General features: G+C 55.9%; 47 protein-coding genes (1 of these 47 running past the window's edge). 28 read left to right on the top strand and 19 right to left on the bottom strand.

From position 1 onward, the window contains the following. The 4 genes from dgt to ACFL9S_RS12020 form a co-directional block, all read right to left on the bottom strand. Positions 1-724 carry the 5' end (the start) of a dGTP triphosphohydrolase gene (dgt, locus tag ACFL9S_RS12035; protein WP_405262144.1) on the bottom strand. It extends 836 nt beyond the left edge of the window, so 724 of the gene's 1,560 nt are visible here — the first part of the coding sequence; its start codon is at positions 722-724; its stop codon lies beyond the left edge, outside the window. 519 nt (positions 725-1,243) lie between these two features. Beyond that, positions 1,244-2,269 (bottom strand): sensor domain-containing diguanylate cyclase, encoded by a 1,026-nt coding sequence (locus tag ACFL9S_RS12030; RefSeq protein ID WP_405262143.1) that lies wholly within the window; start codon positions 2,267-2,269, stop codon positions 1,244-1,246. Positions 2,270-2,517: 248 nt separating this feature from the next. Beyond that, the gene (locus ACFL9S_RS12025) at positions 2,518-4,137 is read right to left on the bottom strand and encodes a methyl-accepting chemotaxis protein (protein ID WP_405262142.1); all 1,620 of its coding nucleotides are present in this window, start codon (positions 4,135-4,137) and stop codon (positions 2,518-2,520) included. Positions 4,138-4,254: 117 nt separating this feature from the next. After that, the gene (locus tag ACFL9S_RS12020; RefSeq protein ID WP_405262141.1) at positions 4,255-5,328 is read right to left on the bottom strand and encodes an alpha/beta fold hydrolase; all 1,074 of its coding nucleotides are present in this window, start codon (positions 5,326-5,328) and stop codon (positions 4,255-4,257) included. A gap of 332 nt (positions 5,329-5,660) precedes the next feature. On the opposite strand from ACFL9S_RS12020, the gene ACFL9S_RS12015 reads away from it, so the two are divergent. Further along, positions 5,661-5,966, top strand: coding sequence for a cupin domain-containing protein (locus ACFL9S_RS12015; protein WP_405262140.1), 306 nt, complete (start codon positions 5,661-5,663; stop codon positions 5,964-5,966). 3 nt (positions 5,967-5,969) lie between these two features. Here ACFL9S_RS12015 and ACFL9S_RS12010 read toward each other — a convergent pair whose 3' ends face one another. The 10 genes from ACFL9S_RS12010 to ACFL9S_RS11965 form a co-directional block, all read right to left on the bottom strand. Next, a complete protein-coding gene (locus tag ACFL9S_RS12010) occupies positions 5,970-6,644 on the bottom strand; it encodes an SDR family oxidoreductase (RefSeq protein ID WP_405262168.1) in 675 nt (224 codons plus the stop codon). A gap of 105 nt (positions 6,645-6,749) precedes the next feature. After that, positions 6,750-7,475, bottom strand: coding sequence for a hypothetical protein (locus ACFL9S_RS12005; protein ID WP_405262139.1), 726 nt, complete (start codon positions 7,473-7,475; stop codon positions 6,750-6,752). Then, positions 7,472-10,219 (bottom strand): glycosyltransferase, encoded by a 2,748-nt coding sequence (locus ACFL9S_RS12000; RefSeq protein ID WP_405262138.1) that lies wholly within the window; start codon positions 10,217-10,219, stop codon positions 7,472-7,474. Before ACFL9S_RS12000 ends, ACFL9S_RS12005 begins: the two co-directional genes overlap by 4 nt. Before the next feature lie 12 nt (positions 10,220-10,231). Further along, positions 10,232-17,251, bottom strand: a complete 7,020-nt coding sequence (locus ACFL9S_RS11995; protein ID WP_405262137.1) for a hypothetical protein — start codon at positions 17,249-17,251, stop codon at positions 10,232-10,234. 68 nt (positions 17,252-17,319) lie between these two features. Further along, positions 17,320-17,814: a hypothetical protein gene (locus ACFL9S_RS11990; RefSeq protein ID WP_405262136.1), complete on the bottom strand. Its 495-nt coding sequence runs from the start codon at positions 17,812-17,814 to the stop codon at positions 17,320-17,322. Next, a complete protein-coding gene (locus ACFL9S_RS11985) occupies positions 17,811-18,101 on the bottom strand; it encodes a hypothetical protein (protein WP_405262135.1) in 291 nt (96 codons plus the stop codon). Before ACFL9S_RS11985 ends, ACFL9S_RS11990 begins: the two co-directional genes overlap by 4 nt. Beyond that, complete coding sequence (locus ACFL9S_RS11980; RefSeq protein WP_405262134.1) at positions 18,101-21,784, bottom strand: hypothetical protein; 3,684 nt, start codon at positions 21,782-21,784, stop codon at positions 18,101-18,103. Before ACFL9S_RS11980 ends, ACFL9S_RS11985 begins: the two co-directional genes overlap by 1 nt. A 41-nt stretch (positions 21,785-21,825) precedes the next feature. Next, complete coding sequence (locus tag ACFL9S_RS11975; RefSeq protein WP_405262133.1) at positions 21,826-22,191, bottom strand: hypothetical protein; 366 nt, start codon at positions 22,189-22,191, stop codon at positions 21,826-21,828. Positions 22,192-22,374: 183 nt separating this feature from the next. Then, positions 22,375-22,740, bottom strand: a complete 366-nt coding sequence (locus ACFL9S_RS11970; protein ID WP_405262132.1) for a hypothetical protein — start codon at positions 22,738-22,740, stop codon at positions 22,375-22,377. Positions 22,741-22,925: 185 nt separating this feature from the next. Continuing rightward, the gene (locus ACFL9S_RS11965) at positions 22,926-23,390 is read right to left on the bottom strand and encodes a hypothetical protein (protein WP_405262131.1); all 465 of its coding nucleotides are present in this window, start codon (positions 23,388-23,390) and stop codon (positions 22,926-22,928) included. Positions 23,391-23,841: 451 nt separating this feature from the next. On the opposite strand from ACFL9S_RS11965, the gene ACFL9S_RS11960 reads away from it, so the two are divergent. Then, positions 23,842-24,489 (top strand): SMI1/KNR4 family protein, encoded by a 648-nt coding sequence (locus ACFL9S_RS11960; RefSeq protein ID WP_405262130.1) that lies wholly within the window; start codon positions 23,842-23,844, stop codon positions 24,487-24,489. Positions 24,490-24,491: 2 nt separating this feature from the next. Here ACFL9S_RS11960 and ACFL9S_RS11955 read toward each other — a convergent pair whose 3' ends face one another. Beyond that, positions 24,492-24,590 (bottom strand): YoaK family small membrane protein, encoded by a 99-nt coding sequence (locus ACFL9S_RS11955; protein ID WP_231617105.1) that lies wholly within the window; start codon positions 24,588-24,590, stop codon positions 24,492-24,494. A 166-nt stretch (positions 24,591-24,756) separates the two neighbouring features. Between ACFL9S_RS11955 and ACFL9S_RS11950 the strand changes: the two genes are divergently transcribed. The 15 genes from ACFL9S_RS11950 (at position 24,757) to ACFL9S_RS11880 (ending at position 40,297) form a co-directional block, all read left to right on the top strand. Then, positions 24,757-25,782 carry a LacI family DNA-binding transcriptional regulator gene (locus ACFL9S_RS11950; RefSeq protein WP_405262129.1) on the top strand — a complete coding sequence of 342 codons (1,026 nt, stop codon included), beginning with the start codon at positions 24,757-24,759 and terminating at the stop codon, positions 25,780-25,782. 351 nt (positions 25,783-26,133) lie between these two features. Beyond that, positions 26,134-26,859: a gluconate 2-dehydrogenase subunit 3 family protein gene (locus tag ACFL9S_RS11945; RefSeq protein WP_405262128.1), complete on the top strand. Its 726-nt coding sequence runs from the start codon at positions 26,134-26,136 to the stop codon at positions 26,857-26,859. A gap of 113 nt (positions 26,860-26,972) precedes the next feature. Beyond that, a complete protein-coding gene (locus ACFL9S_RS11940; RefSeq protein WP_405262127.1) occupies positions 26,973-28,742 on the top strand; it encodes a GMC family oxidoreductase in 1,770 nt (589 codons plus the stop codon). A 4-nt stretch (positions 28,743-28,746) separates the two neighbouring features. Next, positions 28,747-30,006 carry a c-type cytochrome gene (locus tag ACFL9S_RS11935; RefSeq protein WP_405262126.1) on the top strand — a complete coding sequence of 420 codons (1,260 nt, stop codon included), beginning with the start codon at positions 28,747-28,749 and terminating at the stop codon, positions 30,004-30,006. Positions 30,007-30,133: 127 nt separating this feature from the next. Further along, positions 30,134-30,565 carry an OsmC family protein gene (locus ACFL9S_RS11930; protein ID WP_159337466.1) on the top strand — a complete coding sequence of 144 codons (432 nt, stop codon included), beginning with the start codon at positions 30,134-30,136 and terminating at the stop codon, positions 30,563-30,565. A gap of 168 nt (positions 30,566-30,733) precedes the next feature. Then, positions 30,734-31,183 (top strand): RcnB family protein, encoded by a 450-nt coding sequence (locus tag ACFL9S_RS11925; RefSeq protein WP_405262125.1) that lies wholly within the window; start codon positions 30,734-30,736, stop codon positions 31,181-31,183. A 246-nt stretch (positions 31,184-31,429) separates the two neighbouring features. Then, on the top strand, positions 31,430-31,678 hold the full coding sequence (locus ACFL9S_RS11920; protein WP_405262124.1) for a hypothetical protein: 249 nt from the start codon (positions 31,430-31,432) through the stop codon (positions 31,676-31,678). After that, positions 31,663-31,998 (top strand): hypothetical protein, encoded by a 336-nt coding sequence (locus tag ACFL9S_RS11915; RefSeq protein ID WP_405262123.1) that lies wholly within the window; start codon positions 31,663-31,665, stop codon positions 31,996-31,998. The genes ACFL9S_RS11920 and ACFL9S_RS11915 overlap by 16 nt, the downstream gene beginning before the upstream one ends. A gap of 26 nt (positions 31,999-32,024) precedes the next feature. Further along, positions 32,025-32,372, top strand: a complete 348-nt coding sequence (locus ACFL9S_RS11910; RefSeq protein WP_405262122.1) for a hypothetical protein — start codon at positions 32,025-32,027, stop codon at positions 32,370-32,372. Positions 32,373-32,499: 127 nt separating this feature from the next. Then, complete coding sequence (locus ACFL9S_RS11905) at positions 32,500-33,402, top strand: homocysteine S-methyltransferase family protein (protein WP_405262121.1); 903 nt, start codon at positions 32,500-32,502, stop codon at positions 33,400-33,402. A 52-nt stretch (positions 33,403-33,454) separates the two neighbouring features. Then, positions 33,455-34,999, top strand: coding sequence for an ABC transporter substrate-binding protein (locus ACFL9S_RS11900; protein ID WP_405262120.1), 1,545 nt, complete (start codon positions 33,455-33,457; stop codon positions 34,997-34,999). 6 nt (positions 35,000-35,005) lie between these two features. After that, positions 35,006-35,995 carry an ABC transporter permease gene (locus ACFL9S_RS11895; protein ID WP_405262119.1) on the top strand — a complete coding sequence of 330 codons (990 nt, stop codon included), beginning with the start codon at positions 35,006-35,008 and terminating at the stop codon, positions 35,993-35,995. A gap of 70 nt (positions 35,996-36,065) precedes the next feature. Further along, entirely contained in the window at positions 36,066-36,875 is an 810-nt protein-coding gene (locus ACFL9S_RS11890; protein ID WP_405262118.1) for an ABC transporter permease, read from the top strand. A gap of 3 nt (positions 36,876-36,878) precedes the next feature. Continuing rightward, positions 36,879-38,477 carry an ABC transporter ATP-binding protein gene (locus ACFL9S_RS11885; RefSeq protein ID WP_405262117.1) on the top strand — a complete coding sequence of 533 codons (1,599 nt, stop codon included), beginning with the start codon at positions 36,879-36,881 and terminating at the stop codon, positions 38,475-38,477. 164 nt (positions 38,478-38,641) lie between these two features. Beyond that, positions 38,642-40,297: a methyl-accepting chemotaxis protein gene (locus tag ACFL9S_RS11880; RefSeq protein ID WP_405262116.1), complete on the top strand. Its 1,656-nt coding sequence runs from the start codon at positions 38,642-38,644 to the stop codon at positions 40,295-40,297. Between the two features lie 155 nt (positions 40,298-40,452). Here the strand turns inward: ACFL9S_RS11880 and ACFL9S_RS11875 are convergent, their stop codons facing one another. From ACFL9S_RS11875 to ACFL9S_RS11865, 3 genes are all read right to left on the bottom strand, one after another. Next, a complete protein-coding gene (locus tag ACFL9S_RS11875; protein WP_405262115.1) occupies positions 40,453-40,869 on the bottom strand; it encodes an RcnB family protein in 417 nt (138 codons plus the stop codon). A 164-nt stretch (positions 40,870-41,033) separates the two neighbouring features. Next, the gene (locus tag ACFL9S_RS11870) at positions 41,034-42,176 is read right to left on the bottom strand and encodes an iron-containing alcohol dehydrogenase (protein WP_405262114.1); all 1,143 of its coding nucleotides are present in this window, start codon (positions 42,174-42,176) and stop codon (positions 41,034-41,036) included. A 19-nt stretch (positions 42,177-42,195) separates the two neighbouring features. Next, positions 42,196-42,576, bottom strand: coding sequence for a hypothetical protein (locus ACFL9S_RS11865; protein WP_405262113.1), 381 nt, complete (start codon positions 42,574-42,576; stop codon positions 42,196-42,198). A 518-nt stretch (positions 42,577-43,094) separates the two neighbouring features. Here ACFL9S_RS11865 and pqqU point away from each other — a divergent pair. Further along, a complete protein-coding gene (pqqU, locus tag ACFL9S_RS11860; RefSeq protein WP_405262167.1) occupies positions 43,095-45,203 on the top strand; it encodes a TonB-dependent receptor PqqU in 2,109 nt (702 codons plus the stop codon). Positions 45,204-45,359: 156 nt separating this feature from the next. Beyond that, entirely contained in the window at positions 45,360-47,741 is a 2,382-nt protein-coding gene (locus ACFL9S_RS11855; protein ID WP_405262112.1) for a glucose/quinate/shikimate family membrane-bound PQQ-dependent dehydrogenase, read from the top strand. Between the two features lie 126 nt (positions 47,742-47,867). Here ACFL9S_RS11855 and ACFL9S_RS11850 read toward each other — a convergent pair whose 3' ends face one another. After that, positions 47,868-48,332: a pyridoxamine 5-phosphate oxidase gene (locus ACFL9S_RS11850; RefSeq protein WP_405262111.1), complete on the bottom strand. Its 465-nt coding sequence runs from the start codon at positions 48,330-48,332 to the stop codon at positions 47,868-47,870. Between the two features lie 476 nt (positions 48,333-48,808). Between ACFL9S_RS11850 and arnB the strand changes: the two genes are divergently transcribed. From arnB to fetB, 9 genes are read left to right on the top strand one after another with little or no spacing between them, the layout of a single operon-like run. Further along, positions 48,809-49,948, top strand: coding sequence for a UDP-4-amino-4-deoxy-L-arabinose aminotransferase (gene arnB, locus ACFL9S_RS11845; RefSeq protein WP_405262110.1), 1,140 nt, complete (start codon positions 48,809-48,811; stop codon positions 49,946-49,948). Between the two features lie 3 nt (positions 49,949-49,951). After that, a complete protein-coding gene (gene arnC, locus ACFL9S_RS11840) occupies positions 49,952-50,929 on the top strand; it encodes an undecaprenyl-phosphate 4-deoxy-4-formamido-L-arabinose transferase (RefSeq protein WP_405262109.1) in 978 nt (325 codons plus the stop codon). Beyond that, positions 50,926-52,908, top strand: a complete 1,983-nt coding sequence (gene arnA, locus ACFL9S_RS11835) for a bifunctional UDP-4-amino-4-deoxy-L-arabinose formyltransferase/UDP-glucuronic acid oxidase ArnA (protein ID WP_405262108.1) — start codon at positions 50,926-50,928, stop codon at positions 52,906-52,908. Before arnC ends, arnA begins: the two co-directional genes overlap by 4 nt. Next, a complete protein-coding gene (gene arnD / locus ACFL9S_RS11830) occupies positions 52,905-53,798 on the top strand; it encodes a 4-deoxy-4-formamido-L-arabinose-phosphoundecaprenol deformylase (protein ID WP_405262107.1) in 894 nt (297 codons plus the stop codon). Before arnA ends, arnD begins: the two co-directional genes overlap by 4 nt. A gap of 6 nt (positions 53,799-53,804) precedes the next feature. Next, entirely contained in the window at positions 53,805-55,469 is a 1,665-nt protein-coding gene (arnT, locus tag ACFL9S_RS11825) for a lipid IV(A) 4-amino-4-deoxy-L-arabinosyltransferase (RefSeq protein WP_405262106.1), read from the top strand. Then, positions 55,466-55,789: a 4-amino-4-deoxy-L-arabinose-phosphoundecaprenol flippase subunit ArnE gene (gene arnE, locus ACFL9S_RS11820; RefSeq protein WP_405262105.1), complete on the top strand. Its 324-nt coding sequence runs from the start codon at positions 55,466-55,468 to the stop codon at positions 55,787-55,789. Before arnT ends, arnE begins: the two co-directional genes overlap by 4 nt. Next, positions 55,789-56,175 carry a 4-amino-4-deoxy-L-arabinose-phosphoundecaprenol flippase subunit ArnF gene (gene arnF / locus ACFL9S_RS11815; protein WP_405262104.1) on the top strand — a complete coding sequence of 129 codons (387 nt, stop codon included), beginning with the start codon at positions 55,789-55,791 and terminating at the stop codon, positions 56,173-56,175. Before arnE ends, arnF begins: the two co-directional genes overlap by 1 nt. Before the next feature lie 42 nt (positions 56,176-56,217). Beyond that, a complete protein-coding gene (gene fetA, locus ACFL9S_RS11810; protein ID WP_405262103.1) occupies positions 56,218-56,883 on the top strand; it encodes an iron efflux ABC transporter ATP-binding subunit FetA in 666 nt (221 codons plus the stop codon). Then, positions 56,870-57,628, top strand: coding sequence for an iron efflux ABC transporter permease subunit FetB (gene fetB / locus ACFL9S_RS11805; RefSeq protein ID WP_405262102.1), 759 nt, complete (start codon positions 56,870-56,872; stop codon positions 57,626-57,628). Before fetA ends, fetB begins: the two co-directional genes overlap by 14 nt. Positions 57,629-57,671: the final 43 nt, after the last annotated feature.

The following is a 57,671-nucleotide window of genomic DNA, read 5'->3' as shown; positions in this document are numbered from 1 at the left end:
CCTCGCGGACAACTTCATATTCTGAATGGAAGAAACCCTGTTTTTTCCACAGTGTTTTATTTTTTGTGTAAGATGGTTGTGGGTATTTAATTAAGGCCGCCAGGGTTGCATAGGTCAGATTAAGGCCGTACTGGTCATTGAGTATCTGTAATTTGGTGACCAACCGAAAAGTTTGCGAGTTACCATCGAACTTGAAAAAATCATTATAGATTTGTTTATTTTCCTCATCATCAACCAGCGGTTCCAGATGGCGTATAAACCAGGAACGCATTGCTGCTTCACCCTGATGGCCATACGGGGGATTACCTAAATCATGAGCCAGCCCAATGGCTGCAAGGAGTGCCGGGACATCGCGTTCAACAGAGATGCCCTCCAGGTGGCCAAAAATCTCTTGTTTCAGGTCAAACGCCAGCCTCATACCAATCCCACGCGCAAAGTTAGCAACTTCATGCGAATGAGTTAAACGGGTACGGACACTGTCATTACGGTCCAGAGGAAACACTTGTGTTTTGTCCGCCAGACGACGGGTGGGAGCAGAGAAAAGAAGTCGGTCGTAATCACGCTCTATTTCCTGACGCCCTTTGCTTAACGATAAGGTGTCAGCTTGAGTATGCGGTGGATTGTTTTTTTCTTTATCTTTACGGCGTGCACTACAAAGAAGATTTTGCCATTCCATCATCATTTCCTTGATATTTACATGGAAGTTAAAAATATCAAATAACATGAAAGTGGTCTATTTGTTTGGCGAGTTAGAGTGGTAAATGTAATGATGCGCACACTTATTTGTAACGATGTTGTGTTATCTCACTATGTTGGCAGTGTGAGTGGTTTTTTTATAACGAATAGAATGTCATAAACAATAAAAACAAAAAAGCCGACTCATCTGTCGGCTAAGTTCTGCAGATACTCAACTATTATGCCATCAGGTTTACCTGGCGCCATCGTCGACATTTCTGCCTTCCCGACACCCCCCCGACATGACAACCATCGACAGGGCGGTAAAATTCTTTAGGAAAAACATCAGTATTGCAGTTCATACCTCATCCCTTGAGAGCTAGAACCATACATAGGTTGCCAGACAGTATGCCAGTGTCAGTGACAGCAGAATCAGCTCTGCAGGTTTAATCAGGTACATGAAAGGTCCGTACAGTTCAGGATGAGTGCTACTTACATCGGTCTGTTTCACTGAAACTTTAGGGATCCCTGCCTGGAAACATGTCAGTTCAGGTCATGTATCTGGTGGTTAAAGCGCCTGGCTACAGGCCTGATGCTGTTTGCGACGCCCTTTATCTTCGTACATGGCGGCATCCGCATCGTGTAAGGCGCTGTCCGGGGTGCTGACGGACGGATCGACGTGAATAATACCGATGCTGGCACCCGCATAATCTATCTTCGTGCCCGACAGATAATAGCTGCCGATCAACCGTGCCGAAAGACGATTTTTGAATGCCGTTACGGATGCGGTCTGAGCGTCTGAGACATCAAGGGTGGCAATAATAAATTCGTCACCGCCCAGGCGTCCCAGCACATCATCCTCGTGCGCCAGCTCTTTCAGACGCTCGCCAATGGCCTGCAAAAACTCATCCCCTGTTTTATGCCCGTAACGATCGTTAATCTGCTTGAATCCGTCGAGATCGATAAAGGCCATCAGCAGAGGATGTGTTGTGTTGCGTGCATGGGCGAACAGTTTCGGCAGGTGCGCGAACACGGCCCGGCGATTGGGCAGGCCGGTCAGTTCATCCGTAAAGCTGACAGCGGTCAGCATGGCGTTGGCTTCCTGCAGTTCTTCTAACAGCTGCTCTTTACGGATGTACTGGGAAATCAGTTCGGCAAACAGGTTAAGCATCTGCTCGGCACGTTCGGACAGTTGCTGCGCCTGAGAACTGGCTGCGCAGAGCGTACCGTATAATGCGCCGTCGCCCAGCATCACCGGAGTACTGACATACGTGGTGATCCCCAGCGCTTTTGCCGCTTCAGAATCGCCCCAAATCGCAGGAACATCACAGGTGAAACGCCGCCCTTCGTCCAGGGCACGTTTACACAATGTGTCTTCCCAGGGGACAGAAAGGCCTTCCGGGATCTGCATTGTTTTGCTGTTACGCGCGTACACAACGTGCTGCCTGATGCCGTCCGCGTCGATATGGGTCAGATAGGTGGACTCCATTTCGGTGACCAGCTCCAGCATCTCTAACAGCTGGCGCACGAACCCTTCGAGCGTTTTTTCCGATCCAAGCGCGGTGGAAATGCGCTCAATCAAATTTTCCTTCATAGGCCAGATTTCCCGGGTAGTGGTGTGGAGATAAAATAACGCAAGGCATGCTGTGTGAATAAAGGGTAACGCTTTATATTTATTGGTTTTTATCGACGTTTATTCAGGTGTCATAATATCGGCCTGAAGCCGCGAGTTTAAGTCTATCATCGGATTGTGGAGGAAAACATTGAGAGGAACAGGAAAAAGGTGGGGCTTTAGGAATAAACTGATTAAAGCAGGGCCGGATAGCACCGGCCCTGCTGAGTTTATCGCAGGTTCGCTAACGTCATATTCTGTGGCCCGTTAAACAGGTCGTTTTCCAGCGTGGTTTTCTCATTCTCTACCTGGAAGCGGGTGACCGACTGCTGCAAATTCGCTACCTGCTGTTGCAGGGAACTGGCCGCCGTTGCCACCTCAGAGACCAGTGAGGCGTTCTGTTGTGTCACGCCGTCCATCTGATGAATGGCAATATTAATCTGCGAGATGCCGCGCGTCTGCTCCCCGGAAGCCAGCATCACTTCATCCATGATTTCGACCACTTCTTTCACGTCGACCATCACTTCATTCATGGTGTTGCCCGCCGTTTTCACCAGCCCGACGCCCTGTTCAATGCGGCGAAGAGAGTTATCGATCATTGAGCCGATCTCTTTCGCGGCCGTTGCGCTACGCTGAGCCAGCACCCGCACTTCAGAGGCCACCACCGCAAAGCCACGACCGGCTTCGCCTGCGCGCGCCGCTTCCACTGCCGCGTTCAGCGCCAGCAGGTTGGTCTGGAAGGCAATGCCATCAATCACGCCAACAATATCACCGATTTTAGCCGAACTCTGTTCGATGGCGCTCATGGTCGACACCACATCAGACACCACATTGGCGCCGCGTGAAGCCGATGCCGAGGCTTTCTGCGCCAGTTCGTTGGCTTTGCGCGTGTTGTCCTCGTTGTTTTTGACCGTCGCCATAATCTGTTCCATGCTCGACGCGGTTTCATCCAGCGAGGCCGCCTGCTGCTCGGTACGGCTGGAGAGGTCGATATTGCCGGAAGCGATCTCCTCAACGCCTGCACCAATTGCGTCAGTACCACTACGCACGACCAGCACCATATTTTCCAGCCCGTCACGCATACGCTGTACGGCGGCAAACAGGTGAGCGATCTCATTTTTGCCGCTGGCATCAATACGCGCACGTAAATCGCCTTCAGCGATGCGGTCAAAAACCGTAATGGCATTGTTCAACGGTTTGACCACCAGGTTGGTCATCACTGACCAGGCCAGCCCGGCCACCAGCAGGGCGCAGGCGATAGCGCAGTAGAGGATGAACTGCATATTGCTCACCCGATCGTTGGAGTCTTCATAGGCGATATCAATGCTCTTCAGCTTAAAGGCGACCAGGGATTTTGAGGCTTTATCAAAGGCGGCATAGAGTGCGGTCGACTTCCCGGCACGCTGGCGATAGTCGTCCAGATTACCCGCTTCCAGCGCGGCAAACGCCGGGTCAATAAAGGTTTTCATCAGGGTGTCGCGTGCGGTGGCCATTTCTGTGGCAATCACCTGTTCTTCTTCTGACTGCGGGTATTTCAGATAGTCCTGCCATTTCACCCCGGCACTCTCTACTTTGCCTCTGGCGCGTTCTAAGGCGATTTTGGCTTTCTCCGTGTCGCCATTGACCATCAGTGATTCATACAGACGTAAATCTAATCGGCCGCGCAGGAGCAGCTCGGAGCTTTCATTCAGTGCGACCAGCCCTGGCAGTACTTCGGTATCCACGCGGGCAAACGATTTATTGCCCGACTGGACTGCGACCAGCCCCAGCACACCAACAAAAAGTAATAATGCGGCTAATGAAAAAATCATTGCGCTGAGCGCGGTGCGGATCTTTATTTTACGAAACATAGCGGATTCCCTGTTGCCGTCTTGATAATGAGGAAAAAGAGTGGTGTCGGAAATAAAGGCATAATAAAAAATAAAAGACCGGACGCGATACGTGTCGCTTCCGGTCAGGTACGGCTGTTAATGATTCGGGTGTTCCCGGGTGCTGGCTAAAAATGACTTCAGTTTCTCGTTATAAAACTTTGCTGACATCATGGTGCCATGTCCGCTGGTCTCTGCACTGGCCGGAATAAGCCATAGCTCGGCCTTTTTTATCTTGTTTAATTCGCGGTTCAGCGTGCCGGTTTCTACCGGGTTGCGTTCATCATCAGCTGAGTTAATGATCAGCATCGGTGCGGTGATACGGTTTAATGCAGGTTGCGCATTATAATTCGCTGACGATCCCCAGATATAAATAAAGTCGTTGGCGTCTGAAGTCAACGGGGCGGCCAGGCGTTCGTCAACCAGCTTATCGGCCAGCGCACGCGTTGGCGCTTTATGCTGATACGCCAGCGTGCCGCCGGTGGTGGCAATACTGAACATAATGCTGGCCGTTTTCAGCGCGGGTGGCTGCTGACGGTAATTGCCTTCAGCCCAGGCCGGATCGCCCTTGATCGATTCAATCAGCATGCGGCGCATCATCCAGTTCCGGCCGGATAACTCAGCAGGCTGCGATGCCATTGGCACCAGGGCATCCATCATGCCCGGGTATTGTTCACCCCATAGCCAGGTTTGCATTCCCCCCATCGAATAGCCCATTACCAGGCGTAGATGGGAAATGCCAAGCCCTTCTTTAACTAAGCGATATTGCGCGGTGACCATATCGTTATAATCGTAGTGCGGAAACGCCATGCGCAAACCGTCGGATGGTTTGGATGATTTTCCTGACCCAATACTTTCCGGCATGATGATAAAATATTTGCTGATATCCAGCGCCTGGCCGGGGCCAAATAATTCGCCGCCAAATCCCTGGGCTAATAGTGCTTTTATTGGCTGGTTAGTTCCGTGAAGTAATAATACAGCAGGTTTACTACTGTCACCCAGCGTGTAGTAATGAATGCGCAGGTCTTTCAGTTTTTCACCGCTGTTAAAGGTGAATTCCGGTGCAACCCAGTCGGCTTCTTTCGGTGATAACACCGTGCTGACTGCCTGTGTTAAAGGTGACAGGCTTAACAGAATGAGGCCTGTTAACCCTGATACGATACGGTTAGCCATAAAAACAACTCATCGGTAAGGAAGGCGTATTAGATGGCCGATGTTAATGTCAATTGAGATAAATCCCAATAAACATAAACATCTTCAATGATAAAAACAGATTATGTTCTGATTGTTGCTGTTTACGCGAGATGTTTTCCAGCGAATTTTTATTACGCTAACACATCCGATATTCCACTTTCGTCTTCCCTGAATATTTCTTTAGTCACGTTTTCATCTTAATGTCATTTCCCTGTCACTTACCTCCCTACTGGAAAAGCTTAGTTCAATATCTTTGTTCGTTCTGAACGGAATGTCGGGTATCTCTGTCTGTCACCTGACAGGAGGATGGTATGTTTCAGGCAGCATCATTATTAACCGGGGCCGCAGCGCTGCCGGAGGTGTGGCGATCTGCCATTATCAGCAAGATTGGCCAGGCCAATGTGAAACTGATCCGCATGGGCGGAGACGGGATACCGGATGAAGTGCATGAGCATTTTGCCGAGCTGCTGGTGGTGATTGACGGGCAGATGGATCTGGAGGTTGACGGGCAGGTGGTGATGCTGAAAAGCGGTGACTATTTTGTGATACCACCGGGCAGCCCTCATCGGGTATTGCCCGGCAGCAGCGGCACATTACTGCTGGTGGATGCTGATTAGGCATTACCAGGCGAGTAATTTTCCGCTGTAATCAATGTAGTGGTGCCCGCCTTTGCTACGCCAGGCGACCAGCTGATCGGCAATGCCACCCGCGCTCTGGGCCACCGTCAGCGGGGCATTTTTTCCGCCCATATCGGTTTGCACCCAGCCCGGATGCACGCAGAGCAGCGTCTGGCCCTGGGCGTCGGTTTTTGCTGACAACCCACGCGCCAGCATATTCAGCGCCCCTTTGCTGGCCGCATACAGCGGATACGTTGCATCAGGGTTTTCATTCAGACTGGCGAGCTGCGAGGTCATCAGTGCCAGAATGCCGCTGCGCGCTTTAACCTGAGGCAGCAGCGCTTCAGCACAACGCAGCGGCGAGAAGGTGTTGGTCATAAATAGCGCCATTAACTCTTCATCGCTGGTGCGTGACAGCGTTTGATGCTCCGGGCCATAGACGCCTGCATTAATAAAAACCACATCAAACGACTGACCAGCCAGCCCACTCACTAATGCGTCACGCTCATCGGGCAGATTAATATCCAGCGTCAGCCAGCGGATGGCCGCCGCACTGTCCGGCGTGTCCTTGCGCGTGGTGGCGGTGACCTGCCAGCCGCGTTCGGCCAGGGTGTTTGCCAGGCCTAAGCCGATACCGCGCGAGGCGCCAATGATTAATGCCTGTGGAGTTGTCATTATCGGGTCTGCCTTATGGTGAGAGGGAAAATCTGACGGGTATTCTGTTATGTCCTGCCAGGCACAGTAACAAAAACCCGTCAGTTCAGGCAAACGTCACGGACGCGGTTACTTCAGCAAGTCGACCAGCTTAGTGATGCCGTCGTATGCCTGCTGCCAGGTCGGCATATCATCCCAGCATGCGGGGCGCGAAGACTGGTTGAGCTGCAGGTCTGGCACATCATTAATCAGGAAACCGCCCCCACGCAGATAGAACCCCTGCAAGTCACAAACCCGGCTGAACTTAGTGGAGGAGGGCGTCATAAAATCAGCAATCTTTTTCAGATCGCTGCGCGTTTTCGCCAGGGCGGAGGGCGATGTGCTGAAGCTGCGAATATCATTAGCCAGCTCCACCACTTTGTCATCGTGGATAGCATCATCAATATTGATAAATGCGCCGTTGCTGACCCAGCTCACCAGGTAACCTGCGCAGGTTTTCGCTTTGTCCTCCGCGCATTTTAGCGGTTCCAGGATGCCAGGGCGAAAATCAACGGTGGCCAGTCCGGCCTTTTTGACATCCGACAGGTTTTTAATTTCTTCCTGAATCAACGTATGGCAGCTTTTATCTTCACTGTAGGCTGCCTGTTTGCACACCAGCAGCCCGATGGTCGGAATACTCTTAATCTGGCAGGCCATCTTATCTTCACCAGAAGGCGTGCTGGCGCAGAAAGAAGGGTAGCTGATATCAGGTTTGATACTGTTAATCTTGTTTTCTGCCTGCGAAAAATCATCGGCATAACTGCTGGCTGATGTGATGGACAACAGAACAAACAGGCTGAGGATAGAACTTTTCATCGTGTAGCTCCTGCAATCAGTAGGGGGAGGGGCATTGGGGAAACGCAATAGCTGCGAACCGTGCAGATATGCCGGATCACGGCCAGTACGGTCTGGTTTAACTGCTCTGCCAGTGGGCTGAACAGGCTGAGGTCAATCGCTTGCTCGTCGGGCTGTGGCGACACGCGCAGTGCATCGCCATAGAACTCTTGCAGTCGCTGCGCCAGCGCGGCATGTGATGGCGGAAAGACGATCGTCTGCTGGCCGTCCCAGGGGGCGGAATGCCGTTCTGGAGCCGGGTAACGTTGGCTAAAGGTGGCAGGATGGCGCACCGAGCGCATCTGTTGCAGCAGCTGAAAATTGTCGCGGTAGTGCGGATTGGCAGCGATATGCTCCCCCTGGCGGCAGTAGCCGGAGGATTGCGGATGATACAGATGGAAAATCGTTCGCTGTCTGTCGGCGGTGTAGTCTATTTTTCCCAGAACGCCGACCTTATGGAACCATGCGTTATCTTCGCCGCCCCAGCCCTGAAACGGCTCCGGCATCCCGCCGTGATGCAGGATAAAATCGGTACGCACCAACACTGCACCACCCTGTGCGCCCTTGCGGCTGTAAAACTGATGTACCGGCTGACAGTCGGCGGGCTGAAGGTTGCCCAGTTGGATCTGTTCGCTCTCTTCCGCGCTGAGGTAATCGACCCTGTCCCAGGGGATCAGGCAGTCCAGTCTGCGGCTTTCGCACTCTTTGCGCGCCTGTTGGACAAAATTTTCCGGCAGCAGCAGGTCGCTATCCAGCCACAGCAGGTGCCCGGTGCTGACAAAAGGCAGTGCAATATTCATCGCGCGTGATTTACTGAAAGGCCGATCGGTGCAGGCAAACAGATAGTCGTCGGCCAGCTCGCTGGCGATGTCGCGGGCATGTGGCTGGCGATCCAGCTCGACCACAATCACTCGCTGCACATCAGCCTGACTTTTCAGCGCCTGTAGTACGCTACGCAACGGTTGCAGGCGCCCTTTTCCGGCAAAAGGAATAATCACGCTGACCCCGGCGATGAGCGTGTGCTGTGTCGGCAGACACGGCGGGGCGACGGGCACGGGGTGCGGCTGCCGCTGTGGTTCTGGGAAGGCGGTGGCAGGCATCATTTTTTGGCGTGCCTGCTCCAGTGCTGGCAACCAGAACTGCCGCCACTGCGCTGTGAAGTCCCAGTGTTGCAGGAGCCACTGGCGGTTACGGGCGCCGAGTTCACTCAGGCGCTGCGGGCCGAGCGCGATCAGCTCGGTCAGTACCGCTTCCAGCGTGTCGAGGCTGGCACAGACAAACGGCGATGGGCTGTTGTCGGTACACTGCGTAAACACCTCGCGGATAGCGCTTTCCAGCCCCAGGCCGTTAATCACCACCGCACCCGCTGCCAGCCCCTCAAGGCTGTTGCGGTGATAGCTGCCGGTCACACACTCATCAATCACAATATGCGCACGACGCTTAAGATCCATCGACTGCCGGAAGCTGACCTGGCCTGAACCGGTGGTCAGTAGCTGTAGCGGGTAGCGCTGTGCCAGCCGTTGTAGTATGGCCAGGGTCGTGGCGTAACCTTTTGAATGCCAGTAGAGGCGGTGCCCGGTAGGGTATTTCTCATGTTTTCCGCTGGGGGTATAGGCAATGGTGATACGCGCCTCTTTTTCCCCTGCGTTAAACAGCGGGTTCCACAGCGGCACCGGATTGGGCACGGCACACCACTGCGAAAATTCGGGGAGCGACGCCTGATACTGAGCCACCACCATGCCCGGCAAGCCCCGTTTTACAAACTGCTGATCGACATTCCACATATAGTTGTGCGCCAGGGTGATCACCGGCTTATGACGCAAAATTTCATTATGCTGTGCGGCGGTGTGCCCGTTATGGACCACCACCACATCGGCTGCTTCCAGCAGTGAGCGGGCGACATCGGGCTGCTGCTGCCACTCGACATCGCGCTCAAACTCCACGCCGTTACCATACTGATGCGTTGCCCATACCGTCCGGCAGCGGTGCGGCGTACAGCGTTCGATGCACTCACTTAATAGTTTGGGTACCCCGGCGACCGGGGTGGTGGCATAGGAGACAATATTCAGCGATTTGGCCGTTTTCGCCTGGGCGGCGAAGGCGGCCAGCGGCTGCCGGGGCAGGGTGTCCACGGCGCTGGTTTCACTGAGGTTGACCAGCTCCACGCCCTGGCGTGCGCAGGCGTCTGCCAGGCGGGCGTACTCCTGGCGGATACGGGCGATCTCGCCGGTTAACGCGTGTCGTCCGGTGTGGGCAAAAAAATGATGGTCGGTGAAGTCAACGCCGATCAACCCGATGCGCTTCGCCCCCATAAACAGCGCCAGGCAGGCCGCGACATAGGTTGAATTGCGCGTGTACGGCAACGAATCCGTAGCGCTGACGTCAACGCCCCCGCGCTGACCCAGCAGAAAACGCACCACATTTGGATGGTCAATTCCCAGCTGCAAATGGGTAAAAACCGCCTGCGCCCGCGAACCGGCAATCGGGGCAAACCGTTCGGCGGTAAACTGCTGACGGCCATTCAGTACCACCAGGTAATCGGGGTGAAATTTGCGCCCGATATCATTCACCCCGATGGTGATGTAGTGCTCTGCCTCATGAAGCTGGTTCAGAGAGCTGCCGCAGCCGCAAACCAGGATGCTTTCACCGGCATGGCGCTGCTGAAAATCGGCTAAGCGGGTAGGAACAGGCTGAATACTGAACCCGGTCGGGCGCATTGTGACCATAACACTCCCCCTCTAAAGGTGGTTAAACAGCACAGGAATACAATTAATCTGCACCAGCGGCAGTTGCTGGCCATTAACGGAGCCGAACAGCGTGAAGGCGATCTGGACTTGTGCCTGCAACTCCGGTAAATGGCTAGCCTGATACCACTGCCAGACCTCTTCTGCCACCTGGTCTGCCAGGGTATCCGGCGAGGCGCTATCCAGTTGCAGGGCGTTGATCAGCTGTACGGGTGACTCCATCAGCAGAGCGGCACCGGGAACCAGCGCACAGGCATAGTTTATTTGCAGATTAATCATCGGGTTAACGCCCAGATCGCTGACGGCTGTCAGTGGCGTCATTATCTGCTGGATGATCTGTTGCAGTACCGCCAGGCTGATCGCCGCAACATGAACCTCCGGCAGGCTGTCGCGTTCAATCAGAGGGACCAGCGGGGCCGGGAAATGAATGCTGTCGGTCTGATAGACAAACAGAGGATTGGTGGTCTGCCCCGGCACCAGGTCGGCATTGCGGACGGTCCAGGCGGTAAACTGCGCACTCTGATAATCGAGGATCGCCAGCGGTTCCCATGCCAGCGTGGTGCGGGTAAAGACGGGCGGTTGTTTCAGCGTGAAAGAGAGGCTCCACCAGCCGTCCTGTTGCTGTCTGGCCTGGCTCCGATCGGGCTGCCATACGGTGTTCCCGCCCAGTTGAACCGATGGCCAGATGGCCGGATTGTTACCGCCCTGCTCGGTACGTGCCAGCAGCATAAGGGTGCTGCCACGGTAGCTGAGGCAGAAATGGTCGATCTCATTAAGCTGAGCGGCCAGCATCCGGGGCAGGTCCCAGTGGGTCGGCCAACTGTCAGCAACCTCCTCGACCCGTGCCAGGAAGCGTTCTACCACGGTGGAGGCGCTGCCGGTCAGGTTGCCGTAGGCCTGCTGCTGAATGCTGTCCAGTTCGGACGACAGCTCCGGCCAGTCGCGTGTAAAGCGTGCCAGTGCGGCGAACAGGTTATCAAGCAGCTGCGCATTTTGTTGCTTGTGGCTGAGCAGCATCGGCTGATTGGGCAGCAGATTGCGGGTAAAGTCGAAATAGAACTGATCCTGATCCTGTAGATCCAGTGACACCTGAACCTGATAACGCCATTGCAGTGCCTGGGCAATTTCATCGGCTAACGAACCGGGGCTGGACGACGGTGACGCGATGGTCACGCCGTTACCCTGTTGCGAAACCAGCATCGGCATGGGCGGCTCAAACGGCAGTGGGATCGGGATGATCGCCTGATCCTGCGGTGAGCCGATGGATGTAATCGGCATCTTCAGCAGCGGGCAGTCCGGCAGAATAAACTTCAGCCAGCTGCTGGGGACGTAGCCGTCCTGGGCGTGATCCGGGGCGAAATCATGCTGCAGATAGCTGGCCTGATAGGCTAACGGCAGCGAAATAGAGGATTGATCGCCCGGTTTTGCCACCGTCAGCAGGCTGGTGGCCCACTGGGAGCCGGTTGCCAGATCCAGAGTGACCGGCGTGAACTGATACAGCTTGCTGTTCTCTGATTCGGGTGAAACGGAGGCAGGCTGTTGCAGGCTGCCATAGAGCTGCGGTGCCTGCTGAGGGCTGACATCGTCAGCAATACCCTGCACGGTAACGCTGACCGGGGTCTGCACAATGGTCGAAACGGTGTAGGCACTGGAGAGGTTTTCCAGCAACGCCTGCTGTAACCGCAGCTGCGCGCTGTGCAGATCTCCGGTCCCCGTCTCTTTTTCCAGCACCGGCACCAGCCCGGAAGGGATCGCCTTTGCCAGCTGCTGTTTTTGCTGCATCAGCCGATCGTAATAATCGGTCTGATTCTGCGCATCGAGCAGCGCCACGGCAACGCCCATTGTAGGTGACAGGAAGGCATCAAAGGCGCTAAAGAAACGGCTGGCCCAGGCATCCATATCGACATCGTTATACTGCATATTGTCGACCATACCGCTGCGCGGAATGGTATTCAGCGGGCGCAGCGCGAAGTAGAGAGGGTCGCTGGCAAAGGTAATATTAAATCCCTGGCTCTCACTGAAACGGACTGACCAGAGATCCTGCGGCTGCGTGCTGTCGCTGCTTATCTGCTCCCCGGCACGCTGGGCGAGTTTCAGACAGCCCTGCTTGCCATCGAACCCGGCAAAAGCCTGCTCAAAATTCAGGGCAAATGTATTCAGGCTCAGGTCATCGCTGTCCGGGCTGGCAGTGGCAGACACGGACCCGGCAGGAGGAGCCATCGTCAGCCGTGCCAGCAGCGGATAGCTGACCTGACAGACCTGCGGCAGTTTTTCCACCACGTCGCTGTCCACCCGATCGCTATCGCGCCACGCGCCGATACTGACCCCAATATCGACGATATCGTGTGCCTGTTGCATCAGCAGGGCAAACGGCAGGCAGAAGGAGAACGTCTGGGTCAGAGGAGGTGCGTCCGGCGAGGTGACGGCCGCTGACGGGCTGCCGTGAATATGGCGGTTAATCTCCCCGAGGATCAGATCGGAGAACGTCAGCAGCATCGGGGTCGGGTCATCGGGCAGCGCGCCATTCAGCAGGCTACAGGTCAGGGTGAAATGGGTCTGCGGGTCGTTGAGCTGGTCAACAATGCGCAGGAATTTATCGCGCATGGTGCACCATTGTGACAGAGGGCTGTCACCGGGCGAGGCCTGCGTATCAACAATCCCGGGGCTGAACTCCAGTTCAATCCGCAGCCAGGCACTGTCCGCTGTGTTGTGGCGAAAAGCGTAGCTGCTTTTTAATCCCGGCCACTCGCCCAGTGCGATCAGCGGGTCGCTGTACAGCGGGGTAAAACTGTCGCTATGCGGCGCGGTCAGCGGGTTGCCGTACATATCGCACAGGCGGAATGACAGGTTGGCTGTCTGGCCGATAATCGCATACGGGTTGCTGCTGGTGGTGCAGAACGGCACCAGTGGCACCAGCTGTTGCAGCTGCCATTGTGCCCCTGGAGAGGTGGACGTCGCGTTATCCGTTGGGCCGACGGGCAGGCTCCACACGGAGTCACGGTAGGTTGTGCCATCACCATCAATGCGGTACTGCATCAGGTGATACAGATGGCTGACCGGAATGGACGGGGCCGGGGAGGGGGCGACGGCGGGCGTCCAGTTGGCGGCAAAGCCGATATTGCCCGGTGCCAGCGCCGACTGCCAGGCGTACAGCGGTTCTCCGCCAGCATCGTATAGCTGGCACACCAGCGCGGCGATCTGGCTGTTGGCGTCGATGCGCAGGCCGTTGTGCCAGGGGGCGAGCGACAGTCTGCTGGTCGCCGGGGGGGGGAATTCGACCACGATCATCAGGTCAGCCGTGCCGGCCTGACTGCCGTCCACGACTTTCTGTGCGGGATCATCCGGTGAACGGGTAGAGGCAGCCGTATCGGCAAACAGCGTATCCGGCAGCCCCTGCCCGCTCAGGGTACGGTAGTGCAGATAATACCCTGGCGCCCGCACCACGCTCAGTTCCCAGACCAGCCGCAGGAAACGCTGCGCATCACTGACCAGCGCCGCATCATTATCCACGGGCAGCGTCGCCAGCATCATACTGTGCATCCGGCTGACCTGCTCAACCTGGTTCAGCGTTGACAGGTTGAGTTTGGCCAGCAGAGCCAGCGGGTCAAGCGCGTCCGACACCCACTCCGTGCTGCCCTGCGGCAGGTACAGCAGCCGCAGGGTGGCCCCGGAAAGATCGCTTTGCAGCGCCTGATAGATCAGCTCGCGGGTGGCTTCGTCAGTGCCGTTCAGCTGGTAGATATTGGGCTGCACTTTAGGCTGTGGTGAGGCCGGGGATGCACCGCTGTAGCCGCTCGTGCTGACCTGGGTCAGCGACAAACGAATTTGCAGTGTGGCAACGCCGTTGATGCTGGCGTTAGCCACATCCTCATCCTTGTCGCTGCCTTCCAGGCTGAGCTGTAAGCGGGCCTGATCGGGCGGCAGGCTGAGCAGTGCCTTCAGGCGATTGAGCAGCGGCTGCGGGAAGGGGAATAGCGTGCGGGCATTATGCTCATCCTGCCAGGCCAGGCTATTTTTCAGCTGGTAACCCAGAGGGGCGGAGAGTACCGCAGGCAGCGGTTTCACCAGCAGGGTATCTGCCGTGATCGGGTCGGGCGACGCCGGGGTATGGTGGAATACCCACTGTGGGTCAGGGTTGTCCGGCAGTGACGTCGGAAGATCAAACTGTGCGCTGGCACTGGCGGGGCTGGCATCAGCAAACTGTACCCAGTCAACTTCCAGACCTGGCGTGAAACGCAGCGTGGCTGAGGTCTCCAGCGGGCTGCTACTGACCGCATACTGTTGGCCGGAAAGCAGATACAGCGCAGAGGTGGGGATGCCAGCAATATTGAGCGGCGTCACTTCCGGTGGCATCTGTGCCGGATCGGGCAGTTGCAGGCCCGACATCAGATAGCGTGAACCAAAACCGGCAATGCTCCAGTAGGCCAGATTATCCAGCAGTTCATTCAGTTCCTGCGTCGGGTTGCCGGTAAGGAGTTCCGGGTCGAGGGAGGCGAAAAATGAGAGCGGATTATCCACCTCACTCTCCCCTGCGCGGGTCTTTTTCGCCCACTGCCGGAGCCGGGTTTCCTGCTGTTTCTCATACTGGTCTGCATCCTGGATCAGCGTGTCCAGCGTGTAGCGGGCAATCATCAGGAAGTAGTCGCCAAACAGATAGCTGGCCATGGCTGGCCCTTCCTGCGGTGAGGCCTGCGCACGCAGAAGAGCGTCCGGCGTGCTGACCGTACGCTCGCTGGCGACCAGCCCCACGTTGTCAAAATAGAGGTTCAGTGCTTCGGTGTAATTATCCGGCGTCGGGTTAAAGCGGCTGAAGTCGACGCTGCTGCCCCCGGTATCCAGGCGTAAAATATCGAACATCGGCAGTACGGCTGCGGTATCAAACGGCGTCTCACCCGCACTGACGCCGCGCAGCTGGAAACGGATCGTACTGGCGAAAAAGGCCTCCAGCAGGGTGCGGAAGCCGTTTTTGCCACCAAATACCGGAGAGGGATCGGCGCTGCCGCTGCCCAGCAGGACGGATAGCTGCCGTAAGGTGGCAGACAGCGGCTGGTCGGCGGCCGGTTCCGGCACAAAGGTCAGTAACCATTTCACCAGTTTAATGATCAGCACTTCATAGCCGGTGGCGGCCCCTGGCGATGCCAGCGGCGGCGTGTTGGGGGCGGGGCACGCCATGACCAGCGAGGCAATCAGGTTGACGGCAGCCTGCTGCTGGTCATCCCAGACCACGGTGGGTTGCAGCACAAACACCACATCCAGTGGGGTGGTCACCGTTCCGCGCACTTGCGCGCCGGGCATGGCGCAGAAACGCAGCGGCTCATGCACATCATGCAGCGGGCGCAGGGCACCCGCCAGCTGCATGCGTTGCCGCGTGGCATATTCCCGGGCGTGAGTGACCATTTTCTGCCAGTGCTGCGGTGCGGATGACATCACATTCAGCCCGGGAGCGAGCGGTCCATTCAGCGAGGCCCGGGGGCCTTGACCAATATAGAAGGTATGATTAACCGTGGTGTGGAAAGAGAGGTGGATAGTAAAGAAAATCACTTTGAGCGAGACGCTGACGCTGACCGAAGCCGAAATCGGGATCACCGTCTGATAACCGGTTTCAAACGCGACCCCGGCGCTGACGCTAAAGCTGACCATCACCGAGGCCTTAATAATCGCCAAATCGACACTGCCCTGAAGCAGCACAGAAATTGAGGCGCTACCGGCAAACCAGTAGTGATCGGGTGTGTTACCTATTGAACGGCCATTTTCCCATGCCAGTAACCCCTGGAAGCTGGCTGACAGATTGACGGCCAGGCTGGCGCTGAGCGGACCTGCGCTGATACTGATACCCGCAGTGACCGCCACACCAATACCGAATTCCAGAATTGGATTGTAATTGACGCTGGGCAGCGCACCCGGATTGTCACCGCTGCGCAATTTAGCAAAGTAGAACCCGGCCCAGCCGGTCAGAATATCGAAAGAGATGCCGATGGCATTGTCAGGGGTGACCGGCCAGCCAACGTTGATGCGAAAATCCCCGTTGGTGTAAATCCATGCGGAGAACCCGGGCAGAATCAGAATAAACCCTTCCAGCGGGATACGGCGCATGCCGTAGGGCAGCGTCAGCGCGCCATAATAAACCCCGAGGTTTGGCCCCAGTTTCTGATAGAGAATTTCAAACAGCAGCCCGCTAAAGAATGAGGGTGGGCTGGTCATCGGAATACTGACCTCAAGGCCATACATCGCCGGGTCGTTAAACAGTAAACGCAGGCGCAGTTCACGGATCTCAACGTCTGCGGCAATAAACCAGTCACGATCCGGATGGTAAAAATCGCGTGCCAGCTGGGTGATAATGGTTTCCGGGTCGCTGCCAATCAGCTGAGTTTCCAGCTCCTTAAAGATGATATCCATCGGGTTACCGCTGGCGGGCACCTGAGTGCGGGGGCCAACGCGCTGGCCGATGCCAAGATAATTCAGTTTGAACGCCGAGACGGAGTTTTGCGCAGGCAACGGGAACGGAAAGTTCACCAGCTGCTCTTTGCTTTTGGGCGCGGGGGTGCTCTGGCTGTTGCTGTTGTTGTTGTTGCTGACTGGCGTTTTAATCCGGGCCTTGACCGTCAGGCCATCACCGGCGCCGTCATAACCGATCACCAGCCCGGTAACGGTGATGTCCGGTTCGATGCTGATATCGAAACCGTGCCCCTGATAATGCACCCCCAACGACAGCTCTTCTTCCAGCGTCAGCAGCAGAAATGCACTGGTGTTGCCGGTACTGCCATCAGGGGTGATCCAAAGAGAGGGAAAAATCTTCCTGTCCATAACCTGCTGCCAGGGGCCGGGTGGAATGGTGGGCAATGCCACGCCGGTCACAGATTCAAGCTGACTGCTAAACACATCCCAGATATCGTTGATAGAAATGGGCTGTTCCGTTTTCAGTGAAAATGAGAAGGGGCCACCGGCCACCTGCAAATCCACATTCATCGGTACACCAAACGCGCTACCTGCAATTTTCAGAATGATATCAGTCATAGTCAGCCAGTCGGTTAGAGGAAGTGAGGATTTCGCCGCAAGACTTCAGCTCAGGGTACGCTGCGCAATCAGCCAGCTGGGCTGCCCGCAGGGGTTTCTGCTGAACCGATCTCCACGCCGATGGTTTCCAGGCTCAGGACATTCAGAATGTTGATCGGTTCCAGCGGCGTCATGGTCACCCCGAAACGGTACTCGCCGGTCGCCGTGTTAACGGAGAGTACCGTGATGGTGATCACCGCCGATAAGATCCCTTTCAGCGCATCTTTGATGTTTTTTACCACCAACGGTGCATCAGGCAGTTTGTCGATCATATCGCCCAGCTCTTTTGCCGTTAACGGTACGCCAAAGGTTTCATTCAGCCAGTCGAGAAAATCATTGATACTGCCCAGCGCCACGGGCTGCGCCAGCTGGAAGTTAATGCCTTTCTTAATGTTGTCGATATCCTGACTGCTGATAGCCACAGACTGACCGTTGATCAGAAATGAGCTGCTGATCGCTACCGTGATCGGGTTTGCGGTGGGTGAACCTGCGGGAGAACCTGTTGCCGCCAATTTAGTCATCATGCCTTCCTCTTGTGGACTAACGGTTTACTGCCGGTTTTATCGGAATCACGAATGTCGATCCGAATATGGGTGAGGGTAAAACGGCTTCCTGCTAGCGGTTGCCAGTCACCTTCAATCTCAATGCTTTGCGGCAACGGACCTGACTCCGGCACGCCGCTGACGATTTTTTGCCATAGCGTGACGACGGTTTTTGCCCACGCGGTTAAGGGCAGCACCGGAAGTGACAGCCCCCAGTTCTGGTTGAGCCACAGCATTACGTCGTTAACCGTCTTGTCCGTTGCTTTCATTAGGCCCCCTGGGGACTGGCATTTTGCGGTTGGGCGGAAAGGAACCACGCGAGGTTATTGGCGTTGGTCGCTTCTTTTTTTCCGGGGGTTGTGGCCCCGGCAAACACCATGAAATCAATCAGCATCCCAGGCGGGAAGCGGTAGCCAAAGACGCTGAGCTGAATGTTATTGAACAAAAAGGCATAGACTGTCTGCTGCCCACCGTCGAGATCCACCTTCAGCAGATTGGCGTCGCCGAAGGTGGTTTTCAGAATGCCCTCCAGTTCAAAGCCCCCGGCACCGGCCGACAGCTGCGGCAGCTGGACAAACAGCGCGGCGGCATCATTGTCCGGCACGGTGGCCGACGGTCCCCAGGCGAGGATCACTTTGGCATTGAGCCTGGCGTTGGCACCGAGCGCACCGAGCGACCCCAGCAGCATGTCGTACTCCAGCGCATAGCGCGCTGAACTGGTGGCGTAGGACACCGGGATCGCCGGGGTGACCTTGGGTGAAACCGGGGCATCCGGTGAGGCAGGTTGCCCGGCGGAAGTGAGCAGCGCCGGTGAGGTGAGGGGGATCGCAGGGGCATGCCCTTCCAGCTGCAAAATATTGACGCTGGTGGCACTGAGTTTTGCCGCATTCAGCGGTGCGCCCTCCTCGGCACTGATAAAACCAGAGAACTTAAGGGGGATGCTGTACATCAGACTGTCGGGGCGGATGGCGTCATTTTTAGGCTGTGCGCTGAGTTTGCTGATATCCAGCATCACCGTTTTACTGCCCGGTTCGGTGGCCCCTTCCGCATCCAGGATAAAGCGAATATTGACGGCCAGCCCGGTCAGCGGCAGCCCCTCACTGCCATTGCCATAGGAGAACAGATCCAGCTTGTCACTGTTGGGGAACGGGTCAGGGTTAAACCACAGCTGGCCGGAGAGAATAAACTGTGCCACCACGAGGCTGCTGCTATCGCCGCTACCCGCTGTGCTGCTGATCGGAACCAGAGAGGCTCTGTCGAGCCTGATGTGGTCAATCACATGGGTGGCGCTTTCGCTGGCAGGCTGCACGCGGTAAATAAAGCCTTTATCACTGTTGAAGATCACATGGCCAACGCCATCGCTGTTGGCCTGATATTTGCCCTGAATGCTCAGTGTGTTCGGGTTGATAGACGGGCTGGCGGCACCGTCATTCTGTTGAAGTACGCGGCGACCAAAGAGTTGATTCAGCGTCAGGCCCACCGTGGTATTGAACTGGGCGATGGCGGAGTTGCTAAAGACCACGATCAGTTTTTCTACCTCATAATCGACCGGCTGATCCTGTACGGCCGGGCTGGCAGGGTGGCTGGAACCCTCGTAAAAAATCACGCCAAACAGCGAGGATTTTTTAATGTTGAGTTTCGCCGGTGAGGAACCGTGATCGAAGAGATTGCCCTGGATGCCGATATGGTGCGCACGCAGCCCGCCATTGACTCCGCCCAGCAGCATTTGCAGGTCGGCAGGCATGCCGTTGCCGTTGATTCTGGCATTGAAAAACAGCACCCCCGTCCAGGCTTTATCGTTAACGATGCGGTTGAAATTCTCGAAGGGATCGTTCGGTGCCAGCGACTCTGCCTGCGCAAACGCAATCGCCTTCTGTAATACAGCAGAGACGCTGGCGGGATCATGGTTGTAGCTTTTGGCTGCCGTCCATAATCCGTGCTGCTGGCTCAGTTCATTCAGCGTGGCGGTGGTGTTGAATTTAAACACCATGATCGTCTGCTCATCTGCGGGTGTGTCGGGACTGTTTTTGTCCAGCGCCATATCGAACTTAAAGCCACCGACCCAGGTGGTGCTGTTAAAGCTCCAGTCTTCGCCGGGCTGCGTCACCACATAAAACAGCTGGTTCTGCGTCAGTATCAGCGCCAGATCTTTTGGGAAACGTGCGGGAGAACCACTCGACAGGAACTGTAAGAAACTTTGCGGTTCCGGCGGGCTGGCATCAGTGTGTGCCTCTTCCATCGCCAGCGTCAGGCTGTTCCAACTGCCATCGCGGTTGACATCGATCAGCACCCCCTGCGGGTTGGTGACGCTGATCAGGTCAGGTGACGGGCCGGTGGCATTCTGCGGCATAAACAGCGGGCCGTCAGACATTGCCGTCAGGGCGCTGTGCCTGACGGCACCAATAATGGAGGCTTCAAACCGGGTGAAATCGGCGCTATTCGCCGCCGGGTTCAGCGTGCCGTTACGTGCGCTGCCGCCATAGGGCACCCAGGGAAACAGGGCGCTGGTGGTGAAGGTTTCCAGCAGCACGTCAATGGCCAGCGGGAAAGGCTGTGCAGCAATATCGCCGAAAAAACTGGCGGATGCTGGCTGACCAAAGTAGCCCCCTGGCGCAGTGAGATCCGGCCACTGTGCCCAGGAGGTGGTATAGCCATCAGCGAGGATCTCATCTGCATCTGGTGCCGCATCATCGGGGGACGCGGGCAGGCTAAAGGCCTGCGCCCAGCCGGGCTGATGGTTGATAAACCGTAAGGTGTCACCGCTGCTGACACGGAAATATTCGCGGGTGAACAGCCCCGGCATCACCCGCAGCGGCAGCTGCGTGTCAGGTGAAGGCAGCGCGGTCAGGCGGTAATCACCCACCGGGGTAAGATACAGTTCGCTGCCCGTTGGCGAAGAGGGGGTGGGCCGCAGTGAGAAGGCAAACCCGGCACCGATAGCATCCGCTGCTGGCGAGCCTGCCGCCTGCGGGTCGATCGGCTGTAGCTGAAGCGTGTCGCCGCTGTTGGTAAAAAAGTAATCTGACAGCAGGCCGGTAGCCTGATTTTTCCAGCTGATTTTACCGATGCTGCCCGTGGTATCGAGCTGAAAACGGCTGGAGGCGGCACGCAACGGCAGCAACGGATTCAGCCAGATAGCGAAGGCGCAGTAGCTGCCGGACTGAAAGGGAATATCCGGGTACAAAGGATACTGCATCAGGTTGGCACCGGACCGGGCGGTGGCGTAGCTGAAGTTACAGCCGAAGCTGGCTGACAGTAATTGCAGGTCAAGGCCGACGCTGAAATTCAGGCTTCCCGCCGCAGGCCCGTCAAGGAACAGTGTGATCAGCCAGCCATCACTGCGATAGCCCAGCGTCTGCTGCACGTTGTAGTAGCTGAGGCTAACCAGATCGAGATCGCTATTTTTGGTGCTGAACTGTACCGCCGGGTAGCCGTTAGCCTCCACCAGGTCGGCACGTATTCCGCTTTGTAAACTCAGGGCAAGCCCGTCCCAATTGATGGTCAGCGCCGTTGCGATGGTATTAAAACGACCGACCTGCTGTGTGCTGATGCTGTCAGCGATCGTCGTCTTCGGTGTCAGCGTCTGCGGGTCGGGTAGCCATAAAAGCGTATGTGCCACGCGGGTAGACTGCGGCAATGGCGGAAATGCCTGCCGCGCCGTGGTGACAAAGCGGGAGGCCTGCTTAGGGGCGATCGCGCTGCCGGAAAAAAAGTACCAGCCGGAGAGGTTGCCCCAGCTAGCTGCCAGCGTGACATCTGTGGCTGCTGTGGTGATGGCGTTTACCTGGGTCTCTGCCGTTTTTTTCTTTTTACTTTTGGCTAATGGCTGGCCTGCATCACGAGTCAGAAAATAAACCCATAGCGGGCTGCTATCGGTATCGGGCGATCCCGCAGCAGAAATTAAATAGAGTCCGGGGCAGATCTCTGTTAATGGCGTGGCTGGGCTGGACATTGGAGATGGACTCCTGATGTAGTATGCACGACAGAGTTAATTTAGGGTAATGAGATGGCCTGAATAAACTGTCCGCCATTACATACCACCGCACCAAGGTTTTTTGCATCTTTCCAGATAATATATATTTGCACCGAATTGATGACGGTGTTTTCAGGAATTATCACCGGCAATGTGGCTGACGATAACGGGCCATCACTGAAGGGATACAGCGTGAGCTGGTTGCTGCCCAGGCCCAATGCTCCCTGAGCAGGCTTGGTGCTATTCACAAACGCTGGGTTGATATCAGGAGGCAACGGCACCCAGTCAAAGGTGTCACTGGTGCTGGCTATCGGCGTATAATTCCCGCCGTTAATACTGAACATCAATTTGACGCTGCTGGCATTAAATAAATTAACCGTCGCCATTGACTACCCCTTATGAAAGTACCGCCACCCGCAATGATGAATAGATGATCTTATCTGGTCTGAATAAAATATATTCAGGCCAGATAAAGGGGGGCTGAAAATTAGCGCGCAGCACTGTCGGTTATAATAAAAATATAACGGATAATAGAGTGCGTATTTTATGCGGTAACGGTGCTCTCAGAACTAGGAAGGACTGGACGATACCTGAATAAACTGACCGCCGTTCAGCGCAGCCCAGCCGACGTTTTTAGCGTTGTTCCAAAACAGATACAGCTGAAACGAATTGACGGTGACTTCGGTGGGGATATTCAGGATGAAATTAGTGCTGGAGGCAGGCCCGCTGGTGGAAGGATACAGGCTAATTTGGTTTGGCCCCAGCCCCAGCTGGTTCTTGCCTGGGTTGGTATTGTTAACAAAAGTCGGTGCGTTGGACGGTGCGCTGGGCACCCAACTGGTATTGTCGGCCGGATTGATGGTGAAAAAGTCGCCGTTATTGACACTCACTGAAATAGCTACACCAGATGCGTTGAAAACATATGCGTTTGGCATGATCTTTTCTTCCTGTTATCGCGCTATGGCGCTTAACGACCAGGTCGTTAAACGGATGTATGTTTAAAATCAGTTCGGTAAGACATGACGAACGGGAATTTCATTAGGAATGTTCCGAATTCATTAACCCGCGTGAATGATTATAATGAAAGGTCTCTCGTTGGCAACTAAATCATAAATTATTTTTACATATTGATTTGCACCTGATACGGCTCAGAAACCTGAGCCGTGCTGCGAGGCGCGCCAGGCAAGGTGAACAGGGCACTGCGAGTCATGCTGGCAGTATTGTGCGTGACGATTGATGCCTGGAAGGGCTGGCCTTCCTGCAGTGCGACCAGCGCTACGCTGGTGGCACTTTTCCAGAACAGATAAAGCTGCACTGAATTGATAGCAATATCCTCCGGTATTGTAAGATTGCATATCCCTGAGTCCGCAGGGCCACTGGTGTCAGGGTAAATAACGATAGTATTTCCCCCAAGGTGGAGTTGCCCGATCCCGGCGGTAGTATTATTGATAAAATCGGGCGTCTTCTCTGGCTGGGCCGGTATCCATGATGTCTGGCTGGCGGCCGGGACGCTAAGAAAAGTCCCGCTATTGACGCTGATATAGATAGCCGACTTACTGGCATTGAAAATCACAAACTGGTTCATAGGCTGTTGATTCTCCTGATAGCAGGCAGACAAAAGGTGTTTTTTTGATAAGTAGTGGTAATGTAACTGACTCACTGTGCCCACCTTTTCTCTCTCCGTCAATGCAGGGAGATGGGCGATCGCGAAGATAAAACAGACGCAATGTAAAAACTGTGTTAACGTCTTGGCCGTTGTAATGAAAATTTCTCTTAAAATAAAAATATGTAGGTCTACTATCCAAAATATTAAATATCAGTGTCCGTCTTGTAACGGATGTCAGTACCGCTTTTCGCCTTTCAGTATCACCGCAAAAAATCCCCATGGTGCCAACTGTATCTTCTGTAAATCCCAGATGGTTTGCCTGCCTGCCACTGCGACACAGAACTAAACCCGTCGAGCGTTTTCCCCTGGCCTGTTGTTGATGTTAACCTTAGCGGCTTATCACTGTTAAATGTCGACATCTCAGGGCCGTATGATGACTACCTCAACCGCAAAACTTCTCTCCCTTTGTAGTGACAGCCTGGCTGCCGCCCCGCAGGATATGCACTTCAGCACCACGGTTAACCCCGCGCTGCTTGAAGAACTGCGTCAACTGCTCGCGATTAAAAACGGCTGCTATGGTTTTGTTTCTGCGCTGCATATCTTTCCCTGGCAGGCAACGGAGAGTGAACCCGGCCTGCAACAGTGGAACCAGCCAGATCTGTGGATTTCAGCGTTTCAGGATATGGCGCTTGATGCGCTGTTCTTTGCTGAAGATATCTTTGGCGTGCAGTTTTGTCTGCGGCAGGATGGGGTGTTCAGTTTTGAGCCGGAAACCGGCGAGTTCACCTGGCTGGCGGCAAGCCTGGAGCACTGGAGCGCTCTGATTCTGGAGGAGTACTCTGTGCTGACGGGCTATCCGCTGGCGCTGGACTGGCAGGATCAGCACGGGGCATTGCCTGCGGGTTATCGCCTGGTGCCGAAAACACCGTTTATTGTGGGCGGTGAGTTCGTACCGGATAACCTGCAGGCGGTACGCAGCGAAGATGCGATGCGCAGCCGTGCTCAGTTTGCCGTGCAGATCAGGGATCTTCCTGAAGGCACGCGCATTGCCGTCAGCCCGTCAGATCCTGAAAGCTGATCTCAGCTTCCCGGCATTGCCGCGCCGGAGGCGATAAACCACACCAGAAACGCCATCGCAGCAACAAAAATCAGGGTAGGGGCAATTGCTCTTTTATTCACGGCATAACACCTTTCACAATGGGATCGGGGGAAAGCCGGGAGCCAGGCTTTCGGGCGGCTGAGTGTAACATAGTCAGTCCGCCGCATGGCATGTTGTTAAGCCCTGTTTCACTGTGCGGTTTTATGGGAAAATGATAGCGCAAACATTTTACCTGCGGGATACCTGATGCAAAACCACGATGAGCGCGCCGACGCCAGAAAAGGACACAATCCTACGTTGGAGGATGTGGCCCGCGTGGCAGGACTGTCGCCAATGACCGTCAGCCGCGCCATTAACAAACCGCAGGTGGTGCGGCCCGCCACCGTTGCCAGGGTGATGGAAGCGATTCAGATCACCGGCTATATCCCCAATATGCTGGCGGGCGGGCTGGCGTCCAAACGTAGCCGCCTGATTGCCGTCGTCATACCGCAAATTAACAACAGTATGTTTGTCGACACCGTGCAGGCGATAAGCGATCGCCTTGCCGGGCGTGGTTACCATATGCTGCTGTGCGTCACCGGCTATTCCCTGGACAGTGAAGCCTCTATTGTTGCCACCATCCTGTCGCGCCGCCCTGACGGTATGGTGCTGACCGGCATTCATCACAGTCCTGAACTGCGAAAAACCGTTCTTAATATCGGCCTGCCGGTCGTGGAAATCTGGGATCTCACGCCAACGCCGCTGGATATGCTGGTGGGCTTTTCCCATGAAAAAGTGGGCACTCAGCTGGGTCACTACTGTTTGCAACAGGGTTACCGGAATCTGGGCCTGGTCTGGGCCGGAGATCGGCGCGCGCAACAGCGGCGTAAAGGCTTATCCGATGTGATGCAGGGGCTGCCGGGCAGCCGGATTCGTGGGGTGAATGCCCCGGTGCCGACGTCACTCGATGCCGGGCGGCAGGGGCTGCATCAGCTGCTTGCTCAGGGCGATAAGTTCGATGCGATTATCTGCAGCTCTGACACCCTGGCGCAGGGGGTGATTATGGAGGCTGAAGCGCGTGGGCTGAGCGTACCGGATCAGCTTGCCGTTATTGGCTTTGGCGATCTGGCGTTCGCAGCGGCCAACCGGCCCGCTATGACGACGGTGGCCATCGACAGGGTAAAAATGGGTGAGGATGCCGCAACGATGCTGGCCAATAAAATTGAAGGTGTTATGCCCGCAGAGGCGGTAGTCGATTTAGGATTCACTCTGGTGGTTCGCGACTCCGGTTAATGTCTGCCGGGCTGTGTGATGCCTGAAAAAACAATCATTATATTACCTTGTTTTATCGGGTTATTGTCCCGCTATGCAATTAAATAAGCGCATTTTTACTGCATTTTTTCTTTTTCCGTCCCTGAGTTTCCGCTAAATCCCCGGCTTTAATCCCTTCTCTTCATAATGGCATTGTTATGAAATGTTAGAAGAAGCACACCCTCTTAAGTTTAAACATAATTACTTCAATTGTTACATTTTGACGCCTCTGTATCGCTAACATTGCGGCAATGTAAACAGATAAAAACAGTTCTTTAACCTTAATGACACGTGCTCCATCGGTGTCTTTTTCTGAGTGTGAGAGTCGTCAAAATGCTCCTTCAAAAAGAAACTACCCGCCGTAAATTTTTACTCGGGTCGCTGTTGGCATTGCCGTTGGGTGAGATGGTCTTCAAAGGCCTGACCGCCGCACAGGCCGCTGAGATGGCAGCCCCGGAACTGGCAGATTATCAGCCGATCTTCTTCAGCCAGGATGAGTGGCAGTTTATTCTCGCTGCCTGCGACAGTCTGATCCCCGCCGGAGGCAAAGGCAAAGCGCCGGGGGCGCTGGAGACCAATGTGCCGATCTTTATCGATCAGCAGATGCATGGCGATCTCGGTGATGAGATCTATATGAAAGGGCCGTTTGATACCAAAGCGCCCGCCACAATGGGTTACCAGATCCCGTTCCGCCCGCAGCAGATCTATAAAACCGGCATCAAGCTGGCAACCCAGTGGTGCATACAGACCTGGCAGAAACCGTTCCATCAGCTGTCATCGCAGGATAAAGACAGCGTTCTGACCCAACTGCAAAAAAACGATATTCACTTTGCTGACCTGGGCGAAGCCGACCTGAAAGCCTCTCAGTTCTTTAGCGGGCTGCTGTCCGATGCCAAACACGGCTATCTCTCCGATCCGATGTACGGCGGCAACAAAGGGATGAAAGCGTGGATTGCTATCGGCTTCCCAGGCGCACGTGCCAGTTATCTGGAATGGGTGAAGCAGCACAACATCCCGTATCCACTCGGCCCGGTCAGCATCAAGGGCGAACGCGCCTGAGTTCACTGAGACTTTTATCGTATTTTTGTTAATGACACCCAAAATATTTCGTGCCGCAGGAAGGCAGCCAACGCATTTGTGGCGCGCAAGATGAAGGGGTGAAAGGGTTGAATATGTCACAAATTAATAAAGAAGAAGTCGATGTGATCGTTGTCGGCCTGGGATGGGCTGGCTCGCTGATGAGCATTGAGCTGGCGATGGCCGGGCTGAAAGTGCGGGCGCTGGAGCGCGGGGCCGATCACGGTTACGAAGAGTTTGCTTACCCCAAACCGGCCGATGAATATGCCTACGCCGTGCGTAACAAAGTGATGGCCACGCCAGCAGAAGCGGCGGTGACGGTGCGTTACAACATGAGCCAGACTGCGCTGCCAACGCGTAAATGGGGCGCTTTTTGCCCCGGTAACGGTGTGGGAGGGTCCGGTCTGCACTGGACGGCGGTACTGATCCGGCCGACGCCGACCGATCTTAAGCTGAAAACCTATGCCGACCAGGCCTACGGACCGGGCGTGTTGCAGGACGATATGCGTATTATGGACTTCCCGTTCAGTTGGGAAGAGATTGAACCCTATTACGAGAAGTTCGAGATGATCTGCGGCCAGTCCGGTTTAACCGGTAACCTGCGCGGACAGATCCTCGAAGGTGGCGATCCGTTCGAAGGTCCACGCGCGAATCCGTTCCCGCTGCCGCCGCTGGAGGACACGCTGAACAACACGATGTTTGTTAAGGCGGCGAAGAAGCTGGGATATCACCCGTTCCCTAACCCGTCAGCCTGCGTCTCCCGTGCCTGGACTAACCCCTATGGTAACCAGATTGCGCCGTGTAATTACTGCGGCTATTGCAGTAAATATCCGTGCCTGAACTACTCCAAAGCCTCACCACAGACGGCGGTGATGGATGCGCTGAAGCGTATGGATAACTTCTCCTACGAAGTTCACGCCAACGTGATGAAAGTGGTACTGCACGATGATAAGAAAACCGCGAAAGGGGTGATCTACATCGATAAAGACGGCAACGAATGCTTCCAGCCCGCGAAGATTGTGGTGCTGAGCAGCTTCCAGTTCTGCAACGTGCGCCTGATGCTGCTGTCCGGCATCGGCCAGCCTTATAACCCGCTGACGGAAGAAGGGGTGGTGGGACGTAACTACGCCTTCCTCAGTAATGGCGGCGCCACGCTGTTCTTCAAAGATAAAAACTTCAACCCGTTTGCTACCGCCGGGGCCACCGGGCAGATGTTTAACGACATCTCACCGGGCAACGTTGACGGTCCAGGGCTGGGCTTTATCGGTGGTGCCAAGATCCACAGTTCGCAGGCCACCGGCACACCAATCAGTACCGCGCTGCCGAAAGGGACGCCAGCCTGGGGCGCAGGCTGGAAAGAGGGAATGGAAGAGTGGTACGGCCATTCGATGAAGATCAGCATCACCACCACCTGCATGTCGTATCGCGATATCTACCTCGATCTCGACCCGAACTACACCGATGACTACGGCTATCCGCTGCTGCGTATGACGTTCGACTGGAAACAGAACGAGCTGAAATTACAGCAGCACCTGAAAGGTATCGTCAGCAACATTACCAAAGAGCTTAACCCGGACAGCTACAGCGAGAGTTTCCTGCCGATGGATGCCCACTTTGACCTGACCAAATACGTCTCCACCCATAACGTCGGTGGCGCGGTGATGGGCGATAACCCGAAAACCTCGGCGCTGAACAAGTATCTGCAAAGCTGGGATGTGCATAACGTCTTTGTGCCGGGGGGCAACGCTTTCCCGCAGAACTTCCAGGCGAATCCGACCGATACCATCGGGGCGATTACCCTGATGGCGGCACAGGCGATTAAAGAGATTTACCTGAAAAACCCCGGCCCGATGGTACAGGCATAAGGAGATGACGATGATCAATTTCAAGCGTTTACTGCTTGCCAATGCTGTACTGCTGGCTGGCACTTTTGCTTCGATGGCCCAGGCCGACGACAGCCTGGTTAAACAGGGTGAGTATATTTCCCGCCTTGGTGACTGCGGTGCCTGCCATACCATCCCGGGTAAACCCGCGTTCTCCGGTGGGCTGGCGATTGAGTCGAACCTCGGTACGATTTATTCCACCAATATTACCCCGGATAAAGCGCACGGCATCGGCAACTACAGCGAGCAGCAGTTCTCCGATGCCGTGCGTAAAGGTGTGCTGCCTGATGGCACGCGCCTCTATCCGGCAATGCCTTATCCGGCGTACGCGAAAATCACCGATGCGGATATGCACGCGCTGTACGCGTACTTTATGCAGGGGGTGAAAGCGAGTAACGAACAGCCACCGGAAACCGATCTCAGCTTCCCGTTCAGCCAGCGCTGGGGCATGCGTTTCTGGAACTGGGCTTTTGCCAGCGATAAACCGTTCCAGCCGATTGGCGGGGCCACGGCGGAAGTGAATCGCGGCGCGTATCTGGTCGAAAGCCTCGGACACTGCGGTAGCTGCCATACGCCACGTGGGCTGGCGATGAATGAGAAAGCGCTCGACAGCAGCGACAGCGCCTTCCTCTCCGGCGGTAGCCTGAACGGCTGGGAAGTGCCGTCTCTGCGCGGCCTGCCGCGCTGGAGCGAGCAGGAAACCGTCGACTATCTGGCGACCGGGCGTAACGATAAAGCGGCGGTAGGCGGCGAGATGACCTCGGTGATCGAGCACAGTACCTCGTGGATGACCGAAGCCGATCTGCAAGCGATTAGCGCCTATATCAAGTTTATCGGTGGTAATCCGGCAGCGCCTGCACCAGCGAGTACGACGGTCAGCGCCACGGAAGCGAAACTGACGGCGGCGAAAAACCTGACCACCGGTGAGCGCCTCTATCTGGATAACTGCGGTGCCTGCCACTTTGTCACCGGTAAGGGCGCACCGCGCATCTTCCCGGCGCTGGATCAGGCGACTATCGTCAATGCCGGTGATCCAACCGGGCTGATCCACACCATCCTGGCCGGGGCGCAGCAGCCTTCGACGGCAAAAGCACCGTCAACGCTGGCCATGCCAGGCTTTGCCAGCCGCCTGAGCGATGATGAGGTGGCGCAGCTGGCGACCTTTATTCGCCAGGGCTGGCGTAATAAGGCGGATGCGGTGAGCGTGGACCAGGTGAAAGAGGTGAGGGAGAACCTGAAGAAATAGAGCCTGTTCTCTGGAGGCTGGCCTTTTGTTCAGCCATCTTGAGCGCATGGATGACGGGGGCGCGCGCCGTCGTCCCCGGTGAAAGCGTCTATACTGGTAGCTGATGTTAAATAACCGGAGGATAACAATGACCATTCATAAGAAAGGACAGGCGCACTGGGAAGGCAATATCAAACAGGGGAAAGGCACCGTCTCAACCGAAAGTGGGGCGTTAAGCCAGCAGCCTTATGGTTTTAATACGCGCTTTGAAGGTAAAGCGGGTACCAACCCGGAAGAGCTGATTGGGGCGGCACATGCTGCCTGTTTCTCCATGGCGCTGTCGCTGATGCTGGGCGATGCGGGCCATACACCAGAAAGTATTGATACCACTGCCGATGTTTCGCTGGATAAAGTGGAGGGCGGTTTTGCCATCACCAAAGTGGCTCTGCAAAGTAAGGTGAAGCTGCCGGGGATCGAGAAAGCCGCATTTGATACGATTATTCAGCAGGCAAAAGCCGGTTGCCCGGTGTCAAAACTGCTCAGTGCTGAGATCACCCTCGATTATCAGCTGGAAAACTAAGCCTGAATCTGGTGTTTTCACTACGTGATGGTAAGGAATGCGTTAAGGCGGTGAAAAAAAGATGCTAATTAGCCCTGTTTAGGAGTTCGTGAGATAGGGAAGTGTTGTGGTATCCCCGATATTGATGTTGCGGCAGTTCGCAGGTCGTGAGCAACTGAGGATACCAAGATGAAAAAAACAACACTGACTTTAATGATTAGCCTTTTCACAGCAAGCAGCCTTTTCTCCACCCTGTCCCATGCGGATGGCCCGGATCATGGTCCGGACCAGCAGTGGCACCAGGAACGCGGGCACGACAACCGCGGAGACGACCGCCGTGGTGGCGATCACTATAACGATCGCGGCCGTGACGACCGGGGTCACGGCGATCGTGGCCGGGGCGGCCCTGATGAGCGCGACCACTTCGCCTGGAACGGCCATGATTTTCGTCGTGGTCATCCTGCTCCCGATCGCTTCCGTGGGGATGATTATCGCGTTGATGACTGGCACGATCGTGGCCTGGATGAACCGCCACGCGGTGAACACTGGGCCTATGTTGACGGCAATTACGTGTTGATTGCGGCAGCCACGGGCGTGATCACCTCGATCATTCTCGGCAACGTATTAGGCCATCGTTAATCTACCGCTGTCGGTGGCACCCGCCACCGACACTTAACGCTATTCCTCTTATTCTGATTACTTACTTAAACCCGTAACTAATTCATTTATCTTGTTTTTATATTTTCCGCGTTGCATGGCGTTACATTCCATTTTCCCGGCACAGGCCGCAAAATATCCCCCTCCTCTGGCTTGTTATCGTGCCATAACGTCACTTATCATTGGCCCTGTTAGTATAAAAAGCATTCATTTCAGGGAGATTAAATAATGGATAATCGCGTAGGGAAACTGGAAGGGCATGTCGGCGTTTTACAGAGCGATGTCAGTCGGCTCAAAGATGATGTAAGCACCCTGAAAGAGGATGTCAGTGAGCTGAAGAAGGATGTGGGCACGTTGAAAATAGATGTGGCGGTGATTAAAGCGAACTATGCCACCCGTCAGGATATTGAAAGCCTGCGCACCGAACTGCATAAGCATTCACATCATCAGGGAGAGATCGCATGGATAATCGCGTAGGGAAACTGGAAGGGCATGTCGGCGTTTTACAGCAGGATGTTGGTCTGTTAAAGCACGATGTCAGCCGACTCAAAGACGATGTACACACGCTGAAAGAGGATGTCAGTGAACTGAAGAAGGATGTGGGCACGCTGAAAATCGATGTGGCGGTGATCAAGTCCAATTATGCCACCAAAGAAGATATCCATCGGTTGGATAATAAAATGGAGGGCCTGCGCACCGAACTGCATAAGTCGCTGGCGCTGCAAACTAAGTGGTTTGCCTCCACACAGCTTGGGCTGCTTGCTCTGGGCCTTGGGCTGGCAAAACTGCTGTTCTAACATTCACATCATCAGGGAGAGATATCATGGATAATCGCGTAGGGAAACTGGAAGGGCACGTCGGCGTTTTACAGCAGGATGTTGGTCTGTTAAAGCACGATGTCAGCCGGCTCAAAGACGATGTACGCACGCTGAAAGAGGATGTCAGTGAACTGAAGAAGGATGTGGGCACGCTGAAAATTGACGTGGCGGTGATCAAGTCCAACTACGCCACCAGGGAGGATATTATGCGGCTTGATAAAAAGATCGACCTCAAAATGGAGGGCTTGCGCACCGAACTGCATAAGTCGCTGGCGCTGCAAACCAAGTGGTTTGCCTCCTCACAGCTTGGGCTGCTTGCTCTGGGCCTTGGTTTAGCAAAACTGCTGTTCTAATCCCTCACTGCTCATCATTTATCTGCGTACTTAGCACTCCTGAATTTAAGCTTATAGACGTCTGGACATGTAGCCATCAATTTATGTAGCATGCAGAGATTAGAAAATTCTGAATGGGAACAGGCCAATGACGCAGCATATAAAGATTCTGGACGGAGGAATGGGGCGCGAACTGGCCCGGGTGGGAGCGCCATTCCGTCAACCTGAATGGTCGGCACTGGCCCTGTATGAAGCCCCTGAGCGCGTGCGCGAAGTGCACGACAGCTATATTGCCGCCGGAGCAGACACCATCACCACCAACAGTTATGCCGTGGTTCCTTTCCATATTGGTGATGAGCGCTTTGCTACAGACGGCCAGCGCCTGGCCGCTCTGGCAGGGCAACTGGCCCGCCATGCCGCCGATGCCGCTGAGCATCCGGTACAGGTTGCTGGAAGCTTACCTCCTGCTCTTGGATCGTACCGTCCCGATCTGTTTAACGCGCCGCGTGCGCTGGCGATCCATCGTGTGCTGGTCGACGCCCAGTCACCGTATGTGGATATCTGGCTGGGTGAAACCATCAGCTCCATTGCCGAAGCTGAAGCGATACACGAGGCAATATCGGGTCAGCCCCAGCCTCTTTGGCTGTCATTCAGTCTGCACGACGATCCCGATCTGCCGCAGGCAGACAGCACATTGCGTTCAGGCGAAAGCGTTTCCGCCGCCGTCACCAAAGCGGTAGCGTTAGGGGCGGCCAACGTCCTGTTTAACTGTAGCCACCCGGAAGTGATGATTTCTGCCGTACAGCAGGCGGCGGCCACCCTGAAACGTCTTGGGTCCCCGGCGGGTATCGGCGTTTATGCTAATGCTTTTGAGCACGGCAGCAACGGTGGTGGGGCGAATGAAGGCCTGAGTGGCTTACGCAAAGACACTCACCCGGAAGGCTATCTACACTGGGCACAGGAGTGGGTGGGTGCTGGCGCAACGCTGGTGGGGGGCTGCTGCGGGATTGGCCCTGAACATATTCAGCGTCTGGCCTCTACGCTGAAGTAACGACTACCGCTACGGCGGAAAATAAAAATAAAAAACCAGGAAAAACAACATTATGAATCGTCGCGACTTTATCAAAACCACCGGTGCGATCTCCGTTGCAGCGGCCTGTTCCGGGCTGCCATTACAATCACTGTGGGCGGCTGAAACCGCGCCTGTTACGCCCAAAAAAGGCGGGCATCTGATTGTCGGTATGGATAACGCCTCCAGTACTGACCGCATCGATCCGGCCTTTTGGTTTGAATCCTATATGTATTTTGTCGGTTCACAGTTGTTTAACTGCCTGGCCGAAGTGGATGAACAGGGCAAAATTACGCCATCACTGGCGGAAAGCTGGGAAACCCACGATGGCAGCAAAACCTGGGTGTTGAATATCCGTAAAGGGGTTCAGTTCCACGATGGCCGCACCCTGACGGCGAAAGATGTGGTCTATTCACTGAACCATCATCGTGATGAGAAATCGAGCTCGTCGGTCAAAGGCTATCTGGAGCCGGTCGTATCGCTGGAGGCCACCTCCCCTGACCAGGTGACCATCAAGCTGAAAGAACCCAATGTGGAGTTTATTGCGCTGCTGAGCGATGTCCATTTTGCTATCACCGCAGAAAACGAGAACTTTGATAAAGGCATTGGTACGGGCGCGTTTATCCTGGAAAGCTTTAAGCCAGGCGTGCGTACGCTGGTGAAGCGTAATCCAAACCACTGGAACCCGGCGCGTGGCCATGTTGACTCCGTTGAAACACTGGCAATGAATGACTCCACAGCACGTGTGGCTGCCCTTGCCAGCGGTTCTGCACACATCATCAACCGTGTGAATCCGCGCATTGTTGATCGCCTGAAAAACATGCCAACTATCCAGCTGCTGCGCTCACGCGACAGCCAGATTTTCACCTTCCCAGGCCTGGCGACTGCCGCTCCCTTTAACACGCTGGATGGGCGACTGGCGCTGAAATACGCTATCGACCGCGAGCAAATCATTAAAACCGTGCTGGGCGGCTACGGTACTGTCGCTAACGATAACCCGATTTTCCCGTCCAGTCCGTACTTCGCGAAGGACATTCCGCAGCGTCCGTATGACCCGGAAAAGGCGAAATACCACTGGCAGAAAAGTGGCTTCAGCGGCCCGCTGGTGTTGTCGGTGGCCGAAGCGGGCTTCCCGGGCGCGGTGGATGCCGGGCAGCTGTATCAGAACTCGGCTGAACGCGCGGGTATTCCGCTGAAAGTGGAGCGTGTGCCGGATGATGCGTTCTGGGACAACGTCTGGATGAAGAAGCCGTTTGTTTCGTCCAACTGGTCGCTGCGTCCGACTGCCGATGCGCTGCTGTCGCTGGTGTTCACCAGCAATGCTCCGTGGAACGAGTCGCAGTGGAAAGAACCTGCGTTTGACCAGTTAGTCACTGCTGCACGGGGTGAGCAGGATGAACAGAAACGCCGTCAGATCTATCACGATATCCAGGTGATGCTGGTTGAGAAGGGCAGTGAAATTATCCCGCTGTACGCCGATGCCCTGGATGCATCCAGCACCAAAGTGAAGGGTTTTGTCGCCATCCCAGGTTTTACCATGAGCGGTAACCGTGCCGCTGAAAAAGTGTGGTTTGCATAACAGCGAATGAGTCATTTTAGTGAACGTCGGGGGAAGGGCCACTTTCCCCTGTTAAAACTGACGGCCCTGCGTTTGCTGGCCGGTGTCGTGATGCTGCTGGTGGTATCGATACTGATTTTTGTCGGCATTCAATTGCTGCCGGGCAGTGCCGCCACGGCTATTCTCGGGCAAACGGCCACGCCGCAGGCGGTGGTGGCACTCAACCAACAGTTGGGGCTGGATCAGCCTGCGCTGAGCCGCTATCTGGCCTGGCTGGGTGGTGTGCTGCATGGCGATTTTGGTCACAGCTTTACCAGCCGTGAAGCGATTGCCCCGGTGCTGCTTGATCGTCTAGCCAATACGCTGTCGCTGGCCTTTTTCACCGCGATTGTCGCGGTGCCGCTGGCGCTGACGATAGGCTTTATCTCTGCGCGCTATCAGGGAAGCTGGATCGATCGGCTGCTGAACCTGTTGACTCGTGCCGCCGTTTCGCTACCGGAGTTTTTTTCCGGTTATCTGCTGATCCTGATCTTCTCCATCACCCTGTTCTGGTTGCCGAGTAACAGCAGTATTGCGGACGATATGCCGCTGGGCGATCGTCTGTTGGCCATTGCCCTGCCGTGTATGACGCTGATCTTCGCCATTCTCGGGCATATGAGCAATATGACGCGTGCTGCGCTGGTCAGCGCGCAGAATGCCGCGTATGTCGATACCGCGCTGATGAAAGGGTTGTCGCCTTCCGCCATTCTCTTCCGTCATGTGCTGCCTAATGCCTGGGGACCGATCATTAACGTGATTGTGCTGAACCTGGCGTGGCTGATGGTCGGCGTAGTGATAGTGGAAAACGTCTTCGTTTACCCTGGCCTCGGTCAGTACATGGTGGACAGCATCAGTAAGCGTGATATCCCGGTTATCCAGGACTGCGCGCTGCTGCTGGCGGGTATTTATATCCTGCTGAATCTGCTGGCCGACGTTGTCGCCCTGCTGGCGAACCCGCGTCTGCGTCACAGTCGCTAGCCAATAGTCATGCTTTACACCCTGACGGCACGGAGCGTGGCTGGCAGGGTTTTACAAGGAACTGATGTGGATGTTTAGGCTGAAACTTGCTGTGTTGCCCGGTGCCACCGGGCTGGTGTTGTTCGTACTGGTGGCGCTTCTGGCTCCGTGGCTGGCACCGTATGCGCCGGGCGAGGTAGTGGGCAGCGCCTGGAGTGGCGTGACGCCGGAAAACTGGCTGGGCACCGATAACCTCGGGCGCGATCTTCTCTCTCGCCTGATCTGGGGCACCCGCACTTCGCTGAGCGTCAGTGCGGTCGCCACGCTGCTGGCCTTTGCCATCGGCACTTTTCTCGGCTTTATCGCGGGCTATTACCGTGGCTGGGTCGACCAGGTGATCTCGCGCGTTAACGATATCCTGATGGCGATCCCAACGCTGATCTTAGCGCTGGTGGTGCTGGCGATGCTGCCAAAAACCATTCCGGTGATTGTGGCGGTGCTGGGCATTCTCGAATCCACCCGCGTGCTGCGCGTATCGCGCTCGCTGGCGCTGGATATTGCGGCACAGGAATTTATTGAAGTGGCGCGTCTGCGCGGCGAGCGGCTGGGCTGGGTATTGTGGCGTGAAATCCTGCCGAATGCCTTTACCACGCTGATTGCCGAATTTGCCCTGCGCTTTATCTTTATTCTGCTGTTCCTGTCGGCACTCTCCTTCCTTGGCTTAGGGATCCAGCCGCCAACCGCCGACTGGGGTGGCCTGGCACGTGATAATAAAGATGGCATCCTGTTTGGCGTCTGGGCGGCACTGATCCCGGGTGCCGCAATTGCCCTGCTGGCACTGGTATTAAACAGTGTTGCTGACTGGCTGTTGAGCCAGCATAGCCGTAGCTGGCAGGAGTAGAAAATGAGTGAACAACCGCTGTTAAGCGTGAATAAACTGCGGGTGACTGCAGGCGATGCTGTCCTGGTTGAGGATATCTCCTTTACCCTGCGTAAAGGGGAAGTGCTGGGGTTAATTGGCGAATCGGGTGCCGGGAAATCGACCATCGGCCAGGCCGTTCTGGGGCACTTTCGCCACGGGATGACCCTGAGCGGTGGGCAGATCCACTTTGCCGGGCAGGAACTGACTGCGCTGTCGGAACGCCAGTGGCGCAAAGTGCGCGGGGCAAAAATTGCCTACGTGGCGCAGTCGGCCAGCGCCGCCTTCAACCCGGCGAAAAAAATCGGCGAACAGGTGATTGAAAGCACCCTGCGTCACCGTGTGATGAACCGCCAGGCTGCCATCCGCCGCGCAATTGAAATCTTCGCCCAGTTGCAGCTGCCGCAGCCGGAGCTGTTTTTCCATCGCTATCCGCACCAGGTGTCTGGCGGGCAGCTGCAGCGGGCGATGATTGCGATGGCGATCTGCGCCGGGCCGGAACTGATTGTGTTTGATGAGCCGACCACCGCACTGGATGTGACCACTCAGCTGGAAGTGCTCAAGGCCATTCAGCAAATTATTCGTCTGACCGGCGTTGCTGCACTGTATATCAGCCACGATCTGGCGGTGGTTGCCCAGCTCAGCCAGCGCATTATGGTCCTGCGCCACGGTCGTGAAGTGGAAAGCGGCGAGACGGGGGCGCTGCTGACGCAGCCAGCCCAGCCCTACACCCGCGATCTGTTGCACAGTCACGGTGAACCGCATCAGCCGCGCAGCGCCACATTGCCGCTGCTGAGCCTGCGCGATGTGAGCATTGGCTATCATGGCGACCCGATACTGCATGCGGTATCGCTGACGGTAGGGCGGGGACGCACGCTGGCGCTGATCGGCGAGTCCGGGGCGGGTAAATCCACCCTCGGCCGGGCAGTATGTGGCCTGGTGGCCCCCTCAGAAGGAGACATCACCTTTAACGGTCAGCGGCTGCCACCACAACTGCGCCAGCGTTCTCGTCAGCAGATGCAGACCATCCAGATGATTCATCAGCATCCTGATACGGCGCTCAACCCGCGCTTGACCATTGGTCTGCAAATTGAACGTGCGATGGTGTGTTTAACGGCGCTGACGGCGCAGCAGCGCCAGGCCAGGGTCGGTGAGCTGCTGGAGAAGGTCGGCCTGTCGCCACTGCTGGCGGCGCGTTATCCCCATTCACTGTCTGGCGGGCAGAAGCAGCGTGTTTGCATCGCACGGGCGCTGGCGGTAGAGCCGGAGCTGATTGTCTGTGACGAACCCACCTCGGCGCTCGATCCGCTGGTCGGGCGTGAGGTGCTGGCGCTGCTGAAAAAGCTGCAACAGGAAACCGGTGTTTCCCTGCTGTTTATCACCCATGACCTGCATGTGGTCCGGGCGGTGGCCGATGAGGTGATGGTGTTACGTTATGGCAGAGTGGTGCGCCAGGGACGTCTGGAGCAGATGTTTACCGCACCGTTGGATGATTACACCGCGCAACTGCTGCGGGCGGTGCCGGAGATGCGTCCCGGCTGGCTGGAGGAAGCCAGCGTGCCTGCAACACCAATGTCAAAATAAAACGAAAAGACTTTGGTAATGGATAAAGTTCTACCAGGAAATTACCGATAACACTGCAGATGGGCGACACAGAACGTCCAATAATGACTCGTTATTCTTCATGCTGCAGATAGGCTGCAGCGTGAATTGTTTTGAGCATACCTGCACTCTCACCGGGGATTTCCATGACCATAACTAAACGGCTGTTCTTGATTTTCACCTTACTGGCGCTGTCGTTAATCGCGCTGTCGGCGTATTCCCTCTCAGCGTTAAGCGGATTCCAGTCCCGTTTTGAATTTGTGCAGGTGAACGCCATTCCCAGCATTAAAGACCTCGACAAAACGATCGGTGCTGCCAGCGAACTGCGTCTGGCGTTGTATGAACATCAGAGTCTGAACGACGACAGCAAGCAGCCCGCCGTTGAAACGAAAATAGACCAAATTATGGGCCAGCTGAAAACGCTGACCGATTACTACATGGCCAATGACATTTCTAGCGATACCGACCGCAGCATGACTCAGGATGCACTGAATACCATTACGGCAATTCAGGCCGCGCTTCCCGAGTTTATTACTGCCTCCCGTGCCCACGATGATGCGCGCGCATTGCCGTTGTTACAGGGTGAAAACGGTGTGGGTGCAGCGGTTCGTAAGTTGGCAACAGGTTTACAGGCGCAGATTCAGCTCAATATTGATGCCAGTAATGACCTGCGCCGCGAGAACACGGAGATCTACGGTAAGATTTTCTGGGGCATGCTGATTTTTGCCTCTGCTGCCATTGTTATTCTGGGTCTGCTGGCGGTGAAAACTATCTTCAGTGTACGTAACAGCCTGAACGGCCTGCAGAATGTTATGGTTTCGGTCAGCGAAACACTTGACCTCAGCCAGCAGGCGGATGCGACGCGTAATGATGAGATCGGCAAAACCGCTGCCGCCTTTAACAGCCTGATGGCGCGTGTTTCCGGCGTGCTTGGCTCAGTGACCTCTTCCGCTCAGTCTGTCAGCTCCGCATCAACCCAGATTGCGGCGGGTAACGAAGATCTTTCTGCGCGTACCGAAGAACAGGCTGCCTCGCTGGAGCAGACCTCCGCCAGCATCAGCACCCTGAACGACACCGTAAAACAGAGCGCCGAAAATGCCCGTCAGGCCAGCTCCCTTGCCAGCACCGCTAACGATCTGTCAGTACACAGTGGCAATGCCGTAGCGGCGATGGTCGGCACCATGGATAAAATCAAAACCAGCTCCAGTAAAATTTCTGATATTACCGGGCTGATTGAAGGTATTGCCTTCCAGACCAACATCCTGGCGCTGAATGCGGCGGTAGAAGCGGCGCGCGCAGGTGAGCAGGGGCGTGGTTTTGCCGTGGTTGCCAGTGAAGTGCGTAATCTGGCCCAACGTTCATCGACCGCTGCCCGCGAGATTAAAGATCTGATTGTCACCTCCGCGCAGCTGGTGGAGAGCGGTGCGGTGCAGGCGGCCGATGTCGGTGAGAATATGGCGAAGGTGCAGGGATCGATTCGTCAGGTGGCGGATATTGTTGGTGAAATGGCTGCGGCGACTTCTGAGCAGAGTCAGGGCATCGAGCAGGTGCATCTGGCGATTGGTCAGATGGATAGCGTGACCCAGCAGAACGCCGCGCTGGTTGAAGAAGCATCGGCGGCATCGCAGTCGTTGCAGGAGCAGGCATCGACGCTGAGCCAGCTGGTATCGGCATTCAGGTTGCAGGCCGATCGCCGTGTGCCGGTTGAAACCCATCAGAAGAAAGTACCGGCCATTGCGCCCGCTGCGCGTTTAGCGAAACCTGCTGCTGCGGGTGTCGATGATAACTGGAGTTCTTTCTAAACCTGACTGGCAAGGGTCGGGCATGCCCGACCCCTACGAATAAAGGGGATACGTGCCCGGCCCCTGCGAATACACGGGGACCCTTGCCGGGTGCTGGTGTAGGCTGGGTGGGGAGCCGGTATTAGTAGGGGCGGGGCACGCCCCGCCCGCTGCTATTACTGGTGCGCTATCACTGAAGCGATCACGCCAGTAGCAACAGCGATCAGGACATAATTACCGTCAACGTTCATCCAGCGATGACCGGATGGCGGTGATTTCAATCCGCGTTTTTTCCAGTCACTGACCTGATACCCTTTACCCCGATACTGCGGCGGCAGCGCGCGACCCTGGCGGAAGTCAGGTTTCTGCTGATGTCCTGCCTGCTGGCCACCGCGCTGCTGGTGCTGCGAAGCGTGCTGCGGCTGAGCGTTATGACCCTGTTGCTGGTTTTTCTGCGGCGGCTGCTGATGTTGTTGCTGTGGACGTTTGTGTTGCTGCTGATCTGGGCCATTATCAGGACCCTGAGCAAAGGCACTCAGGCTGCTGCTGGCGAAAATCATAAATGAGAGGGCAACCGTAGCGATCTTTTTCATCTTGTTATTCCTGGCGATTGAATCAATGTTCAGACAGACGGAATGTGGCGTCAGGCGGGCGGTTGAACAAGGGTAAAAGTCTGAAGTTGCCGGGTTTAACGAAATTTTTAAACTTCCTTAACGCAATGCCGGGCACCTCTCCACAGTGTGCCCGGCAGTTGTGCTTAATCAGCCCGCTGATAAGCCTGTTCCAGCAGCCCGCGTTGTTGTTCCACGCTGTAGATCACCAGGCTGTTTTTGCTGTTGGAACGGGCCAGGATCCAGTCAATCTCTTCGCTACTCAGTGAGGGCGGTGACTGCCAGAACGGCGTAATGGCGTTGTCGGTCAGCCAGCTGGCCAGCCGTCTTGCCGTTGCCCCTTCTCCCAGCGGGAACAGAGCGGCACCCAACTGCTGCATCAGTGCAATCTGCTGCGGGTGTTCGCTCTCTCCCAGCAGATGCAGGAACGGCAGCAGCAGGCGGCCACACACTTCCCCATGATGATAATCCTTGATAGCGCCCAGCTCTCCGGCGATACCGTGGATCACGCCCAACCCGGCCATGCTCAGGCTTTGCCCGCCGAGCCAGGAGGCGATCATCATCTGTTCACGCGCCTCATTACCCACTTCATCATCCCGGTTGAGTGCCGCCCAGCCACGCATAAAAGCCTGCATTCCGCTGATGGCAGTCTGGCGGGTAAAAGCATTGCCGCTATGGGAGAGATACGCTTCAAACAGGTGCGTAAATGCATCAATGCCGCAGCAGGCCAGCACATGATCCGAGGCACCGCGCAGCAGCTCCGGGTCGAGGATCGCTATCTGCGGCACAAAGTTAGCGTGACGTAATGATGCTTTGACGTTGAGCCGGGTTTTGTCGGTGATCACGGCATTTTGCGTCACTTCGCTGCCTGTTCCCGCCGTGGTTGGGATAGCGATCAGCGGCAGCGTGGCCCCCGTCACGGCGGTATCGCCCACTTTTTCCAGATAGCGCAGGGTATTCAGGGGATGCTGGCTGAGTGCGGCAACCGCTTTGGCTGCATCCAGCACGCTGCCGCCGCCAATGGCGACCACGCGCTTTGCCTTGTCTCGCCAGCGTGCAACCCAGGCATCGATCTCATCAGGAGACGCTTCATGACTGACGATCTCCACGCCGCACAGCAGGGGTTCCAGCGTGGGCTGAAGCTGTTGCCAGGCGCTGCCGTTAAGAAATGAACGGCCACAGAACAGCAGGGTGGGCAATACCGGATCGTTCAGCAGCGGGACCAGCTGTTCCAGGCTGCCGCTGCCAAAAAAGGTGTGTCGGTTAGTGATCAATTGACGCGTAGACATCAGCAGAAATTCTCGCAGGTTAAGGGCAGGTAAAGGTGATCGCCTGGTCTTTCGGGGCGTTAATAATGGCGAAACGGTGATCGGAAATACGCTGTGCCAGCCAGCCATCCTGCGTGGTTGCTGAGGGGATATAGAGCTGGCGATCGCTGGACTGTAATGGCCCGCTGTCGAGCTTGAGATCGGGCAACGCCACTGAGAATGAGCTGAAGCGGTCAATAATCATCGCCTGGGTGACGCCCTGCGATTGCCCGCTGAGGGTCTGTATCTCACCAGGGCACTGCTGGCCCTTATAGTCTGAAGAGCAGGCGGCAAGCAGTAAGACCAGCAACGCGGGCAGCGCGCGGATAACCGGCAGCGGTGAAGGGAAAGCGGGCAACAGCCAGTGTCCTGACTTCGGCATGATACATCCTGTTAGTGGCGGTTCCACATTGGGTGTGATGCGACTGATTATAGCCCGGCACGATAATAACGTCATTGTGCAGTCATGCTTCGCTGGATAGTTAGTGTTCACTATCGCTGTATGGCTGCATATTCAATAACCCTCCATTTTGTAACGTTAAAGTGAATCAATTTAGCCAAAACGTTAACAATAGTTCGCAAGCGAATTAATGAGTGCTACAATCACCACCGTTTTGTGACGTACATCACATAAGTGCCGACGGCAACGCGTAACTGCCGCACGGAAAAAAGACGTCAGCGCAAAACAGGGAAGCGTTCTTTGGCGATGAACGGAGCAAACGTGACCAGGGGTTATAGACTTTTGGCGGGGTTGCAAGGTGAAGACAAAGCCGTGTACGTCAGGGAATGTTGGGCGCTTACCGGGCTGGGCCGGGTAAGACTTTTAGCATCATTTTTACTCATCGAATAATTCCTGTGAATAATAAAACCTCTGCTTACTTTCTGACGCCTCTGTTTCTGATGACGCCGGTCGCTGTCAGCTATGCACAATCCGCTACCGATGCCGCCAGTGCTCAGGGACAGGGATCCTCCCTGATGGTGATTAAACAACGCACGGGCTTGTCCGAACTGGATACCCCGGCGGCAGTCAGCGTGGTGGAAGGTGACGATCTGCGCCGTTCCAGCGCGCAGGTGAACATTTCCGAAAACCTTGGCGGTGTTCCGGGGCTGCAAATTCAGAATCGTCAGAACTACGCTCAGGATCTGCAACTTTCTGTTCGTGGCTTCGGCAGCCGTTCCATGTACGGCGTGCGCGGTGTGCGTCTGTATGTTGACGGTATTCCCGCCACCATGCCGGATGGGCAGGGGCAGACGTCGAACATTGATATTAACTCGGTGGGTAAGGTAGACGTGCTGCGCGGGCCGTATTCGGCGCTGTACGGCAACGCCTCCGGCGGCGTGGTGAATATTGACAGCGAAACGGGCAGCCAGCCCACCACGCTGGAAGCAGGCACTTACTTCGGTAGCTATGGCTCATGGCGCAACAGCGTGAAAGCCAGCGGGGCTACCGGTGATGGCACCCAGGCAGGTGACGTGAATTACACCCTTTCCGGTTCACGCTTTACCACTCACGGCTTCCGCGACCACAGCGGCACACAGAAAAGCCTGGGTAACGGCAAGCTCGGCGTGCGTCTTGATGATGTCAGTACCCTGACGCTGATGTTTAACAGCGTATCGGTTGATGCCAACGATCCCGGTGGTCTGACGGAAGCCGAATACCAAGCCAATCCGCGTCAGTCGCCACGTGGCGATAACTTTAATACACGAAAGAGTCTGGACCAGACTCAGGTCGGCCTGCGTTATCAGCGTGAGATGAGTGACAACGACCAGCTGACGCTGACCACCTGGCACGGCGAGCGCCACACCACCCAGTATCAGTCCATTCCTTACGGTACTCAGCAGCTTGCTACATATCCCGGCGGTGTGATTGTGCTGGAGCGTAAATATCAGGGTGTGGATACCCGCTGGAAACACGACGGCCAGCTGGGTTCGGTGCCGGTGACGCTGATCGGCGGGCTTGATTATGAAACCATGACCGAACGCCGTCAGGGCTTCCAGAACTACAACACGGTGAATGGGGTTAACCAGTTCGGTGAGAAGGGCGATCAGCGCCGTAACGAAAAAAACACCCTGTGGAACCTCGATCCCTATCTGCAAACCAGCTGGCAGCTGACGCCGAAGTGGACGCTGGATGCCGGGCTGCGCTACAGCACGGTGAACTTTGATTCCACCGACTATTATATAACCAGTGTGAACGGCGATGACAGCGGCAGTGCGCGCTATCACAAGCTGCTGCCGATGGGATCGCTGAACTATGCGGTGACGGATGCATGGAATCTTTATGCTTCTGCCGGGCGTGGTTTTGAAACGCCGACCATTAATGAGCTTTCCTACCGCTCGACCTCCGGCACGCAGACGGGGCTGAACCTGGGGCTGAAACCCGCCACCAGCGACACCGTTGAACTGGGCAGTAAAACCCGCATCGGTTACGGCTTGCTGACCGCTGCCGTGTTCCAGACCAATACCGATAATGAGTTGGTAGTCGACAGCAGTTCAGGTGGCCGTGCGGTGTATAAAAATGCCGGAGAGACGCGCCGCCGTGGCCTGGAGCTGGGCTTTGACCAGCAGTTCGCAATGGACTGGCACCTGAAGCTGGCGTGGACGCTGCTGGATGCGACTTATCGCAATGAAACCTGTAATGCGACGGGGTCGAGCTGTACCCCTGCGGGCAACCGCCTGCCGGGAATTGCGCGCAATATGGGCTACGCTTCACTGGCGTATGTGCCAGAAAGCGGCTGGCATGCCGGTGCTGATATTCGTTATATGAGTGACATTCAGGCCAACGATGCCAACGATGCGCAGGCTCCGTCTTACGCCGTGACCAGCCTGAACAGCGGCTACCGTTTCAACTGGAGCCAGTGGTCACTGGACCTGTTTGGCCGCGTCGATAATCTGTTCGACCGCCAGTATGTTGGCTCCGTTATCGTGAATGAAGGCTATAACCGCTACTACGAACCTGCACCGGGGCGTAACTGGGGCGGCGGTGCCACCATGACGTATCAGTTCTAAGTATTTCGCTGCAGTAATGCGGCAATGAATCCAGTAATGGCCTGCTGAAGCGCCTGCAACAGCGGGCCAACAACACCGTATGGATAGGTAAGTACAAAACTAAAAGATTGGGCGTTCGCTTAATCGATGACTTTAAATTTTGGTAAGGTTCAAACTATGCAAAGTAAAGCATCAAGAATACTGATCCTGTTAACAGCGATTTTCGCCACCCTGAGTGGCCTTTATCTGTTAATCGGCGGTATCTGGTTGGCTAAACTGGGTGGCTCGCTCTACTACATCATCGCTGGTGTGGTTCTGCTGATCACTGCGTTCCTGCTGTATCGCCGCCGTGGCGCAGCGCTGCTGCTCTACGCGATCTTCCTGCTGGCGACCACGGTCTGGTCACTGTGGGAAGTGGGTTCCGACTTCTGGGCGCTCACGCCGCGCCTGGACGTGACCTTCTTCCTCGGCCTGTGGATGGTGTTGCCATTCATCTGGCGTAGCCTTGGCTCAACGGGTGCATTCCCACGCATGGCACTCTCTGCCGTGCTGGTGTTTGTGGTCGCGGTGCTGGCTTACTCGGTGTTTAACGACCCGCAGGAAATCAACGGCACGCTGAGCCAGGATCAGGCCGCTGCGGCCCCGGCTGACGACGGTATTCCGGCAGGCGACTGGCCAGCCTACGGTCGTACGCAGGGCGGTACGCGTTACTCCCCGCTGAAGCAGGTTAACGACAGTAACGTTGATAAGTTGCAGGAAGCCTGGACCTTCCAGACCGGCGATCTGAAAACACCTAACGATCCGGGTGAGATCACCAACGAAGTCACGCCAATCAAAATCGGCGATGCTTTGTATCTGTGTACCGCGCACCAGCAGCTGTTTGCGCTGGATGCTGCTACAGGTAAGCAGAAATGGAAGTTTGATCCGAAGATGAAGACGGATCCGACGTTCCAGCATGTGACCTGTCGCGGTGTGTCTTACTACCAGACACCAGAAGCCGCAGCGACCCCGGCCGGGACTCAGCCTGCGCTGTGCTCACGCCGCGTGTTACTGCCTGTCAATGACGGTAGCCTGTATGCGCTGGACGCGGAAACCGGTGCTCTGTGCCCGGAATTCGGCGACAACGGTAAGCTGAACCTGCAGAGCAATCTGCCTTACAACAAAGTGGGTTCTTACGAGCCAACGTCACCGCCCATCATCACCAGCACCACCATTGTGATGGCCGGTGCGGTAACCGATAACTACTCAACCAAAGAGCCGTCCGGTGTGATCCGTGGTTTCGATGTCAACACAGGTAAGCTGCTGTGGGCCTTCGATACCGGCGCGAAAGATCCGAACGTGATTGCGGAAGGCGAGCAGAACTATACGCCGAACTCCCCGAACTCATGGGCACCGGCGTCTTACGATGCCAAACTGGACCTGGTTTACCTGCCAATTGGCGTTGCAACGCCTGATATCTGGGGCGGTCACCGTACCCCGGAGATGGAGCGTTTCGCCACCGGTATGCTGGCACTGAATGCCACCACCGGTAAGCTGGCCTGGTTCTATCAGACCGTTCACCACGATCTGTGGGATATGGACGTTCCGGCGCAGCCAACGCTGGCTGACATCAACGACAAAGACGGCAACAAGGTTCCGGTCATCTACATTCCGACCAAAACCGGCGACATCTTTGTGCTGAACCGTACCAACGGTAAGCCTGTGGTTCCGGCTCCGGAAATGAAGGTTCCAGGCGGTGCAGCGAAGGGCGATCACGTTTCCCCTACGCAGCCCTACTCTGAACTGAGCTTCCGCCCGAAAGCACAGCTGGCCGGGAAGGATATGTGGGGCGCCACCATCTACGATCAGCTGATCTGTCGTGTGATGTTCCACCAGTTACGTTATGAAGGTCCGTTCACTCCGCCATCCGAGCAGGGTACCCTGGTGTTCCCGGGTAACCTCGGCATGTTCGAGTGGGGCGGTATCGCGGTGGATACTGACCGTCAGGTTGCGGTGACTAATCCAATGGCGCTGCCGTTTGTGTCCCGCCTGATCCCACGTGGCCCGGGTAACCCGATTGAGCCTGATGAGAATGATAAGGGCGGTACCGGTACTGAGTCTGGCGTTCAGCCACAGTATGGCCTGCCGTACGGTGTGACGCTGAATCCGTTCCTGTCTCCGCTGGGCTTCCCATGCAAACAGCCTTCATGGGGCTACATCTCTGCGGTTGACCTGAAAACCAATGATATCGTGTGGAAAAAACGTATCGGCACCGTGCGCGACAGCTCACCGGTTCCGCTGCCGTTTAAAATGGGTATGCCAATGCTGGGCGCGCCGGTGACCACTGCCGGTAACGTCTTCTTCATTGCTGCCACCGCCGATAACTACCTGCGTGCATTCAACGTTTCTAACGGCAAACAGCTGTGGGAAGCGCGTCTGCCAGCAGGCGGCCAGGCGACACCAATGACCTATGAAGTGAATGGCAAACAGTACGTACTGATTGTGGCCGGTGGCCACGGTTCATTCGGTACTAAACTGGGCGACTACGTGAAAGCTTACGCGCTGCCTGACAGCAAATAACGGTGTCTGAAACGGGCGAGGCGTGCCTCGCCCCTACGGTAATCATGCACCTGGCGACAATTAGTGTAGGGGTCAGGCATGCCTGACCCGCAAAGCAAAAAGGGCGACTGAAAAGTCGCCCTTTTTTTATGCCAGTGCTTTCAGGGCCGCGATCTGCTCGCGCCAGCGTATCAGCGCAGCGGCTTCATCGTTCAGAGTGAACGTTAACCCACTGGTCACTGTGGCATATGGTGCCCGATGGGCGATGACCTGTTTGACCTCCGCACTAAATACCGCCAGTTCCAGCGCTGTCAGGGTGCCCTCGCGCTGTGTTGCCAGCGCCTGAATCTCTATCACCGCACCGTCCAGCACCAGCGCGAGGGTGATTTTCCCGTCACGTTGCAGATTACGCGTGGTGGTGGACTGCGGCCAGATGGCAAACAGCAGTTCCCCCGGTGAACGAGCGATGATCTCGCCCAGGCTAAGCTGTGCCGCATAGGGCCAGCCATTTTCGCCGACGCTGGACAGGCGAATCGCCTGATGCAGATGGCTGGCAGGCAGCGAGCCGTCGAGCAAATCCAGCAGCGCGTCGGGCAGGGTGGTGGCGGTCATATCCATTTCCTTCTGGCGTAAAACAGCCAGTTTACTCTGCAATCGGCCTGGTTCGCAGTATCACTTTGCCGTGTATGCTGCCGTCTTGTTTCTTCAGATAAAATATTTCGCTACAAAATGATGAAGTTATTTTTATATTTTGGTTTTTTCCTGGGTTGATGTGTACACAACCCCTTTTATAGTTAAACCTACCATCAACCAGCCTGATTTAATCTGCCCCCTGCTGGCCTCTCTTAATCTTCCCCTAATAATTTTCATTTAAGCTCTATATATCCGGGTGTTGTTAAGCTTTTACTGCTCGTTTTTAGAGCGACCAGGCTATTTTTGACGCTTTGGTGTTCAGCTGAGGGGCAGAGGGTGTAAAGACCAGCAAAATGAAAAAATGCAGTATTTCGTTCAGGATCGAGGGGGGGAATATCAGCCCCTGCTATCCTGATTCATTATTTGTGGTGTTAATTGTTTAATGGATGTAATCAATGACAGACTTTTTGCCTTTCTCGCGTCCGGCAATGGGTGCGGAAGAATTGGACGCTGTTGCCGAGGTGCTGCGTTCAGGATGGATCACCACCGGCCCCAAAAATCAGCAGCTTGAACAGGCTTTTTGCCAGCTCACCGGGAATCGCCATGCGATTGCCGTCAGTTCCGCAACAGCCGGGATGCACGTCACGCTCATGGCGCTGGGTATCGGGCCGGGTGATGAAGTGATCACCCCGTCGCTGACCTGGGTTTCCACACTGAATATGATCGTCCTGCTGGGGGCGACCCCGGTGATGATCGACGTTGATCGCGATACGCTGATGGTGACACCAGCGCTGATTGAAGCGGCCATCACCCCACGGACCAAAGCCATTGTTCCGGTGCATTATGCGGGCGCCCCCGCTGATATCGCTGCTATTCGTACACTGGCGGAGCTGCGGGGCATTGCGGTTATCGAGGATGCGGCCCATGCGGCAGGTACGCACTATCGCGGGCAGCATGTGGGCCGCAGCGGTACCGCCATCTTCTCTTTCCACGCGATTAAAAATATGAGCTGTGCCGAAGGCGGGCTGGTGGTCACCGATGATGATGCTCTGGCCGATCGCGTGCGCAGCCTGAAATTCCACGGACTGGGGGTTGATGCTTTCGATCGCCAGACCCACGGCCGCGCGCCACAGGCCGAAGTGATCATGCCTGGCTTCAAATACAACCTGGCTGACATCAATGCGGCAATTGCGCTGGTGCAGCTGGACAAACTGGCAGCAAACAACGCCCGGCGTGAGCAGATTGCGTTGCGCTACCTCGACGAGCTTTCCGATACCCCGTTCCTGCCTCTGGCTCAGCCTGACTGGCCGCATCACCACGCCTGGCACCTGTTTATCCTGCGCATTGACCCTGAGCGATGCGGTATCAGCCGCGATGAACTGATGCAGGCGCTCAAAGAGCAGGGGATTGGCAGCGGTCTGCACTTTCGGGCGGCGCATACGCAGAAATATTATCGCGAGCGCTTCCCTCACCTGTCCCTGCCGCACACGGAATGGAACTCAGAGCGTATCTGCTCGATTCCCCTGTTCCCGGGGATGACTGACGAAGATGGCAGCCGCGTGATTGTGGCGCTGCGTAAGCTGGCAAAGAGATAAGAGATGACAGAACAACCGATCAACAAACTCTCCGTCGTGATCCCGGTGTACAACGAGCAGGAGAGCCTGCCCGAATTGATCCGTCGTACGGATACGGCCTGCGCGCAGCTGGCTATCGACTATGAAATTCTGCTGGTTGATGACGGCAGCAGCGATGCCTCGGCCGAGATGCTTACTGCCGCCGCAGAGGCGCCGGGCAGCCATATTGTTGCGGTGCTGCTGAACCGTAACTACGGCCAGCACTCGGCGATCATGGCCGGTTTCAGCCATGTCAGCGGTGACCTCATTATCACGCTCGATGCCGATCTGCAAAATCCCCCTGAGGAGATCCCCCGCCTGGTGGCAACGGCCCGGCAGGGCTACGACGTGGTTGGCACCGTGCGGCAAAACCGTCAGGACAGCTGGTTCCGTAAGCGTGCCTCGCGTCTGATCAATCATCTGATTCAACGCACCACGGGCAAAGCGATGGGCGACTACGGCTGCATGCTGCGTGCTTACCGACGACATATTGTGGATGCCATGCTGCACTGCCATGAGCGCAGCACCTTTATCCCTATTCTGGCGAACACCTTTGCCCGGCGGGCGACGGAGATCCCGGTACTGCACGCCGAGCGTGAATTTGGCGACTCCAAATACAGCTTTATGCGCCTGATCAACCTGATGTATGACCTGATCACCTGCCTGACCACCACGCCACTGCGTCTGTTAAGCGTTTTTGGCAGTGTGATTGCGCTGGCAGGTTTTGCTATTTCCCTGCTGCTGCTCGGACTGCGCCTGTTCCTTGGCCCGCAGTGGGCAGCAGAAGGGGTATTTATGCTGTTTGCCGTGCTGTTTATTTTTGTCGGTGCACAGTTTATTGGCATGGGGCTGCTTGGCGAGTATATCGGGCGCATCTACAACGATGTACGCGCTCGTCCTCGTTATTTTATTCAGCGCGTTGTCAGCCGTGACGCCAACACCACACAGGATAAATCATTATGAAAGCCGTAGTCTTTGCCTACCATGATATGGGCTGCACCGGGATCCGGGCGCTGGCTGAAGCGGGTTTTGAAATCTGCGCAATTTTCACCCATGCGGACAATCCCGCTGAGAATCACTTCTTCGGTTCTGTCGCACGTACTGCCGCGCAGTTGGGTGTGCCGGTTTATGCGCCAGAGGAGGTTAACCACCCTTTGTGGGTTGACCGCATCCGTGAAATGAAACCTGACGTGATTTTCTCATTCCACTACCGCCAGATGCTGAGTGACGAGATCCTCGCCTGTGCGCCTGTGGGGGCGTTTAATCTGCATGCCTCACTGCTGCCGAAGTATCGCGGCCGTGCTCCGCTGAACTGGGTGCTGGTTAACGGCGAGGAAGAAACCGGCGTCACGTTGCATCGCATGGTGAAACGCGCCGATGCCGGGGCGATTATCGCTCGTGAGAAAGTGGCGATTGCGGCGGAAGATAATGCGCTGACGCTGCATTATAAGGTGTGTGAGAGTGCGAAGCAGTTGCTGTCGCAAAGCCTGCCGGGCCTGCTCAGTGGTGATTTCACTGAATACCCGCAGGATGAAAACCAGGCAACCTGTGTTGGACGACGCACCCCGGAAGACGGGCGCATCGACTGGCAGCAGCCGGTGCAACGTACCCATAACCTGGTGCGTGCGGTTACCGATCCCTGGCCGGGGGCGTTCAGCTATGTGGGTGCCGCGAAGTTCATCATCTGGCAATCTAAAATCTGCCACGACTGGCCGGTGACAAAACCCGGTACGGTGCTTTCCGTCTCGCCTTTTGTTATCGCCTGTGCTGACGGTGCGCTGGAAGTGGTCACCGGGCAAAGCGACAGCGGCGTCTATATGCAGGGCAGCCAGCTGGCGCAAACGTTGGGACTGGTAGCAGGTGCCTTACTGCATAACCAGCCGGTGGCAGCGGCAAAACGCAGAGCCCGTGTGCTGATCCTCGGCGTCAATGGCTTTATCGGTAACCACCTGACGGAGCGCCTGCTGGCCGATGATCACTTCGAAATCTTCGGGCTGGATATTGGTTCTGATGCGATTAGCCGCTTCGTGGGGCACGAGCGTTTCCATTTTGTTGAAGGGGATATCAGCATTCACTCGGAGTGGATCGAGTACCATATTAAAAAATGTGATGTGGTTCTCCCGCTGGTGGCGATTGCCACGCCGATCGAATATACCCGCAACCCACTGCGCGTGTTTGAACTGGATTTTGAAGAAAACCTGAAGATTATTCGCGACTGCGTGAAGTACAAAAAACGCATTATTTTCCCTTCTACCTCGGAAGTTTATGGCATGTGTACCGATGCCACTTTCGATGAGGACCATTCGAATCTGGTGGTCGGTCCGATCAATAAACAGCGCTGGATTTACTCAGTGTCTAAACAGCTGCTGGATCGGGTGATCTGGGCCTACGGAGAAAAAGAGGGGCTGCGCTTTACGCTGTTCCGGCCGTTCAACTGGATGGGACCACGTCTGGATAACCTGAACGCCGCACGTATCGGCAGTTCACGCGCCATTACCCAGCTGATCCTCAATCTGGTGGAAGGTTCACCAATTAAGCTGATTGACGGCGGGCGGCAGAAGCGTTGCTTTACCGATATTCGTGACGGCATTGAGGCGCTGTTCCTGATTATCGAAAACAAGCAGCAGAACTGCGACGGGCAGATTATCAATATCGGTAACCCGGATAACGAAGCCAGTATTAAAGAGCTGGCCGAACAGCTGCTGGCCAGTTTTGAGCGGCACCCGCTGCGCCACCAATTCCCGCCGTTTGCCGGTTTCCGCGAAGTGGAAAGTAGCAGCTATTACGGCAAGGGATATCAGGATGTGGAGCACCGGAAACCGTCAATCCGTAATGCGAAACGCCTGCTGAACTGGCAGCCTGAGGTAGCGATGAACTACACCATTGATGCCACGCTCGATTTCTTCCTGCAAACCGTTGAGCAGGACGAGATCATCAAATGATCAATGTCGGTCTGCGCATTGATGTGGATACCTGGCGCGGAACCCGGGACGGTGTGCCGCGCCTGATCTCTATCCTTGAACGCCAGCAAACTCGCGCCAGTTTTTTCTTCAGCGTTGGGCCGGATAATATGGGCCGCCATTTATGGCGGCTGCTAAAACCACGCTTTCTGTGGAAGATGCTGAGGTCAAATGCGGCTTCACTGTATGGCTGGGACATTCTGCTGGCGGGTACAGCCTGGCCCGGACGACACATCGGTCAGGGGCTGGCCGATGTGATCCGTCAGGCGAGCCAGCAGCATGAAACAGGCATGCACGCCTGGGATCATTTTGCCTGGCAAACCTGGGCAGGCGTATGGTCTGCCGGGAAGTTAAGCGAAGAGGTCCGTCGCGGGGTGGAAGCACTCAGTGAACTCATCGGGCAACCCGTAACCTGCTCAGCGGCAGCGGGCTGGCGGGCAGATGGTCGTGTCCTCGCCGCCAAACAGCCTTTTGATTTTCGTTATAACAGCGACTGTCGCGGCACAGAACCCTTCCGGCCAGTTCTGCCCGATGGGCGCCTGGGAACCGTACAGATCCCGGTGACGTTACCAACGTGGGACGAAGTGGTCGGGATGCGTGTTGCTCCTGAGCACTACAACGCATTTATCCTCGATGAGATCGGTCGTCAGCAGGGCGTTCCGGTTTACACCATCCATGCCGAAGCGGAAGGGATCGTGCTGGCGGATCAGTTTGATGCACTGCTGACGGAGGCGCGACAGCGTGGGATCCGTTTCTGTCCACTGGGCGAGCTGCTGCCGCAGGATCTATCGCAGCTGCCAACGGGCAAAATTATTCGGGGTAGCCTCCCCGGCCGTGAAGGTTGGCTGGGATGCCAGCAATTAGCTGAGTGATTGCGGATGAAATACACCCGTTATGCCTTGTTACTGCCCCTGTTGTATGTGCTCTATTACCTGCTTCCTCTTGAGTTCCGTGCTCTTTGGCAGCCGGATGAAGTTCGCTATGCGGAGATCAGCCGTGAAATGCTGGTCAGTGGAAACTGGGTGGTGCCACACTTTCTCGATCTGCGCTATTTCGAGAAGCCGATAGCCGGGTACTGGATCAATAACATCAGTCAGTGGATCTTCGGCGGCAACAATTTCGCCGTGCGTTTTGGCTCAGTGTTTTCTGTGTCACTCAGTGCCTTACTGATTTACTGGCTGGCGTTCAGTATGTGGCGTCAGCGTGCGACCGCGTTGTTATCTGCGGTGATCTTCCTCACCTGCATGTTGGTCTATTGCATCGGGACTTATGCGGTATTAGACCCGATGATCACGCTATGGCTGACGGCAGCGATGTGCAGTTTCTGGCTGGTCGGGCAGGGGGGAAGTCGGCGGCAGAAAACAGCGGGTTGGTTACTGCTGGGGCTGGCCTGCGGGATGGGTTTTATGACCAAAGGCTTTCTGGCGCTGGCGGTGCCGGTGGTGGCGATTGTGCCGTGGATGATCTGGCAGCGTCGTGTGAAAGAGCTGATGTTATGCGGGCCGCTGGCCTTACTCAGTGCGGCGCTGATCTCGGCACCCTGGGCCATCAGTATTGCCCGACAGGAACCGGATTTTTGGCATTACTTCTTCTGGGTGGAGCATATTCAGCGCTTTGCGGAGGATGATGCTCAGCATAAAGCGCCATTCTGGTATTACATCCCGGTACTGATTGCCGGGGCACTGCCATGGCTTGGGCTGCTGCCTGGGGCGCTGCATCGGGCCTGGCGGGAGCGGCAGGTGGTTGCGGCGAGTTCTGCCTATTTACTCGCTTGGGTGGTGATGCCGTTGCTGTTTTTCAGTGTGGCGAAAGGCAAACTGCCGACCTACATCCTGCCCTGTTTTGCACCGCTGGCGATGCTGCTGGCACATCATGCGATGGCACTGTCCACCGCAGGGCGACGCGGCCTGAAAGCCAACGGCGTGGTCAATCTGGTGGTGGGGATCGTGCTGCTGCTGGCAATGGTGCTGATCGTGGCGCCGTGGGGGCTGCTCAGGCACCCGGTGTATGCCCGGCATGAGGTGATCAAAGTGCTGCTGGCAGGAACGGCATTTCTGTTTTGGGCACTGGTGGGCGCGGCCAGCCTGATCGGGGGCGCGAGACACTGGCGGCTTGCCGCGCTGTGTCCATTGGGGCTAGCGCTGGTGGTGGGTGCCGTCATCCCCGATAAGGTGATTAATTCCAAGCAGCCGCAGCCGTTTATTGCCGACGTCAGCCGGGATTTGCAGCAGAGTCGATTTGTGCTGTCGAACACGATTGGCACGGCATCTGCGCTGGCCTGGGAACTGAAGCGCAGCGATATTTTATTGTTAGAACAGCAGGGTGAGTTGGCCTACGGTTTGCGCTATGCCGATGGTGCCGATCGCCTTATTCCGACTGCGGATTTTGCACAATGGCTGAGCGCTCATCGGCGTGAAGGTAATGTGTCATTAGTGATTAAGCTCTCCTCTGAGGGCGACAAAGTGGATGAGCGTATCCCTGTGCCTGATCGTCTCTACCAGCAGGGGCGGATGCTGTTTTACCTCTATCGGCAGCAGCCGTGAATATGTTGCTGATTGTCCTGGCCAGCCTGTTGAGCTGCGGCGGGCAGTTATGTCAGAAGCAGGCGACGATGCGTGAGGGCCACCGTTATCTGCTGGTGTGGCTGGCGGCCAGCATTTTATTGCTGGGGATAGCGCTGCTGGTGTGGTTGCGTGTACTGCAAATCGTGCCAGTGGGGGTGGCTTACCCCATGTTGAGTCTTAACTTTATTTTTGTGACCCTCGCCGCACGCTGGTTGTGGCAGGAAGCGATCTCATTGCGTCATGGACTGGGCATTGTGCTGATTGTGGCTGGAGTGGCGGTGATGGGGATCTATACCTGATGGGGCTGATCTGGGCTTTTTGCAGCGTGCTGCTGATCAGCGCCGCGCAGTTAATGATGAAGTGGGCGATCGTACAGTTTCCCTCTATTGATCAGCCCGCGCTGTTTAGCACGGCGCTTCTCAGCCTCTCCTTGCCCACGCTGGTGCTGTTCGGCGGGCTGCTGGCCTACGGTCTTTCGATGCTGTGCTGGTTGCTGGCCTTGCAGCGCCTGCCCCTGAGCCGGGTTTATCCTCTGCTGAGCCTGAGCTATCTGCTGGTATGGGCGGCGGCGCTGTGGTTGCCTGGAATAAATGAAACCTTTCTCTGGGGCAAGCTGGTGGGCGCGGTGATCATCCTCTCCGGGCTGTTGTTGATATTCTGGCCGGGGAAAAATACCCACAGATAGTGCTATCATCGCGCGATTCATTACACAGAGTCTGTCAAAAACATGAACCCTTCACTTCCTCTCCTGCATGTCAGGGAGGTTACGTTTGTGCGCCAGGATAAAACGCTGTTGTTGCCTGTGTCCTTTGAACTTCACAAAGGCGAGTTCCTCTGGCTAACGGGGCCATCCGGGGCGGGTAAAAGTACCCTGCTGAAAATTATTGCTTCCCTGCTCGATGCGTCCGGTGGTGAAGTGAGGTTTAACGGTCAGCCGATTGTTGAGTTGAAACCCGAACAGTATCGCCAGCGAGTCTCCTACGTCTTTCAGACGCCACAGCTGTTTGGCCGTACGGTATATGACAATCTCTCTCTGCCTTATCAGATCCGCCAGCAGCCTGTTGATCGTCAGCATCTCGGCGATGAGCTGGTACGATTGGGGCTGCCTTCTGCGATGCTGGACACGCCGGTGGATCAACTCTCTGGCGGGGAAAAACAGCGCGTGGCACTGCTGCGTAATATGCAGTTCCCCCCGGATATCCTGTTGTTGGACGAAATCAGTAGCGCGCTGGATGACGAGAATAAACAGAGGGTAGCGCAGTTGGTCGGCGAGCAGGTGGCACGGGGAAGTGCGGCGATCTGGATCAGCCACGACAGCGTAGAAACAAACGATGGCAGACGGCGGCTCCGGCTGTCGCCCGCCGAAATGGAGAGCTGGCATGAACCAGCATAATATTACTAATGAGTCACTGGCACTGGCATTAATGCTGGTGGTGGTTGCACTGCTGGTCAGCGGTAAAGAGCGGTTAGGGCTGGAAAAAGACATCATCTGGAGCGTGGCGCGCGCCATTGTGCAGTTGGTGATTGTTGGCTACGTGCTTAAGTATATTTTCGATATCAACAATCAGTGGCTGACGGTGTTGATGGTGCTGTTTATCTGCGTAAATGCCGCGCTGAACGCGAAAAAGCGCAGTCGCGCTATCGACAGAGGCTTTCTGATTTCGTTTATTGCCATTACCTCCGGGACCACGCTAACGCTGGCCACTCTGCTGCTTAGTGGTGCGATTGAGTTTATGCCCATGCAGGTGATCCCGATCTCGGGAATGGTTGCCGGTAATGCGATGGTGGCGGTGGGGTTGTGCTTCAGCAATCTGAATCAACGCTTTAGTGATAATCGCCAGAAGGTGGAAGAGATGCTGAGCCTGGGAGCCAGTGCAAAGCTGGCATCGACCTCTATCGTGCGTGACAGCATACGCGCAGCTATGATCCCAACGGTTGATGCAGCAAAAACGGTCGGTCTGGTGAGTTTACCGGGTATGATGTCCGGTCTGATTTTTGCCGGTATTGATCCGGTAAAAGCCATTAAGTATCAGATTATGGTGACGTTTATGCTGCTCGGCACCGCCAGCCTGTCGACGATAATTGCGGGGTATCTGGCGGCCCGCCGTTTTTATACTGCGCGTGTGCAGTTGAAATAAACGGCCAGAGTGGTGCTGGTCTGCACGATGGCCCAGGTCAACG

Origin of the sequence: Erwinia sp. AnSW2-5 (assembly GCF_045107195.1) — a bacterium.
Taxonomy (GTDB): Bacteria; Pseudomonadota; Gammaproteobacteria; order Enterobacterales; family Enterobacteriaceae; genus Erwinia.
Note: the sequence above shows the minus strand (reverse complement) of the source record. Positions and strands in the feature narration are given on the sequence as shown.

Excerpts from the sequence above, each read along its gene's own strand:
- arnT (WP_405262106.1), top strand. The coding sequence starts at position 53,805 with ATGAAATACACCCGTTATGCCTTGTTACTGCCCCTGTTGTATGTGCTC.
- ACFL9S_RS11890 (WP_405262118.1), top strand. The coding sequence starts at position 36,066 with ATGTTTAGGCTGAAACTTGCTGTGTTGCCCGGTGCCACCGGGCTGGTG.
- ACFL9S_RS11985 (WP_405262135.1), bottom strand. The coding sequence starts at position 18,101 with ATGAAAGCAACGGACAAGACGGTTAACGACGTAATGCTGTGGCTCAAC.
- ACFL9S_RS12030 (WP_405262143.1), bottom strand. The coding sequence starts at position 2,269 with ATGAAGGAAAATTTGATTGAGCGCATTTCCACCGCGCTTGGATCGGAA.
- ACFL9S_RS12015 (WP_405262140.1), top strand. The coding sequence starts at position 5,661 with ATGTTTCAGGCAGCATCATTATTAACCGGGGCCGCAGCGCTGCCGGAG.
- arnB (WP_405262110.1), top strand. The coding sequence starts at position 48,809 with ATGACAGACTTTTTGCCTTTCTCGCGTCCGGCAATGGGTGCGGAAGAA.
- ACFL9S_RS11935 (WP_405262126.1), top strand. The coding sequence starts at position 28,747 with ATGACGATGATCAATTTCAAGCGTTTACTGCTTGCCAATGCTGTACTG.
- ACFL9S_RS11970 (WP_405262132.1), bottom strand. The coding sequence starts at position 22,740 with ATGCCAAACGCATATGTTTTCAACGCATCTGGTGTAGCTATTTCAGTG.
- arnF (WP_405262104.1), top strand. The coding sequence starts at position 55,789 with ATGGGGCTGATCTGGGCTTTTTGCAGCGTGCTGCTGATCAGCGCCGCG.
- ACFL9S_RS12005 (WP_405262139.1), bottom strand. The coding sequence starts at position 7,475 with ATGAAAAGTTCTATCCTCAGCCTGTTTGTTCTGTTGTCCATCACATCA.
- ACFL9S_RS11855 (WP_405262112.1), top strand. The coding sequence starts at position 45,360 with ATGCAAAGTAAAGCATCAAGAATACTGATCCTGTTAACAGCGATTTTC.
- ACFL9S_RS11880 (WP_405262116.1), top strand. The coding sequence starts at position 38,642 with ATGACCATAACTAAACGGCTGTTCTTGATTTTCACCTTACTGGCGCTG.
- fetA (WP_405262103.1), top strand. The coding sequence starts at position 56,218 with ATGAACCCTTCACTTCCTCTCCTGCATGTCAGGGAGGTTACGTTTGTG.
- ACFL9S_RS12020 (WP_405262141.1), bottom strand. The coding sequence starts at position 5,328 with ATGGCTAACCGTATCGTATCAGGGTTAACAGGCCTCATTCTGTTAAGC.
- arnD (WP_405262107.1), top strand. The coding sequence starts at position 52,905 with ATGATCAATGTCGGTCTGCGCATTGATGTGGATACCTGGCGCGGAACC.
- ACFL9S_RS11910 (WP_405262122.1), top strand. The coding sequence starts at position 32,025 with ATGGATAATCGCGTAGGGAAACTGGAAGGGCACGTCGGCGTTTTACAG.
- ACFL9S_RS12025 (WP_405262142.1), bottom strand. The coding sequence starts at position 4,137 with ATGTTTCGTAAAATAAAGATCCGCACCGCGCTCAGCGCAATGATTTTT.
- pqqU (WP_405262167.1), top strand. The coding sequence starts at position 43,095 with ATGACGCCGGTCGCTGTCAGCTATGCACAATCCGCTACCGATGCCGCC.
- arnC (WP_405262109.1), top strand. The coding sequence starts at position 49,952 with ATGACAGAACAACCGATCAACAAACTCTCCGTCGTGATCCCGGTGTAC.
- ACFL9S_RS11975 (WP_405262133.1), bottom strand. The coding sequence starts at position 22,191 with ATGGCGACGGTTAATTTATTTAATGCCAGCAGCGTCAAATTGATGTTC.
- ACFL9S_RS11945 (WP_405262128.1), top strand. The coding sequence starts at position 26,134 with ATGCTCCTTCAAAAAGAAACTACCCGCCGTAAATTTTTACTCGGGTCG.
- ACFL9S_RS11930 (WP_159337466.1), top strand. The coding sequence starts at position 30,134 with ATGACCATTCATAAGAAAGGACAGGCGCACTGGGAAGGCAATATCAAA.
- ACFL9S_RS12000 (WP_405262138.1), bottom strand. The coding sequence starts at position 10,219 with ATGGTCACAATGCGCCCGACCGGGTTCAGTATTCAGCCTGTTCCTACC.
- ACFL9S_RS11940 (WP_405262127.1), top strand. The coding sequence starts at position 26,973 with ATGTCACAAATTAATAAAGAAGAAGTCGATGTGATCGTTGTCGGCCTG.
- ACFL9S_RS11925 (WP_405262125.1), top strand. The coding sequence starts at position 30,734 with ATGAAAAAAACAACACTGACTTTAATGATTAGCCTTTTCACAGCAAGC.
- ACFL9S_RS11990 (WP_405262136.1), bottom strand. The coding sequence starts at position 17,814 with ATGATGACTAAATTGGCGGCAACAGGTTCTCCCGCAGGTTCACCCACC.
- ACFL9S_RS11900 (WP_405262120.1), top strand. The coding sequence starts at position 33,455 with ATGAATCGTCGCGACTTTATCAAAACCACCGGTGCGATCTCCGTTGCA.
- ACFL9S_RS11980 (WP_405262134.1), bottom strand. The coding sequence starts at position 21,784 with ATGTCCAGCCCAGCCACGCCATTAACAGAGATCTGCCCCGGACTCTAT.
- ACFL9S_RS11875 (WP_405262115.1), bottom strand. The coding sequence starts at position 40,869 with ATGAAAAAGATCGCTACGGTTGCCCTCTCATTTATGATTTTCGCCAGC.
- ACFL9S_RS11915 (WP_405262123.1), top strand. The coding sequence starts at position 31,663 with ATGGATAATCGCGTAGGGAAACTGGAAGGGCATGTCGGCGTTTTACAG.
- ACFL9S_RS11950 (WP_405262129.1), top strand. The coding sequence starts at position 24,757 with ATGCAAAACCACGATGAGCGCGCCGACGCCAGAAAAGGACACAATCCT.
- ACFL9S_RS11850 (WP_405262111.1), bottom strand. The coding sequence starts at position 48,332 with ATGACCGCCACCACCCTGCCCGACGCGCTGCTGGATTTGCTCGACGGC.
- ACFL9S_RS11905 (WP_405262121.1), top strand. The coding sequence starts at position 32,500 with ATGACGCAGCATATAAAGATTCTGGACGGAGGAATGGGGCGCGAACTG.
- ACFL9S_RS11870 (WP_405262114.1), bottom strand. The coding sequence starts at position 42,176 with ATGTCTACGCGTCAATTGATCACTAACCGACACACCTTTTTTGGCAGC.
- ACFL9S_RS11995 (WP_405262137.1), bottom strand. The coding sequence starts at position 17,251 with ATGACTGATATCATTCTGAAAATTGCAGGTAGCGCGTTTGGTGTACCG.
- ACFL9S_RS11895 (WP_405262119.1), top strand. The coding sequence starts at position 35,006 with ATGAGTCATTTTAGTGAACGTCGGGGGAAGGGCCACTTTCCCCTGTTA.
- fetB (WP_405262102.1), top strand. The coding sequence starts at position 56,870 with ATGAACCAGCATAATATTACTAATGAGTCACTGGCACTGGCATTAATG.
- arnA (WP_405262108.1), top strand. The coding sequence starts at position 50,926 with ATGAAAGCCGTAGTCTTTGCCTACCATGATATGGGCTGCACCGGGATC.
- ACFL9S_RS11920 (WP_405262124.1), top strand. The coding sequence starts at position 31,430 with ATGGATAATCGCGTAGGGAAACTGGAAGGGCATGTCGGCGTTTTACAG.
- ACFL9S_RS11865 (WP_405262113.1), bottom strand. The coding sequence starts at position 42,576 with ATGCCGAAGTCAGGACACTGGCTGTTGCCCGCTTTCCCTTCACCGCTG.
- ACFL9S_RS11885 (WP_405262117.1), top strand. The coding sequence starts at position 36,879 with ATGAGTGAACAACCGCTGTTAAGCGTGAATAAACTGCGGGTGACTGCA.
- ACFL9S_RS11965 (WP_405262131.1), bottom strand. The coding sequence starts at position 23,390 with ATGAACCAGTTTGTGATTTTCAATGCCAGTAAGTCGGCTATCTATATC.
- ACFL9S_RS11960 (WP_405262130.1), top strand. The coding sequence starts at position 23,842 with ATGATGACTACCTCAACCGCAAAACTTCTCTCCCTTTGTAGTGACAGC.